51 protein-coding genes, 3 tRNA genes and 1 other RNA gene (2 of these 55 running past the window's edge) are annotated in these 57,671 nt (G+C 41.0%); 35 read left to right on the forward strand and 20 right to left on the reverse strand.

Annotated elements, in window-relative coordinates; genetic code table 11:
* From sapA to gstA, 7 genes are all read left to right on the forward strand, one after another.
* On the forward strand, positions 1–1,265 hold the 3' portion of the coding sequence (gene sapA / locus P2E05_RS11345) for an ABC transporter substrate-binding protein SapA (protein WP_247047472.1). The gene continues 421 nt to the left of window position 1, outside the view; only the last 1,265 of its 1,686 coding nucleotides appear in the window; its start codon lies beyond the left edge, outside the window; the stop codon is at positions 1,263–1,265.
* Positions 1,262–2,227 carry a putrescine export ABC transporter permease SapB gene (sapB, locus tag P2E05_RS11350; protein WP_154622757.1) on the forward strand — a complete coding sequence of 322 codons (966 nt, stop codon included), beginning with the start codon at positions 1,262–1,264 and terminating at the stop codon, positions 2,225–2,227. Before sapA ends, sapB begins: the two co-directional genes overlap by 4 nt.
* The gene (gene sapC / locus P2E05_RS11355; RefSeq protein WP_154622758.1) at positions 2,214–3,104 is read left to right on the forward strand and encodes a putrescine export ABC transporter permease SapC; all 891 of its coding nucleotides are present in this window, start codon (positions 2,214–2,216) and stop codon (positions 3,102–3,104) included. The genes sapB and sapC overlap by 14 nt, the downstream gene beginning before the upstream one ends.
* Positions 3,104–4,099 (forward strand): putrescine export ABC transporter ATP-binding protein SapD, encoded by a 996-nt coding sequence (gene sapD, locus P2E05_RS11360; RefSeq protein ID WP_276122748.1) that lies wholly within the window; start codon positions 3,104–3,106, stop codon positions 4,097–4,099. Before sapC ends, sapD begins: the two co-directional genes overlap by 1 nt.
* The gene (gene sapF / locus P2E05_RS11365) at positions 4,099–4,902 is read left to right on the forward strand and encodes a putrescine export ABC transporter ATP-binding protein SapF (protein WP_154622760.1); all 804 of its coding nucleotides are present in this window, start codon (positions 4,099–4,101) and stop codon (positions 4,900–4,902) included. The genes sapD and sapF overlap by 1 nt, the downstream gene beginning before the upstream one ends.
* A 150-nt stretch (positions 4,903–5,052) precedes the next feature.
* On the forward strand, positions 5,053–5,841 hold the full coding sequence (fabI, locus tag P2E05_RS11370; protein ID WP_154622761.1) for an enoyl-ACP reductase FabI: 789 nt from the start codon (positions 5,053–5,055) through the stop codon (positions 5,839–5,841).
* Between the two features lie 371 nt (positions 5,842–6,212).
* The gene (gstA, locus tag P2E05_RS11375; RefSeq protein WP_272690038.1) at positions 6,213–6,818 is read left to right on the forward strand and encodes a glutathione transferase GstA; all 606 of its coding nucleotides are present in this window, start codon (positions 6,213–6,215) and stop codon (positions 6,816–6,818) included.
* A 48-nt stretch (positions 6,819–6,866) separates the two neighbouring features.
* Here the strand turns inward: gstA and pdxY are convergent, their stop codons facing one another.
* From pdxY to anmK, 4 genes are all read right to left on the reverse strand, one after another.
* On the reverse strand, positions 6,867–7,730 hold the full coding sequence (gene pdxY, locus P2E05_RS11380) for a pyridoxal kinase PdxY (protein WP_154622762.1): 864 nt from the start codon (positions 7,728–7,730) through the stop codon (positions 6,867–6,869).
* 247 nt (positions 7,731–7,977) lie between these two features.
* Positions 7,978–9,252 (reverse strand): tyrosine--tRNA ligase, encoded by a 1,275-nt coding sequence (gene tyrS / locus P2E05_RS11385; RefSeq protein WP_154622763.1) that lies wholly within the window; start codon positions 9,250–9,252, stop codon positions 7,978–7,980.
* A gap of 159 nt (positions 9,253–9,411) precedes the next feature.
* Positions 9,412–10,065, reverse strand: coding sequence for a pyridoxamine 5'-phosphate oxidase (gene pdxH / locus P2E05_RS11390; RefSeq protein ID WP_154622764.1), 654 nt, complete (start codon positions 10,063–10,065; stop codon positions 9,412–9,414).
* Positions 10,066–10,089: 24 nt separating this feature from the next.
* Positions 10,090–11,211, reverse strand: a complete 1,122-nt coding sequence (anmK, locus tag P2E05_RS11395; RefSeq protein WP_196713031.1) for an anhydro-N-acetylmuramic acid kinase — start codon at positions 11,209–11,211, stop codon at positions 10,090–10,092.
* A gap of 530 nt (positions 11,212–11,741) precedes the next feature.
* Between anmK and P2E05_RS11400 the strand changes: the two genes are divergently transcribed.
* Positions 11,742–12,209, forward strand: a complete 468-nt coding sequence (locus P2E05_RS11400) for a glycine zipper 2TM domain-containing protein (RefSeq protein WP_154622766.1) — start codon at positions 11,742–11,744, stop codon at positions 12,207–12,209.
* 498 nt (positions 12,210–12,707) lie between these two features.
* On the opposite strand, the gene slyA is transcribed toward P2E05_RS11400, so the two are convergent.
* Positions 12,708–13,142, reverse strand: a complete 435-nt coding sequence (slyA, locus tag P2E05_RS11405) for a transcriptional regulator SlyA (RefSeq protein WP_154635589.1) — start codon at positions 13,140–13,142, stop codon at positions 12,708–12,710.
* Positions 13,143–13,685: 543 nt separating this feature from the next.
* A complete protein-coding gene (locus tag P2E05_RS11410) occupies positions 13,686–13,925 on the reverse strand; it encodes a DUF1289 domain-containing protein (RefSeq protein ID WP_154625076.1) in 240 nt (79 codons plus the stop codon).
* A 170-nt stretch (positions 13,926–14,095) separates the two neighbouring features.
* Between P2E05_RS11410 and gloA the strand changes: the two genes are divergently transcribed.
* Both gloA and rnt read left to right on the forward strand, forming a co-directional pair.
* Complete coding sequence (gene gloA, locus P2E05_RS11415; protein ID WP_154625075.1) at positions 14,096–14,503, forward strand: lactoylglutathione lyase; 408 nt, start codon at positions 14,096–14,098, stop codon at positions 14,501–14,503.
* A 118-nt stretch (positions 14,504–14,621) separates the two neighbouring features.
* A complete protein-coding gene (gene rnt, locus P2E05_RS11420) occupies positions 14,622–15,263 on the forward strand; it encodes a ribonuclease T (protein ID WP_154625074.1) in 642 nt (213 codons plus the stop codon).
* 107 nt (positions 15,264–15,370) lie between these two features.
* On the opposite strand, the gene P2E05_RS11425 is transcribed toward rnt, so the two are convergent.
* A complete protein-coding gene (locus P2E05_RS11425) occupies positions 15,371–15,718 on the reverse strand; it encodes a Grx4 family monothiol glutaredoxin (RefSeq protein WP_163861998.1) in 348 nt (115 codons plus the stop codon).
* A gap of 503 nt (positions 15,719–16,221) precedes the next feature.
* Here P2E05_RS11425 and sodB point away from each other — a divergent pair.
* Positions 16,222–16,800, forward strand: coding sequence for a superoxide dismutase [Fe] (gene sodB, locus P2E05_RS11430; protein WP_154625072.1), 579 nt, complete (start codon positions 16,222–16,224; stop codon positions 16,798–16,800).
* 77 nt (positions 16,801–16,877) lie between these two features.
* Here the strand turns inward: sodB and P2E05_RS21930 are convergent, their stop codons facing one another.
* Positions 16,878–16,961, reverse strand: coding sequence for a YnhF family membrane protein (locus P2E05_RS21930; RefSeq protein ID WP_101495216.1), 84 nt, complete (start codon positions 16,959–16,961; stop codon positions 16,878–16,880).
* Positions 16,962–17,242: 281 nt separating this feature from the next.
* On the opposite strand from P2E05_RS21930, the gene purR reads away from it, so the two are divergent.
* Entirely contained in the window at positions 17,243–18,268 is a 1,026-nt protein-coding gene (gene purR, locus P2E05_RS11435) for an HTH-type transcriptional repressor PurR (RefSeq protein ID WP_154625071.1), read from the forward strand.
* Here the strand turns inward: purR and punR are convergent, their stop codons facing one another.
* Positions 18,269–19,174: a DNA-binding transcriptional activator PunR gene (gene punR / locus P2E05_RS11440; RefSeq protein WP_154625070.1), complete on the reverse strand. Its 906-nt coding sequence runs from the start codon at positions 19,172–19,174 to the stop codon at positions 18,269–18,271.
* A gap of 123 nt (positions 19,175–19,297) precedes the next feature.
* Between punR and punC the strand changes: the two genes are divergently transcribed.
* The 4 genes from punC (at position 19,298) to P2E05_RS11460 (ending at position 23,258) form a co-directional block, all read left to right on the forward strand.
* Positions 19,298–20,518 (forward strand): purine nucleoside transporter PunC, encoded by a 1,221-nt coding sequence (gene punC / locus P2E05_RS11445; RefSeq protein ID WP_196713029.1) that lies wholly within the window; start codon positions 19,298–19,300, stop codon positions 20,516–20,518.
* A gap of 362 nt (positions 20,519–20,880) precedes the next feature.
* The gene (gene cfa, locus P2E05_RS11450) at positions 20,881–22,029 is read left to right on the forward strand and encodes a cyclopropane fatty acyl phospholipid synthase (protein ID WP_163862004.1); all 1,149 of its coding nucleotides are present in this window, start codon (positions 20,881–20,883) and stop codon (positions 22,027–22,029) included.
* Between the two features lie 158 nt (positions 22,030–22,187).
* Entirely contained in the window at positions 22,188–22,943 is a 756-nt protein-coding gene (locus P2E05_RS11455) for a helix-turn-helix transcriptional regulator (protein ID WP_247047079.1), read from the forward strand.
* 27 nt (positions 22,944–22,970) lie between these two features.
* Positions 22,971–23,258 (forward strand): putative quinol monooxygenase, encoded by a 288-nt coding sequence (locus P2E05_RS11460; RefSeq protein ID WP_154625067.1) that lies wholly within the window; start codon positions 22,971–22,973, stop codon positions 23,256–23,258.
* A gap of 183 nt (positions 23,259–23,441) precedes the next feature.
* On the opposite strand, the gene P2E05_RS11465 is transcribed toward P2E05_RS11460, so the two are convergent.
* On the reverse strand, positions 23,442–24,098 hold the full coding sequence (locus P2E05_RS11465) for a riboflavin synthase subunit alpha (RefSeq protein WP_154625066.1): 657 nt from the start codon (positions 24,096–24,098) through the stop codon (positions 23,442–23,444).
* A gap of 283 nt (positions 24,099–24,381) precedes the next feature.
* Between P2E05_RS11465 and P2E05_RS11470 the strand changes: the two genes are divergently transcribed.
* The 6 genes from P2E05_RS11470 to P2E05_RS11495 all read left to right on the forward strand — a co-directional run bounded on the left by P2E05_RS11470 (position 24,382) and on the right by P2E05_RS11495 (position 28,800).
* Positions 24,382–25,755, forward strand: coding sequence for an MATE family efflux transporter (locus P2E05_RS11470; protein ID WP_163862008.1), 1,374 nt, complete (start codon positions 24,382–24,384; stop codon positions 25,753–25,755).
* A 158-nt stretch (positions 25,756–25,913) separates the two neighbouring features.
* A tRNA-Val gene (locus P2E05_RS11475) sits at positions 25,914–25,990 on the forward strand.
* Between the two features lie 26 nt (positions 25,991–26,016).
* Positions 26,017–26,093 (forward strand) — tRNA-Val (locus tag P2E05_RS11480).
* 27 nt (positions 26,094–26,120) lie between these two features.
* Positions 26,121–26,197, forward strand: a tRNA-Val gene (locus P2E05_RS11485).
* 409 nt (positions 26,198–26,606) lie between these two features.
* Positions 26,607–28,019 carry a pyruvate kinase PykF gene (gene pykF / locus P2E05_RS11490; protein WP_154625065.1) on the forward strand — a complete coding sequence of 471 codons (1,413 nt, stop codon included), beginning with the start codon at positions 26,607–26,609 and terminating at the stop codon, positions 28,017–28,019.
* A 544-nt stretch (positions 28,020–28,563) separates the two neighbouring features.
* Positions 28,564–28,800, forward strand: coding sequence for a major outer membrane lipoprotein (locus P2E05_RS11495; RefSeq protein ID WP_004919171.1), 237 nt, complete (start codon positions 28,564–28,566; stop codon positions 28,798–28,800).
* A gap of 106 nt (positions 28,801–28,906) precedes the next feature.
* Here the strand turns inward: P2E05_RS11495 and P2E05_RS11500 are convergent, their stop codons facing one another.
* The 9 genes from P2E05_RS11500 to ydiJ all read right to left on the reverse strand — a co-directional run bounded on the left by P2E05_RS11500 (position 28,907) and on the right by ydiJ (position 39,908).
* The gene (locus tag P2E05_RS11500; RefSeq protein WP_276122749.1) at positions 28,907–29,980 is read right to left on the reverse strand and encodes a L,D-transpeptidase family protein; all 1,074 of its coding nucleotides are present in this window, start codon (positions 29,978–29,980) and stop codon (positions 28,907–28,909) included.
* Between the two features lie 270 nt (positions 29,981–30,250).
* A complete protein-coding gene (sufE, locus tag P2E05_RS11505) occupies positions 30,251–30,667 on the reverse strand; it encodes a cysteine desulfuration protein SufE (protein WP_154625063.1) in 417 nt (138 codons plus the stop codon).
* 187 nt (positions 30,668–30,854) lie between these two features.
* The gene (gene sufS / locus P2E05_RS11510) at positions 30,855–32,093 is read right to left on the reverse strand and encodes a cysteine desulfurase SufS (RefSeq protein WP_276122750.1); all 1,239 of its coding nucleotides are present in this window, start codon (positions 32,091–32,093) and stop codon (positions 30,855–30,857) included.
* A gap of 7 nt (positions 32,094–32,100) precedes the next feature.
* The gene (sufD, locus tag P2E05_RS11515) at positions 32,101–33,405 is read right to left on the reverse strand and encodes a Fe-S cluster assembly protein SufD (protein WP_154625061.1); all 1,305 of its coding nucleotides are present in this window, start codon (positions 33,403–33,405) and stop codon (positions 32,101–32,103) included.
* The gene (gene sufC, locus P2E05_RS11520; RefSeq protein WP_154625060.1) at positions 33,380–34,126 is read right to left on the reverse strand and encodes a Fe-S cluster assembly ATPase SufC; all 747 of its coding nucleotides are present in this window, start codon (positions 34,124–34,126) and stop codon (positions 33,380–33,382) included. The genes sufD and sufC overlap by 26 nt, the downstream gene beginning before the upstream one ends.
* Before the next feature lie 45 nt (positions 34,127–34,171).
* A complete protein-coding gene (sufB, locus tag P2E05_RS11525; RefSeq protein ID WP_163862014.1) occupies positions 34,172–35,671 on the reverse strand; it encodes a Fe-S cluster assembly protein SufB in 1,500 nt (499 codons plus the stop codon).
* 16 nt (positions 35,672–35,687) lie between these two features.
* Positions 35,688–36,068 carry a Fe-S cluster assembly scaffold SufA gene (gene sufA / locus P2E05_RS11530; protein ID WP_154625058.1) on the reverse strand — a complete coding sequence of 127 codons (381 nt, stop codon included), beginning with the start codon at positions 36,066–36,068 and terminating at the stop codon, positions 35,688–35,690.
* 370 nt (positions 36,069–36,438) lie between these two features.
* Positions 36,439–36,855: a hotdog fold thioesterase gene (locus tag P2E05_RS11535; RefSeq protein ID WP_154623916.1), complete on the reverse strand. Its 417-nt coding sequence runs from the start codon at positions 36,853–36,855 to the stop codon at positions 36,439–36,441.
* Positions 36,852–39,908 (reverse strand): D-2-hydroxyglutarate dehydrogenase YdiJ, encoded by a 3,057-nt coding sequence (gene ydiJ, locus P2E05_RS11540; protein ID WP_154623915.1) that lies wholly within the window; start codon positions 39,906–39,908, stop codon positions 36,852–36,854. Before ydiJ ends, P2E05_RS11535 begins: the two co-directional genes overlap by 4 nt.
* A gap of 266 nt (positions 39,909–40,174) precedes the next feature.
* Between ydiJ and ydiK the strand changes: the two genes are divergently transcribed.
* Together ydiK and rprA are read left to right on the forward strand one after the other, a co-directional pair.
* Positions 40,175–41,290 carry an AI-2E family transporter YdiK gene (ydiK, locus tag P2E05_RS11545; protein WP_154623914.1) on the forward strand — a complete coding sequence of 372 codons (1,116 nt, stop codon included), beginning with the start codon at positions 40,175–40,177 and terminating at the stop codon, positions 41,288–41,290.
* 244 nt (positions 41,291–41,534) lie between these two features.
* Positions 41,535–41,644, forward strand: an RNA gene (gene rprA / locus P2E05_RS11550) — antisense sRNA RprA.
* 392 nt (positions 41,645–42,036) lie between these two features.
* On the opposite strand, the gene ppsA is transcribed toward rprA, so the two are convergent.
* A complete protein-coding gene (gene ppsA, locus P2E05_RS11555) occupies positions 42,037–44,412 on the reverse strand; it encodes a phosphoenolpyruvate synthase (RefSeq protein ID WP_154622634.1) in 2,376 nt (791 codons plus the stop codon).
* A 272-nt stretch (positions 44,413–44,684) separates the two neighbouring features.
* Here ppsA and ppsR point away from each other — a divergent pair, with 272 nt between their 5' ends.
* The 11 genes from ppsR to P2E05_RS11610 all read left to right on the forward strand — a co-directional run.
* Complete coding sequence (ppsR, locus tag P2E05_RS11560; protein WP_154622089.1) at positions 44,685–45,545, forward strand: posphoenolpyruvate synthetase regulatory kinase/phosphorylase PpsR; 861 nt, start codon at positions 44,685–44,687, stop codon at positions 45,543–45,545.
* Between the two features lie 127 nt (positions 45,546–45,672).
* Positions 45,673–46,722 carry a 3-deoxy-7-phosphoheptulonate synthase gene (locus P2E05_RS11565; protein ID WP_196713021.1) on the forward strand — a complete coding sequence of 350 codons (1,050 nt, stop codon included), beginning with the start codon at positions 45,673–45,675 and terminating at the stop codon, positions 46,720–46,722.
* Positions 46,723–46,948: 226 nt separating this feature from the next.
* Positions 46,949–47,134, forward strand: coding sequence for a hemin uptake protein HemP (gene hemP, locus P2E05_RS11570; RefSeq protein ID WP_154622091.1), 186 nt, complete (start codon positions 46,949–46,951; stop codon positions 47,132–47,134).
* An 89-nt stretch (positions 47,135–47,223) separates the two neighbouring features.
* On the forward strand, positions 47,224–49,377 hold the full coding sequence (locus tag P2E05_RS11575; RefSeq protein ID WP_276122751.1) for a TonB-dependent hemoglobin/transferrin/lactoferrin family receptor: 2,154 nt from the start codon (positions 47,224–47,226) through the stop codon (positions 49,375–49,377).
* Positions 49,378–49,491: 114 nt separating this feature from the next.
* Positions 49,492–51,492, forward strand: coding sequence for a TonB-dependent hemoglobin/transferrin/lactoferrin family receptor (locus P2E05_RS11580; RefSeq protein WP_154622093.1), 2,001 nt, complete (start codon positions 49,492–49,494; stop codon positions 51,490–51,492).
* 26 nt (positions 51,493–51,518) lie between these two features.
* The gene (locus P2E05_RS11585) at positions 51,519–52,568 is read left to right on the forward strand and encodes a hemin-degrading factor (protein WP_163862029.1); all 1,050 of its coding nucleotides are present in this window, start codon (positions 51,519–51,521) and stop codon (positions 52,566–52,568) included.
* Between the two features lie 15 nt (positions 52,569–52,583).
* Positions 52,584–53,405, forward strand: a complete 822-nt coding sequence (locus P2E05_RS11590; RefSeq protein WP_163862032.1) for a heme/hemin ABC transporter substrate-binding protein — start codon at positions 52,584–52,586, stop codon at positions 53,403–53,405.
* On the forward strand, positions 53,402–54,403 hold the full coding sequence (locus P2E05_RS11595) for a FecCD family ABC transporter permease (protein ID WP_276122752.1): 1,002 nt from the start codon (positions 53,402–53,404) through the stop codon (positions 54,401–54,403). Before P2E05_RS11590 ends, P2E05_RS11595 begins: the two co-directional genes overlap by 4 nt.
* Positions 54,404–54,408: 5 nt before the next feature.
* Entirely contained in the window at positions 54,409–55,194 is a 786-nt protein-coding gene (locus P2E05_RS11600) for a heme ABC transporter ATP-binding protein (RefSeq protein ID WP_163862038.1), read from the forward strand.
* Between the two features lie 651 nt (positions 55,195–55,845).
* Positions 55,846–56,217 carry a helix-turn-helix domain-containing protein gene (locus tag P2E05_RS11605; RefSeq protein ID WP_154622097.1) on the forward strand — a complete coding sequence of 124 codons (372 nt, stop codon included), beginning with the start codon at positions 55,846–55,848 and terminating at the stop codon, positions 56,215–56,217.
* Positions 56,218–56,546: 329 nt separating this feature from the next.
* Positions 56,547–57,671: the 5' portion of a phosphoethanolamine transferase gene (locus P2E05_RS11610; protein ID WP_272657385.1), read on the forward strand. Its footprint extends 453 nt past the window's final position; the window shows 1,125 of its 1,578 coding nt (coding positions 1–1,125); the start codon lies at positions 56,547–56,549; its stop codon lies off the right edge, out of view.

Raw genomic sequence — 57,671 nt, forward strand, 5'->3', positions numbered from 1 at the left:
ACCCCTATCACTATATCAGTGGAGGTCATTACCCCTACTTTGATAGCTTACAGTTTGCTAATAGTGTGCAGAGTGTCCGTAAATTGAATAACTACACTGTCGAATTTCGTCTTAATGCGCCCGATGCTTCTTTCTTATGGCATTTAGCCACACACTATGCCCCCATTTTGTCAGCCGAGTATGCAGACCATCTTTCTCGTATTAATCGACAAGAAATGATTGATTGGCGTCCAGTAGGAACCGGCCCATTCCGTTTTGATGATTACCAAGCAGGACAATTTGTTCGCTTACTGCGTAACAATCACTATTGGAAAGGTCAGCCTCGTATGGAGGAAATTGTTATCGATATGGGAGCGGGTGGCACAGGGCGCATATCAAAATTACTAACGGGTGAGTGCGATGTACTGGCTTATCCCGCAGCTAGCCAACTTTCTGTCTTACGTGATGACCCTCGTTTACGTATTTCGATGCGTTCAGGTATGAACATTGCTTATTTAGCGTTTAACACTAGCAAACCACCGCTTAACCAATTGAAAGTACGTCAAGCGATTGCTTATGCAATTAATAATGAACGTTTAATGCAATCAATCTACTATGGTACCGCGGAAACAGCAGCTTCTATTCTTCCTCGCGCGTCTTGGGCTTATGATAATCAAGCCAAAGTAACAGATTATAATCCTGAGCTATCAAAAAAGATGCTACAAGAACTAGGTCTCGAAAACCTGACCCTTGATTTGTGGGTGCCTATCTCCTCACAATCCTATAATCCCAGCCCACTTAAAATGGCAGAGCTTATCCAAGCCGATCTAGCACAAGTTGGGATTACCATGAACATTCGTTCTGTTGAAGGGCGTTTTCAGGAAAACCAATTAATGGATCGCTCCCATGATATGACCCTCGCTGGCTGGGCAACTGACAGTAACGATCCCGATAGTTTCTTCCGTCCGCTGTTAAGCTGTGCCGCGATAGCTTCTCAAACCAATTTAAGTCATTGGTGTAGCCCCTCCTTTGATGAGATATTGCATAAAGCTTTATTGACAGAACAACTTGCCGCTAGAATTGATTATTATCATCAAGCACAGCAGATATTAAGTGATGATTTGCCTGTTTTACCCCTAGCCTATTCTTTACGTTTGCAGGCATACCGTTTTGATATGAAAGGATTAGTGATCAGTGCATTTGGCAATACCTCGTTTGCTGGCGTATACCGAGATATGAGTGAATATGCTCAAAAAATCAAACCTAAACAGGAGCAGCAACCATGATCATCTATTCGCTGCGCCGTATACTGTTGCTATTAGTTACCGTCTTTTTCCTTTCTTTGGTAAGTTTTAGCCTCAGCTACTTTACGCCTAATGCGCCTTTAAGTGGTGCCTCATTAGTTGATGCTTATTTATTCTATTTCGATGGTTTACTCCATTTCGATTTTGGCGTTTCCAGCATTAATGGCGAACCTATTACCGAGCAATTAAAGGATACCTTCCCCGCCACCATGGAGCTGTGTATTTTAGCCTTCATGTTTGCTCTCATCGTCGGTATTCCTCTTGGTATGATCGCTGCATTTTGGCGCAATAAACCTGTTGATGTCGCAATCAGTACGTTTGCATTATTAGGCTTTTCGGTGCCTGTATTTGTACTCGCATTAGTACTCACACTGTTCTTTTCATTGCGGCTCGGTTGGCTGCCCGTTTCTGGACGTATTGACCTTCTCTATAATTTAAAGCCGATTACTGGCTTTGCATTAATCGATGCTTGGCTTTCTGATTCACCTTATCGTCAACAGATGATTATCAATGTGCTAGAACATATGGTGCTTCCTGTATTAACTCTCGCGTTAGCACCAACAACCGAAGTCATTCGCTTAGTGCGAAACAGTACCGAGGAAATTGCCAGCGCAAACTATATAAAAGCCGCTGCAACGCGTGGGCTATCAAGGCTGACGATTATTCGCCGCCATATTTTTCATAACGCAATTCCCCCCATTATTCCTAAATTAGGCTTACAGTTTTCTACCATGCTAACATTAACCATGGTGACTGAAGTCGTATTTAACTGGCCCGGACTAGGCCGTTGGTTGGTGACAGCGATACGCCAACAAGACTATTCCGCTATTTCAGCAGGTGTCATGCTAATCGGAGCCTTAGTGATTGCCGTTAACGTGTTATCAGACATTTTAGGTGCGATGATGGATCCGTTAAAACATAAGGATTGGTATGTCCTCAGATAATTTTTATCGTGAACAAAAAATGCCTTCCCCAACGCGGGTAGTTTGGAATATTTTTTCATCTGATATTATTTCGATGATTGGCTTCTATGGCGTATTGTTTTTATTAGCCCTTTCTTTTATAGGCAGTTACCTCGCACCTTATACTATCGACCAGCAATTTCTAGGTTATCAATTACTGCCGCCCTCTTGGTCTCATTACGGTAATGTGGCATTTTTTCTGGGTACAGATGACCTTGGAAGAGATATCCTTAGCCGGCTTATTCTGGGTACTAAATCCACTTTCGGTGCGGCTCTATTGGTAACATTTATAGCCACTATGATAGGGCTGGTGCTTGGTTGTCTTGCCGGTATGACACGCGGCTTAAAATCCGCCATTTTTAATCATATACTCGATACCCTTCTCTCAATTCCCTCTCTGTTACTTGCAATTATTGTCGTGGCATTTATGGGGGCGAGCTTACAAAATGCGATGCTGGCTATCTGCTTAGCCTTGATCCCTCGCATGGTCAGAACCATCTATGTCGCCGTTCACGATGAGCTGGATAAAGAGTATATTGTTGCAGCACGTCTTGATGGCGCTTCAAATATTTTTATTTTGTGGTATACCGTGTTACCTAACATCACCCCGATATTAGTCACCGAATTAACCCGAGCGCTCTCTATTGCCATTTTAGATATTGCGGCTTTAGGATTTCTTGACCTTGGTGCACAATTACCCTCTTCAGAATGGGGCGCTATGCTCGGTGATAGCTTGGAACTGATCTATGTTGCACCTTGGTCTGTGATTTTGCCTGGCGCTGCCATTATGATGAGTGTCTTATTCGTCAACTTATTAGGCGATGGTTTACATCGAGCCATTAATGCGGGGGTTGAATAATGCCTTTACTAGACATCCGCAATTTAACCATTGAGTTTATGACCGCCAATGGCCCCGTCAAGGCGGTTGACCGTATTTCTATGACGCTGACCGAAGGTGAAGTTCGAGGCTTAGTCGGTGAGTCAGGCTCAGGTAAAAGCTTAATCGCAAAAGCCATTTGTGGGGTAACTAAAGACAATATTCGCGTCACGGCAGACCGCTTTCGTTTTCAAGATATCGATTTATTAAAATTGAGTCCGCGTAAACGCCGAAAACTAATTGGTCACAATATCTCGATGATTTTCCAAGAGCCGCAATCTTGCCTTGATCCTGCTGAGGATATTGGCAAACAATTAATACAAGCCATCCCAAGATGGACGTATAAAGGCCGTTGGTGGCAGCGATTTAATTGGCGAAAATGTCGTGCTATTGAACTGTTACATCGTGTTGGTATTAAAGATCATAAAGATATTATGCGTAGCTACCCTTATGAACTGACCGATGGTGAATGCCAAAAAGTGATGATCGCTATCGCTATTGCTAATCAGCCTCGTTTATTAATTGCTGATGAACCCACTAACGCGATGGAATCCACGACGCAGGCACAAATTTTTCGTTTACTCGATAAGCTAAATCAAAACAATAACATGACTATTTTATTGATCAGTCATGATATGGAAATGATGTCAAAACTCGTCGATAGAATTAATGTGCTTTACTGTGGGCAAACCGTTGAAAGTGCCACACCTGAAGATATTCTACAGCGACCTCATCACCCTTATACGCAAGCACTTATTCGTTCAATACCTGATTTCGAAAGCCCTATTCCGCATAAAGGACGGTTAAATACATTACCCGGTGCGATCCCATCACTGGAGCATTTACCCATTGGCTGTCGCTTAGGCCCTCGATGTCCTTATGCTCAACGAACCTGTATCGTGGCTCCCCCTTTACGTAATATTAAAAACCATCTATTTGCTTGCCACTACCCGTTAAATACGGAGGAACCAAACTGATGGATACCTTACTTGAGGTACGTAACCTCACAAAAACATTTCGTTTTCGTGAAGGGTTATTCCGCCGATATGAATTAGAAGCCGTTAAACCGTTAAGTTTTAATCTGCAAGCAGGGCAAACTTTAGCGATTATTGGCGCGAATGGTTCAGGAAAATCAACACTGGCGCGCATGCTATCAGGTGTCACTGAACCAACCGCGGGTGAAATTATGATCCGCGGTCATCGACTTAGCTATGGCGATTATAGCTATCGTAGCCAGCGGGTGCGTATGATATTCCAAGATCCTAGTACCTCATTAAACCCACGACAACGTATTGGGCAAACACTTGAATTACCGTTAAAGCTCAATACTGATTTGACCGGAATTGAACGAGAACGCCGTATTATTCAAACACTACGGCAAGTAGGCTTATTAGCCGATCATGCAGAATATTATCCGCATATGCTAGCATCTGGTCAAAAACAGCGTGTTGCGCTCGCAAGGGCACTGATTTTACAACCCGAAATTATTATTGCGGATGAAGCATTGGCGTCACTCGATATGTCAATGCGTTCACAAATCATTAACCTCATGTTGGAACTACAGGCCAAACAAGATATTGCCTATATTTACGTAACCCAGCATTTAGGGATGATGAAACATATTAGCGATAAAATGCTCGTCATGGATAAAGGCGTTGTTGTCGAACGGGGCAATACCGCTGAGGTACTCGCATCACCACTTCATGATGTGACACGCCGATTAATTGAGAGCCATTTCGGTGAACCACTATCCATTGATGCATGGCGCCAGGATATTTGACTGCTCCGAGGAGAACAGCAAAATACCCTTCTTAATGTAATACATGGTAAGATATCGATAATTCGTCAATAAGGAACGCGAAAACTACCCAAGACACGGTGTCTTCTGGTATATTCGCGCTTTCAATAGAAAATAAACAAGGATAATGCTATGGGTTTTTTAACCGGCAAGCGCATTCTAATCACTGGTGTTGCCAGTAAATTATCAATTGCATACGGTATTGCTAAAGCAATGCATGATCAAGGCGCTGAACTGGCGTTCACTTATCAAAACGAAAAATTAAAACCGCGTGTTGAAGAGTTTGCAGCATCTTTAGGCTCTAACCTCGTTATTGAATGTGACGTTGCTGTTGATGCAAGTATTGACGCTCTGTTTGCTGAATTAGGAAAATCCTGGCCTAAATTTGATGGCTTTGTCCATTCAATCGGCTTTGCTCCAGCAGACCAACTCGATGGTGACTATGTTGATGCGGTCACTCGTGACGGCTTCCGTATCGCTCACGACATCAGTGCTTATAGCTTTGTTGCAATGGCAAAAGCATGTCGTGAAATGCTGAACCCAGATGCCTCTCTGTTAACGCTGACCTACTTAGGTGCTGAGCGTGCAATCCCTAACTATAACGTCATGGGCCTGGCAAAAGCCTCTTTGGAAGCTAATGTGCGTTATATGGCCAATGCTATGGGTCCTCAAGGTATCCGTGTGAACGCGGTTTCTGCCGGTCCAATCCGGACACTAGCGGCATCTGGTATTAAAGATTTCCGTAAAATGCTTGCGCATTGTGAAGCTGTAACGCCAATCCGCCGTACTGTCACGATCGAAGATGTTGGTAATACAGCCGCCTTCCTGTGCTCTAACCTTGCAGCCGGTATTACTGGTGAAGTCGTTCACGTTGACGGTGGTTTCAGCATCGCTGCGATGAATGAGTTAGAACTAAAATAAGTGTCAGTTTATCTTGAAACGCCATCTTATGATGGCGTTTTTCCTCTTAACGTCCAATAGCAACCTTTCTTTTATATCGCTAAGGTGAACGATAATCATAAAAGTCACGCTCACCAATCATGGCTAAGCCTTCCTCTCCCCTGTATACATCATTAATCACACGTCCATTTAAGCTGGATATCTTCAAAATCAAAGCAAGGAACAATCGTAATTATTTATTGATATCGCGCGACTTATCGGTTTGCACTAAGCCAATTAACTATTTTGCGATTAAACTGACACCTTAAAGCAAATTCTTTCCCGCCAGTCATGATATACTCTATAAAATATGTGTCTTCTGATTGCCAACATAACTATTTAGGAGTTTTATGATGAAATTGTATTATGCTCCCGGTGCTTGTTCTCTTTCTCCTCACATTATCTTGCGCGAAACAGGGCTGGACTTCAGCATTATACGCGTCAATTTAAAAGATAAAACAACGGAAGATGGCCAAGATTTCTTAGCTATCAACCCTAAAGGGCAAGTTCCTACCTTGATTTTAGATGATGGTGAACAGTTGACGGAAGGTGCAGTGATTGTGCAATATCTCGCTGACCAAAAACAAGATAGACATTTAATCGCCCCTGCTGGCACGATGAAACGTTATCATCAACTTGAAGCACTGAATTTTATTTCCACTGAGCTACATAAGAATTTTGCGCCTTTATTCACACCAGGAACCCCTGAAGAATACAAGCAAATAGCCAGAGCAACTCTCTCAAGAAAATTCCAATATGTTGATGATGTATTAGCTAAACAAGCTTTCTTTGCAGATGATAGCTTTACTGTTGCAGATGCTTATTTATTCACCGTGAGCAATTGGGCAAAATTAGTGGGTGTTGATATTACTCACTTGAAACATTTGACTGAATATTGCGACAAAATTGCTAAACGTCCTAAAGTTCAAGAAGCATTATCGGCTGAAGGGCTGATCTAATTTATCATAGCGCTTCATCACTGGAGCGCTATGTAAACGATAAAAATATTAATCGAGTTCTGTGGCGCAAAATTTATGGTTTGGCGTCACTAATTTATCTTGAGCCGCCACTAACTGAAGCTCATACTCGCCCATTTCTTTGGTGGTTAGCATCACTTCATACACTGCTGCGGTAACATGTTCCAGAGCTTTTGGTAAACTTGCGCCTTTTAATAAATTCACCAACATTAAACCGCTGGTTAAATCACCTACGCCCACGGGCTGTTTTTCGCCAAAATCAACCAGTGGACGACTTACATGCCAACTGTGTTCAGCCGTCACTAAGATCATTTCAAAACGATCAGCACGATAGCCAGCTCGGCTCAAATGTTTGACTAAAACAATTTTAGGTCCTTTACGACACAATTGCCGTGCCGCATGTACCGCCTGCTCTACCGTTACAATCGTTTCACCTGATAACGTTTCTAACTCTAGTAAATTAGGCGCAATCACATCACTCATTTGTAGGGCTTGCTGACAAAGAAATTCAGCCACTCCCGGTGCAACAATACAACCTTTTTCAGGATGCCCCATTACTGGGTCACAAAAATAAATTGCTTGTGGATTAGCCGCTTTGACTTGCTTAACAATCGATAGAATATCCTTACCTTGTTCCGCTGAGCCAATATAGCCACTTAAGACAGCATCACATATTTCCAGTTTATGAATTTTGGCTAAACCACTGGCAATATCTGTCAAATGCTGAGCTGGAAAAACCGTTCCCGTCCACTGTGGATACTGCGTATGATTCGAAAACTGTACAGTGTTAAGTGGCCAAACATCGACCCCCATACGGCACATGGGAAATACCGTAGCACTGTTTCCAGCATGACCGAAAACTACGTGGGATTGAATTGAAAGAATACTTTTCATGGAAAATCCAAGGATTTATTATGACGAATGAAGAGAAATTAGTGATTAGCCATTGTCGATATACGCTAATAATTCAGAGACATAGCATTGGTGACAAACACTGCTTGCTATTGTTATCTTGCCAACTGTCGATGCAAAGCAATCCGTAAAGCACGTTAATACATCACACCTGCCAAGTAGCTTGAACTATCACAAGTACAAATAGCCCGAGATTTTCTCGGGCTATTATCACAACGGTTAGTCAGAGTTATTTCCAGTTGATTAAACAGTCGTTTTTCTTACCACGACGAATCAATGTGAAACGGCCGAATAAGCGGTCAGAATCATTAAATACATACATAGGGTCAGTTTGTTTCTGACCATTAATGGCAACGGCATTTGAGCTAATCGCTGTTCTTGCTTGGCCACGTGATGGTGTTAGCTCTGAATCAACTAATGCTTGTTGTAAGTCCGCACCATTTTCAAGCGTAATACATGGCATACCATCTTGAGCAAGCTGTTCAAAATCCGCCTCAGTCAAATCAGAAACAGCGCCTGAGAAGAGACTTTCAGTAATACGACGAGCAGCCGCTAAGCCTTCTTCACCATGTACCAGTCGCGTGACATTTTCAGCCAAAACATATTGTGCACGTGGAGCTTTACCACTGTTTTTATCTTCTTCTTCTAAGGCGTCAATTTCACTTAACTCCATGAAAGTGAAGAACTTCAAGAAGCGATAAACATCGGCGTCTGCGGTATTGATCCAGAATTGGTAGAATTTATATGGGCTTGTTTTCTTCGGATCAAGCCACACTGCCCCACCTTCTGTTTTACCAAATTTTGTCCCGTCAGCTTTTGTGATGAGTGGCACCGTCATACCAAAGACTTGGTTTTGATGTAAACGACGGGTTAAGTCGATCCCAGAGGTAATGTTACCCCATTGGTCTGAACCACCAATTTGTAATTCTACGCCGTGCTCTTTGTTCAGATTTGCAAAGTCGTAGCCTTGGAGTAAGTTATAAGCAAACTCAGTAAAAGAGATACCTACATCATCACGATTTAGACGCTGTTTAACGGCTTCTTTATTGATCATCTGGTTAACAGAGAAGTGTTTGCCGATATCACGTAAGAAAGTCAGCACATCCATTTTGCCAAACCAGTCATAGTTATTGGCTAATTTAGCGCTGTTATCGCCACAATCAAAACTCAGGAAAGGCGAAACTTGATTACGGATTTTTTCCACCCACTCTTGGACGGTCTCTGCGGTATTTAATTTACGCTCAGAGGCTTTAAAACTCGGATCACCAATCAGACCCGTCGCGCCACCGACCAACGCCACAGGCTTGTGCCCGGCTAGTTGGAATCGTTTTAAACACAGCAAGGGAACCAGATGTCCCAAATGCAAGCTGTCGGCGGTAGGGTCGAAGCCGCAATAGAGAGAGATAGGGCCTTGCGCCAGTCTCTCTGCTAACGCATCCTCATCCGTTACCTGGGCAACGAGGCCCCGCTCTTGCAATTGTTTAATCAGGTTATTGCTAGACATCAATGACTCCATCAGTTGAATTTTGTCTATCTATTTTTAATAAAAAGCCCCTAAGATGAGAAGACTCTCCCGATCTCATGGGGATCGCTTGTCAGTTTTCGTAAACGAAGCTATAGCATAAAGCGCCTAGCTTTTAAGTGCCAGCTAAAAAACAATTTATTACGGCGCTAACCTATCAATTTTCCATCCGTCCCCATCACGCTGGTAAATAAAACGGTCATGTAAACGATTAGCTCCCCCTTGCCAAAACTCAACACTATTAAAGACCACGCGAAACCCGCCCCAAAAACTAGGAAGAGGTACTTCGCCATTTTGGAATTTTTGTTTTAGCTCTAAAAACTTACCTTCTAAAATACTTCGAGCCGAAATTCTCGATGACTGTTGAGATGCCCAAGCTGCAATTTGGCTATCTTTTGGCCGACTATGAAAATACTTCACCACTTCAATCGGATTCAAACGTTCTGCCACACCTAAAAAACTCACTTGTCGCTCAAGTGGATACCATGGAAAATGTAAGCTCACCTTATTATTTTTTTCTAGATGCTGAGCTTTACGGCTCCCCATATTCGTGTAAAAAACTAACCCTTTTTCATCGAAGTGCTTCAATAACACAATACGTTGATAAGGTTGACCTGTTTCATCAACCGTCGCGACGCACATAGCCGTTGGATCACTGAGATTTGCCTCACAGGCCTGTTTTAACCATCGTTCAAATAATGCCAGAGGTTCTGGCGTTAAATCGGTTCGTCTTAAGCCGCCTTGAGTGTATTCACGGCGTAGTGCTGCAAGCTTTAAGTTTTGTGCGTCGTTCATCGTTGTCTCATTTCCTTAACGCAATTATTTTTCATCGGTATTGGCAGGGTAAATCGCGCCAAGAACAGTGGCACGCTCAGCACCTGTCACTGACGCAAGGTTACCCGGTAGATTCGCGATCGTTCGTGCAGCGAGCCAAGCAAAAGCCAGCGCTTCCATATCATCACCACTTAATCCATATTTATCGCTTGGGCCAACTTCTGTTCCCGGCAGTAACGCAGCAAGGCGCTGCATTAAAAAGGTATTTTTTGCTCCGCCACCGCACACGATTAAACGCTCACAGCCACCACAAAGCAATATTTGTTCAGCAATGGACACTGCAGTTAATTCACATAAGGTGGCTTGCACATCTTGAGGTAACAGTGCGGGGAAATTCGCTAAATGTTTATCTAACCATTGCATATTAAAATATTCTCGCCCCGTGCTTTTAGGCGCCGAACGTCTAAAATAGGGATCGCGTAACATCGCTTTAAGTAGTGGTTGATGCACAATTCCCGAGCTTGCCCAATTACCGTTTTCGTCATAGCCACATTGTTTATGACGCCATACCCATATATCCATCAACATATTCCCAGGCCCGGTATCATAACCTTTGACATAAGCGCCTGGCAGTAAAGCTGTAATATTCGATATGCCACCAATATTTAATATAATTCTTTTTTCTATCGCATGACCCAATACCGCTAAATGAAAGGCAGGCACAAGTGGAGCCCCCTGCCCGCCATACGCCATATCTCGCCGTCTAAAGTCACCGACTGTCGTAATACCCGTTAATGCGGCGACCCGATTATTATCACCAAGTTGCATTGTGAAAGGTGCTTCACCATCAGGCTCATGCCAAACTGTTTGCCCATGACAACCTATTGCAATGATATCGGTAGCCGCGACTCCCGTTTTAGCTAGCAACTGGTTCACAGCATCTGCATAAAGAGAACCTAACTCACGATCAATTTTTCCAACTTCAGATAATGTGGTTTCCTGACCTTGGCATATATTGAGAATTCTTTTTTTCAACTCAACAGGAAACGCAATACTAATACTGGATTGCTCAGCAACAAATTTATCGCTGATCGCTGCAAGAACAACATCGACCCCATCTAAGCTGGTTCCTGACATGATCCCTATATAACGACCTTGCTTTATCATTATCGTTCCTTTAGTTAGCGTTACGGCTTGTGAGTTTAAACCTAAAAAGATTGTGCTTTGATGGAAGTTTTTGTCAACCAGACATTGTGATTTCTCGGGCTGACTCGCAGAAAAAAAGAGAGTTAACGAAATAATCCCCTTCTATGTTTAAAATATACGCAAATCTCATTATTTGAACGCACTGATATCTATATCTCACTAATTATAATTTAGTGTATAATTACTAAACTGAATTTAATAAAGACAAAGATAATTGATCGTAAGAACATATTTTTTGTATGATTAATACTCAATTATGATTGTTCATGAATTTGTATCATGCAAGAATTTAACAAAGTGTGCCTTAGTTTATGAAATATTTCCTACTTTGAGATATTTTACCTAGTGTTTACACTCTGTTTAAATCAGAATCAGTAGTCTTATACCCGTTTTAACTTGACCCAAATGTAACATTCATATTGCGAATATGGTTAAAACAACTATCCAATGCTATGTTAGTGCCACAGACAGCAAGTCTCATAGGAGTAATTATGCTTAAGAAAGTTTTCGTCGGTGTTGTAGCAGTCGTTGTATTATCTGGCTGTGTCAATACCAGTACACTTTCTGGTGATACTATTTCAGCTAAAGACGCTAAACAAGTACAGACTGTAACTTACGGTACTGTATTGAATGCACGCCCTATTACCATCCAAGCTGGTGAAGATGAAAATGTTATCGGTGCGATTGGTGGTGCAGTACTAGGCGGCCTATTGGGTAATACCATTGGTGGCGGTTCTGGTAAAACGCTTGCTACCGCAGCGGGAGCAATTGCGGGTGGCTTAGCCGGCCAACAAGCTCAAGGTGCGCTGAATAAGAGCCAAGGTGTACAATTAGAAATTCGTCTTGATAGCGGTAAAAATATCGTCGTTGTTCAAAAACAAGATCCAAGTGTTTTCCGCTCTGGCCAACGTGTCATGATTGCAAATAGTGGCGGCACAGTCACTGTATCACCACGTTAATAATAATGAGTATATGTTCACCGGTACCCTACCGGTGAACATACTTTTTATCTTAGGGAATTTATAAACTATTTCCGTATAGCCTCTTCATACCTCTAGTTGTCTATATACTCACCTAATTTGTATTTACATCATCTTGGATTCTAATAACCGATTGATAATGTATAAGTGATTTACCACCATCAATTGCCAATCCTATTTGATTTATTGTTTGTTTGCTCTGTGTGACTTATTCCTTAAAAACCAGTTAATCTTACAAAAGTTTATGAATACTAAAGCTTGTCATGAATACCGCTTTGAATAACTTTTCATCTTTAATTGGTCAATTTAGTTAAAAACGAGTTATTACTAAACAATAAGCTTAATCAATAATTAAATATCAAAAAACATCTATTTAGCAAAAACTCAGAACAATAATGGCCCCAGCAAAATAGAAAATTAATTCTGCTGTAATAATTGAAACACTAATAATACACTTAATTTATTATTAAACTCTAACTACAAATCTCCTTGTAATCTTAAGATATTTTTTTCTAGCTTTAACAACAGAACGGATAATTGACCAAGCTCATCTTGAGATATATTGCCTAAAATTTCTTTCCGTGTGTTATCAATAACTTCATCTACTTTCTTAATAAAAGGTTCAGACTCCTCCGTTAACTTTATTCTTTTCGCACGTCTATCATTGACACAAGTGTGTCGAGATATCAGTTTTTTTTCTTCTAACTGATCAAGTGTTCTCACTAATGATGGCTGCTCAATACCGATAGCTTTTGCGAGTTGAATTTGAGACTGTTCAGGTGGTAATTGACTAATATTGTGCAATGTAATCCAATGCGTTTGCGTTAACTTAAGCGGTTTCAAACGATGATCAATGAGTGATCTCCACATGCGTACCACACGTGATAAATCAGTTCCTATTTGTGACTCCAATGTTCCCTCCTTATATAACACTATTCTGCCTAACAAATATACAACCAATAAATTATTTTTTAAATTATATATTCACTCCCTCTCGCTATGACAACTAATTATTAAAAATAACCATGATAAATACCCATTTATGGTCATAGTCAATCATTTGATTTGTGATTTCCATCATAAATCAAATTCAATTTTCTTATATATTAAATATCATTTTATTCACTAATATGAACTCTCAATTATCTTGTTAATAAGAATAGCCTTACTCTTCTTTCAAATCTATCTATTTTAACCCTTATAGTAATTACAATTAACAATAAAAAAGACAATTCCAAATTACTTCTTAAAAAACAATTAAATATAGTTATTCTTAAAATCATGCTATTTTTAATCACCGACACTTTATTTAATAATTATTTTGAATAACTAAAATTTAATTGAAGAATATGTGTGGTTATTAACTTTTTTGAATTAATTAGAATTGAAATTAATTATATTCGAATAAAATTTACTTTTTAAAATAGTTACTCTCTATTTCAGTTTAGATATCGACTAAAACAGCTCTTGTTGCGTTGAAGGTGGCTCATCTTTTTGTGTTTTAACCGAGATTGAACGAAGGTAGCGCTGGCGACATAAACGTAGAATATTGCGTTTTTGGCTATCTGTAAATTTTAACCACTGAAAGCGTTCTTCCCTCGAACGAAAACAGCCTCGACAATAACCTTGTTCATTGGTTTGACAAATTCCACGACAAGGGCTTTGAATTTCAAAAAACTCGAGTTGCTCCGCCATATTGATATCACCTAACTAAAAACACCCATTAATGATATACTCCATGAATTAGATTATATCTACTATTTGGTTAATAAATAAACCTATTTCATTGTGTTCGATCCTATAGGTGCGTTATATTGATCGTTAAACGATTCAGTTTCACTTAGTTACTTTTAAGGGAGTTCTTTATGCGCTTACTACATACTATGTTACGTGTGACAGATATGCAGCGTTCAATAGATTTTTATACTAAGGTTTTGGGTATGCGTCTACTGCGTACCAGTGAAAACCCTGAGTATAAATATTCGTTGGCATTCGTCGGTTACAGTGACGAAAGTGAAGGTGCAGTCATTGAGCTAACCTATAACTGGGGTGTTGATAGCTACGAGATGGGAACCGCTTTTGGCCATATTGCGCTTGGTGTCGATAATGTTGCTCAAACCTGCGAAGATATTCGTCACGCGGGTGGTAACGTCACTCGAGAAGCAGGCCCAGTAAAAGGGGGCAGCACGATTATTGCTTTTGTTGAAGATCCCGATGGCTACAAAATCGAGTTGATTGAAAATAAAAGTGCCAGTAAAGGCCTAGGTAATTAATTTACCTTGATGAGTGAATCACTAGGCAGTGTGCTTCCTGCCTAGTTTTAGTTTATCTGCAAAATTTTTTTGGCTTTGGCATAATAGCCACTAACCAGAAACCTAATATAAAAACCTAATGTCTGATAAAAATAATCCCAATGCACTCGTTAACCGCTTCAGAGGATACTATCCTGTCGTCATTGATGTGGAAACGGGTGGGTTTAACGCCAAAACGGATGGCCTACTTGAAATTGCCGCCATTACTTTAAAAATGGATAAAGACGGCTGGTTATCCCCTGATGAGACCTTACATTTTCATGTAGAACCCTTTGAGGGAGCAAATTTAGAACCAACAGCTTTAGCCTTCACCGGTATTGATCCCACTAACCCATTACGTGGTGCAGTTAGTGAATACGACGCTTTGCACGCTATTTTTAAAATGGTACGCAAAGGGATGAAAGCTACCGATTGTAATCGAGCCATTATTGTTGCTCATAATGCGACATTCGATCATAGTTTTGTCATGAATGCAGCTGAACGTGCAGGCTTAAAACGTAATCCATTCCACCCATTTGCCACATTCGATACTGCGGCATTAAGTGGTCTGGTTTTCGGACAAACGATTTTAGCGAAAGCTTGTGTGACAGCGGGTATTCCATTTGATGGCAAGCAAGCTCACGGGGCCTTATATGATACGAATCGTACCGCACTGTTGTTCTGTGAATTAGTAAATAAATGGAAAAAGCTAGGTGGTTGGCCACTCGCAGAGCAAGAGTAACCCCGCCCCCCTTAAGCCCCTTAAGATACAAAAAAACCGCATTAGCTTAACCTATGGGGCTAATACGGTTTTTTAGATTTACTCGGCGTTCTTAACTAAGCAGATACTTACTCCGCACGAGTCTCATCCGCAGAGCGATACTTATCAGCAGTTTCTTTAATCAGTGACTGGAGTTCACCGCGCTGATACATTTCCATGATGATATCGCAACCGCCTACTAGCTCACCATCAACCCATAATTGTGGGAAAGTTGGCCAATTAGCGTATTTTGGTAGTTCTGCACGAATATCTGGATTTTGCAGAATATCGACATAAGCGAAACGTTCACCACAAGCAGATAAAGCTTGAACTGCCTGAGCAGAAAAACCACAGCTAGGGAGCTTAGGAGAGCCTTTCATGTACAGAAGGATTGGGTTTTCTTTAATTTGGCGCTCGATTCTTTCAATTGTCGTCATTTTTACTTCCTTAGAACATGGGTGCTGATTTGCAGTCAGTCGCCATCGTCAGCCATTTTCTCAACGATGGCGACTAAGCTAGAATATTTGACCGGAATGTTAAAACGTGATTGTTTCATACAATATGCCAGTTTTACAGGGGTATTACTATAGCACTCCAAGCTGGAAAAAGGGATTTTTTCTAGAATCCCGTTTTAAGTTACACGAACTTGCTTCAGCAAGGCAGAAAAGCGCGATCTTAAACTCTATTGATTAAGATAATTATCTCTATGATTTTAAGGTGTTTTTGTTGAAAAAATTTGGTAATATATGACGCAGAATATCCATGCCTATAACTCGGCAAGCATCTCATGCTATTATTAATCTATTAAAGAATAAGCAAGACCGCATGAACGTTCGGTTCGTGTATAACTCATAGCAAGATATACGTATTAAATTATTTGCTCACTTTTATGAGCACCACACCCATATGTGTTGTTTTAAACGCAAACAAGGAGTACGCAATGTCATTTGAACTTCCCGCTCTACCTTATGCTAAAAATGCGCTAGAACCTTATATCTCGGAAGAAACCTTAGAGTATCACTATGGTAAACACCATAATACCTATGTTGTTAATCTCAACAATTTAGTCAAAGGTACGGCTTTCGAAGGTAAATCACTGGAAGAGATCATCAAGACTTCAGATGCGGGTATTTTTAATAACGCCGCACAGGTTTGGAACCATACTTTTTACTGGCACTGCTTAGCACCAAATGCGGGTGGAGAACCAACCGGTAAAGTTGCTGAAGCCATTAATAAAGCTTTTGGTTCTTTCGCTGAATTCAAACAACAGTTCACAGATGCTGCGATTAAAAATTTCGGTGCCGGTTGGACTTGGCTGGTTCAAAAAACCGATGGCAGCTTAGCTATTGTGAATACATCAAATGCGGCAACCCCTATCTCTGGTGATGATAAACCTATCCTCACTGTCGATATTTGGGAACACGCTTATTACATTGATTACCGTAATGCGCGCCCTAAATACCTAGAGAACTTCTGGGCCTTAGTCAACTGGAAATTCGTTGAAGAAAACCTCGCTTAATCATTTTCTTTAGAGAATAGCTAAAGGGCGAGTCAATACTCGCCCTTCTTAATTTCACCTTTAATTAAACAGTAAAATTAAAAAATATGTACTGCAAAAGCAATGATCACAGCCAAAGAACCTAACGCTGCTAATAGTCCAAATTTAAAATCTGTATCCATGAGTCCCTCTCATCATAACGAACAGTTAACCAGCAAAATAACCATAACTTATACATGGTTAAATAAGTATGACATGACGATTTATAAAAACCAGTGTCTATATCACAGGTTATAACATCAATTATTTCTTTTGTTTTTGCGCTAGATCAGACAAAATCGATAACTAATCGCTAAATTATTGCCAGTTAAGGCACTATGCCTCAATATGTAGGTAATATTAGGTAATTTTTTAATAAGAATTCATAACAAGACCGATTATTGGTCAGGAGTTTTTTTTTCCCATGGCAACGATTAAAGATGTGGCGAAGCGCGCTGGCGTCTCCACCACAACCGTATCCCATGTAATAAACAAAACGCGCTTCGTAGCTGATGATACTAAAGCGGCTGTTTGGGCTGCGATAAAAGAACTCAACTATTCACCGAGTGCTGTTGCTCGTAGTTTGAAAGTTAATCATACAAAATCAATTGGCCTACTCGCGACATCAAGTGAGGCGCCTTATTTTGCTGAAGTGATTGAGTCAGTCGAGAATAGTTGCTATGAGAAAGGTTATACCCTTATTTTATGTAACTCTCATAATAACTTAGGTAAGCAACAAGCTTACTTACAAATGCTTGCGCAAAAGCGTGTTGATGGGCTACTCGTCATGTGTTCTGAATATCCCGATAAACTAATCCATATGCTGGAAGATTATCGCAATATTCCTATGGTCGTCATGGACTGGGGCACTTCCCGTGGTGATTTTACCGACAGTATCATTGATAACTCTTTTCATGGCGGTTACCTCGCAGGTCGTTATTTAATTGATCGGGGTCACCGTGACATCGGCGTGATCCCTGGCTCTTTAGAACGCAACACCGGTATTGGTCGACTGACGGGTTTTAAAAAAGCCATGGAAGAAGCGAAAGTGACTTTACGTGATGAATGGATCGTGCAAGGCGACTTTGAACCAGAATCTGGTTATAAAGCAATGATGCAGATCTTAAGTAATAAGCAAAAACCTACTGCCGTGTTCTGTGGCGGTGACATTATGGCGATGGGCGCAATTTGCGCTGCGGATGAGATGGGATTGCGTGTTCCTCAAGACATTTCTATCATTGGCTATGATAATGTGCGCAATGCGCGTTATTTTACTCCCGCGTTGACGACTATCCACCAGCCTAAAGAGCGTCTAGGCCAGATGGCATTCGCTATGCTGCTTGATCGTATTGTGAACAAGCGCGAAGATGCACAAACGATTGAAGTCCATCCTCGCCTAGTTGAGCGTCGTTCTGTCGCTGACGGACCATTTATTGACTACCGTCGTTAATTAAGGCGCTAACCATTCGGCGTTGAGTGTTTCACTATCCCCAAGATATTCAAGTAACCAACTCAACGCCGGTGATGTATTCTTTTCCACCCACGTTAGACAGCAAGGACTCGGAGGGAATGGCTGAGATAGCTGCAATTGGGCTAATTTCCCCTCATCACAAAAGGGCTTTGCTCGGTGCTCAGGTACCATGCCAACACATAAGCCATTAACAAGACATGTCATACCATTTTCCCAAAATGGCACCACTAAACGCCGCTGATTATCTAATGCCCATGTATCTCTTTTCGGCAAGTTACGTGAGGTATCTTCAAGGCATAAACTTGGGTATTCGCGCATTTGATCGTCTGTCAATTTTCCTTTTAGCTGCGCCAGAGGGTGGTTTGGACTGGCCACACAACGCCATGACATAAACCCCATATCACGAAAACTATAACGCTCTCCGATGGGTGAAGCACGCGTCGCACCAATCGCAACATCAACACGCCCATCGGCGAGTGCATCCCATACGCCGTTAAACACTTCAGGATGAATATATAATTCGATATCAGGAAAATGACGATAGAAATCTAAGATCAGTTGCTCTGTTCGCTGAGGTTTGACAATACAATCTACCGCGATACTAAACTGCCCTCGCCAACCATTTGCTGCCTGTTGACATTGGTGACGCGTTTGTATCATTTTTTTGATAACGGAGCGACTTTGCTTGATGAAAATCTCCCCTGCCTCAGTTAAGGCAACATCGCGGTGACGACGTTCAAAGATAGGTACAGCAAGCCATTCCTCTACTTGCTTAACCGTATAGCTAATTGCTGAAGGAACACGATGCAGTTCTTCCGCAGCGCCACTAAAACTTCCCGTTCTTGCAACGGCATCAATAACTTCTAGAGCATGAGCTGACCACATAATGATACCTTTCAAAAATTTTGATAGCAGATTCCAAATATTACCGTTTCACAATGTAAAAATACAACCTATAAAATAGAGTCTCTGTTAACAATTATGTAAATTCTGGATAAGTAAGCTTCCATGACAAATTCTGCGACAAAAAACTCCCCAGGCTTTATGCTTTACCTTGCTGGTTTGAGTATGCTTGGTTTTTTAGCCATCGATATGTACCTGCCTGCATTTGGTTCAATGCAAACGGCATTAAACACTTCTGAAGGTGCGATTAGTGCTTCTTTGAGCATTTTCTTAGCTGGTTTTGCCTTTGCACAACTTTTGTGGGGGCCATTATCTGACAAACTGGGACGCAAACCGATATTGATCGCAGGTTTATCGTTATTCATTGTGAGCTGTTTAGGCATTTTATGGGTAACGGATGCGACTCAACTCCTTATTTTGCGTTTTTTACAGGCGGTTGGCGTCTGTAGTGCGGCTGTGCTCTGGCAAGCTCTGGTCATTGACCGCTATGATGCTGCGAGCACTCAAAAAGTCTTTGCTTCGATTATGCCTTTAGTGGCTCTTTCTCCGGCTTTAGCACCGTTATTAGGTGCATGGGTTCTTGAACATTATGATTGGGAAATTATTTTTATTGTCTTAATGGCTGTTGGTATTTTATTGTTAATTCCAACCCTGTTATTGAAAAAGAATCCTTCAAAAGACATGACGGTGGATTCCCATGACCAAGAATCTATTTCGTTTTTAAAACTACTGGGTTCACGTATCTATAGTGGTAACGTGTTAGTCTACGCTTCATGTAGTGCGGGTTTTTTTGCTTGGTTAACAGGTTCACCATTTATTTTAAGAAATATGGGTTTTAACCCTGCTGATATTGGTTTGAGCTACATCCCACAAACGCTAGCATTTATTATTGGTGGCTATGGCTGCCGTTTTCTATTAATCAAAATTCGTGCTGAAGTATTATTTCCATTACTGTTGGTCGGTTATGCGGTGAGCATGTCGATACTCTTTTTGATGGCGATATACACAACACCGAGCCTCACCATGATCTTAATTCCATTCTGTTTTATGGCAGCAATGAATGGGGCGTCTTATCCAATCGCGGTGTCAAAAGCACTCAATACCTATCCACAGGCTAGCGGTAAAGCCGCTGCATTACAAAATGCTTTGCAACTTGGTTTATGTTTTTTAGCCAGTTTATTGGTTTCAGCGTTACCTTTCGATCCTTTATTATCGACAACCGGTGTCATGGCGGTGACCATCATACCGATGGTTATTGGTTATTTTATGCAATATACAAAAGATTGCACCAAACAGACTAATGAAAGAACAAGTTATCAGAATTAACAACCTGTTAACTCATCAGCCACTGCTTTGTCGTGGCTGATTTCCTCAAAAAACCCTCTTCCGACCATCTTTCTATGATTATCCACACCTTATCTGATACTCTAATTCAGTGTTATCGTTTAAAATTCTCCTTTTTTACCAAAAGTGACATTTTTCGCCATTGTTAAATAAAATTATCACTTCTATACTCGGATAATACTTAGTCCGAAGTGATTTTTGAGTTAATACGATATTCATGGTTTAAACTCAGGGCGCGACGGTATAAATGCGTTCCTGTCTTTGTGAAGCAATTCTTCGCAATCCTACACCTTCAGCAAGCTGAAATTCTATCTCAAAAACCTTCATCTCAAGTTGGAGAGCATATGAGCACTTGTGTAGATGAAACCAAAACTAAAGTTTCTAATTGGCAAAGAATCGCAGAATCTTTATTAAATCAAGCTGGAATTGAAATAAACGGCTCTAGACCGTTCGACATCCAAATACATAATACTGATTTTTATAAAAGGGTTCTGCAAAAAGGTTCTCTCGGTCTAGGCGAGAGTTACATGGACGGTTGGTGGGACTGTGAACGCTTGGATATCTTTTTTTATAAAGTTTTAAAAGCCAAGCTTGATACAAAGCTGCCAAATAACCTCACAGATATCATGAAAATCGCCATGGCGCGCCTACGAAACTTGCAAACAGAGAAACGCTCTTGGATTGTTGGGGAAGAACATTATGATTTGGGAAATGATCTTTTTACCCTAATGCTAGATCCTTATATGCAATATTCTTGTGGCTATTGGAATCATGCAACGACACTTGAGCAAGCACAAGAAAATAAATTAGATTTAATCTGTCGCAAATTGCAAATTGAGCCGGGTATGCGTCTGTTAGATATTGGATGTGGATGGGGTGGCCTAAGTGCTTATGCTGCACGCCATTATGGCGCATCTGTTACCGGTGTTACCATTTCTAAAGAACAACAAAAATTGGCTCAAGAACGTTGCGCTGGCCTAGATGTTAATATTATTTTGCAAGACTATCGCGAACTAAATGATAAATTCGATCGTATCGTTTCTGTCGGTATGTTCGAACATGTTGGACCTAAAAATTATGCAACCTATTTTGATGTAGCACGCCGCAATATTAAAGACGATGGCTTATTTTTGTTACATACCATTGGCTCTAATAAAAATAAGGTAAATGTCGACTCATGGATCGGTAAATATATATTCCCCAATGGCGTACTTCCTTCCATTCAAAATATAGGTCAATCCAGTGAAGGAAAATTTGTCATGGAAGATTGGCATAATTTTGGTGCTGATTATGACAAAACGCTCATGGCTTGGTATGAGCGCTTTTTAAATAGCTGGCCTGAATTAAGCGAGAATTATACGCCTCGCTTTAAACGTATGTTTAGCTATTATTTAAATTCCTGTGCTGGTGCTTTTCGAGCCAGAGATATTCAGCTATGGCAAATTCTCTGGAGCCCCAATGGGGTCAGCGGCGGAATGAGAGTACCACGTTAATTAACCAAGCGAGTATTCTTTAAAACCGTCGTTAAGGCTCTATTATTGAGAAAAAATCTCTTGATAGAGCCTTAATTTCGTCGTGAGTATTAATTTATTAGTCTTTCGACTAAAAAACGTTATTATATGTTATCTTAATAACTCTTTACGTATAGACTATGCTCAAACAGTATTATCCACCAGCTGAATTGAATGGTTTTATTAGCTCCATCTTAATTTTTAAAAAATTTACTAAACCCATTAAAATTTTTCCTGGTACTGGCGCTGAGATTTGGATTTCCACCAAAGAGTTACATTTATCAACAGCACACCAACAACAAGTTAGCCAATATCAACTTGTCATTCCCCGAGTCGAGACATTTACAGCAAAACCGAATCAAGGAAAATTAATTATATTACGTGTGCGTCATGATGCGGTGCGTTTTTTACTGCCTCAACGTACCTTAGCTTATACGGATAATCCCACCTCGCTTGAGAGCATATGGTCAGAACCTTGGTATCAAAACTTAATCAATGCTTCTTTTAAAGAGCTATTAGAATGTTTTACTGTGACTAAGGCCTCAAAACAGCATCAATTAGTCGATGATATATTGGCTATTCTCTATCGCCATCCAAACAAAAAGATTAACGATATTGCCGATGAAATGGGATATAGTGCACGTTTTATCCAAAAAGAATTTGTCAAAGAATATGGGATCACGCCTAAAAGATATCAGATAAATTGCCGTTTAGAACAATTACTTAAAAGCATGCTTCACGAGCAAGATACCTATCGTTGGCTGGAAACAGGCTATTATGATCAGTCTCACTTTTACCGTGATTTTAAGCGTTATTTTACCATGACCCCGTCCGCCTTCTTAAAGTCCAGCTATTCGTTTTTTTACAATACAAAAGCCAAGTACCCTTTAAGATAGTTCTCAATACACATTAAGGAGAACGGAATGAGTATTGTTGTATATGCACAAATCACAACGGAAAATAAGGATGGGTATTTAACCAAGGATATTATCAAAAATTTAGCTAAATTAAGTCGACGTGAACAAGGGTGTATCAAATACGACCTCTTCACTAAAGATGATGGCTACATTGTTTTTGAAGAATGGGAAAGTGCTGATGCTCTTGAGATGCATAAAAAATCAGCGCATTTTAAACTGTTGGTTGAAGCTATTGAACGTGATAATGCAAGCATCTCGATTAATTTTAGTGAAAATTATCAATGCAAAGATTAATTAAGTAAGTTAATGGCAAGGGCTGCAAAGCGCCCCCTCACCGTTAACTTTTCAAACAAATAGGTTTTCACGCTAATGCATAACACCTTTAATTTGTTTGAATTTTTTAATGCTATAACCGCCGTTGATCTTACGGTGTTATAGCATTTTAAGTAAGCCTCACTGCCTACCCCGCTCGGGTATTTAACTATCGCTCTCTTGTGTAAGCGCTTCTTGGGCTTTCTTTTCTTGTTCTTTCTGCGCTAAAACCCTTTCCACTGTATCTACAATGGCTTGCGTTTGTGGGTCTATTTCTATATTCACTTTGTCCCCTAAGCGTTTTTTACCTAATGTCGTTCTTGCTAGGGTTTCAGGAATTAAATGAACACAAAAACGATTATTGATAACATCGCCTACCGTTAGGCTTATACCATCAATCGCAACAAACCCTTTGTGCAAAATATATTTCATCAGCGATTTGTCATAAATAGACAGCCAAATTTGATGGTTATCTTCTGAGGTGAAAATTTTGCTAATTTCCGCGGTCGTCACAATGTGTCCTGATACCACATGACCACCTATTTCATCACCATATTTCGCGGCTCTTTCGATATTAACGACATCGCCAACTTTCAATTCGCCAAGATTGGTCAGCCTTAATGTTTCCTTGATGAGATCAAAACTAACATACTCGCCATCTATTTTTGTCACGGTCAAGCAACAACCATTATGCGCAACTGAAGCGCCGGTTTCTAACCCGACAAGTAGTTCTGGTGTAAATTTCATCACATGGGTACGAAAATTCGCTCTTTCCGTGACCTCAATAATTGGGGCTGTGCCTTGAACAATACCTGTAAACATAATGATTCTCAGTGCTGTGAATTGATAGACTCAGTTTACCTGACATTTCTTAGAGATCTACCTAATTTGAGTGGTTTTATCTAACCTCGTAATGAATTCTTCTAGGCCATCACACTTGTCTATTAATGACTTTATTTGATATTCAGACTTGCGAGCCATTGGATTAAATTATTAAAAGAGTTAAAATATAACGTTGCTATTAACTATTTGATATATCAAAAATCATTAGCATTTCTTTTTCTAAATTCTATTAATCAGTGTTTATTACTCTAAAGGTGTATGCGTGCAGAAATATTTTACAGAAGCGCGTAGCTTGCTAGCTCTCGGCATTCCGATCATTCTTGCCCAATTTTCACAAACTGCAATGGGTTTTGTGGATACCGTCATGGCAGGTAGCGTCAGTGAAACTGAGATGTCAGCAGTTGCAGTCGGATTTTCTATCTGGCTGCCAGCTATTCTTTTTGGTCAAGGGCTATTAATGGCATTGACACCTATCGTCGCTCAGATGAATGGTTCCGGTCGCCGTAATTTAATTGGTAATCAAATTCAGCAGGGATTATGGCTCGCCTTCTTTCTTTCACTTGGCGTGATTTTTTTACTTTATAATAGCAAGTTAATCATCGGCAACATGCCACATATTGATGAAGAACTGGCAGATAAATCGGTTCGTTTCTTGCATGCCATTATGTGGGGGGCGCCTGGTTATTTATTTTATCAAGTGTTCCGTAGCCAGTGTGAAGGCCTGTCAAAAACCAAACCGGGGATGGTGATTGGTTTTCTGGGTCTAATGGTTAACATTCCGATTAACTACATCTTTATTTATGGCCATTTTGGTGCGCCTGCGTTAGGTGGCGTGGGTTGTGGTGTTGCAACGGCGTCGGTTTATTGGGTTATGTGTTTAATGATGCGTTGGTATGTTCGAAGAGCGCCGACACAACGTGATATTAGAGCGACCCAACGATTTGCGTCCCCTAACCCACAAATTATGAAACGTATTTTTGTATTAGGTGTACCTATTGGTTTAGCGTTGTTCTTTGAAGTGACATTATTTGCCATCGTTGCCTTGATGGTCGCGCCATTAGGTGTTGTCGCTGTAGCGGGTCACCAAGTTGCATTAAACTTCAGCTCAGTGATGTTTATGTTCCCATTGTCATTAGGCATTGCAGCGACGATTCGTGTTGGCTATAACCTTGGGCAGCAATCCACTGAAGCCGCCAAAGTCTCCTCTTATACCAGTTTGGTTGTTGGGTTATTAGTCGCTTGTATGACGGCGATCCTCACTGCAACCTTACGTGAACCTATCGCCTTAATGTATAACAAGAGTCCTGAAGTCGTCGTACTGGCTTCAAGCTTAATGCTATTTGCAGCCATTTATCAGTTATCGGATTCAGTACAAGTTATCGGTGCAGGTATCCTACGTGGCTATAAAGATACTCGTTCTATTTTCTTTATTACTTTTACCGCCTATTGGATTTTAGGGTTACCTATTGGGTATGTGCTCGCTTTAACAGATATCCTATTGCCAGCGATGGGGCCTCAAGGTTTTTGGATTGGCTTTATTGTTGGTCTGAGCGCTGCCGCTATCGGTATGGCAACGCGTATTTGGTGGATCCATAAACAACCTGATAGCGTTGTGCTGTTACGATCAACACGCTAGTTGAGCGAATAATCAGCAAATTATCGTATTGGGGAATGTATTTTCGACTTAGTCGCTGTAAATACGAGCAAACTATCACGAAAATACATTTTCCCCTTGCCAGAACGGCGACAGAAAGTTAATATTCGTTCCCGTTGTCACCCAGACAATTTTGAAATGCGTCCGTAGCTCAGTTGGTTAGAGCACCACCTTGACATGGTGGGGGTCGGTAGTTCGAGTCTACTCGGACGCACCATTCAAAAACGTCAATGAAATCATAATGCGTCCGTAGCTCAGTTGGTTAGAGCACCACCTTGACATGGTGGGGGTCGGTAGTTCGAGTCTACTCGGACGCACCATTTCAAAGACGTCAACGAAATTGTAATGCGTCCGTAGCTCAGTTGGTTAGAGCACCACCTTGACATGGTGGGGGTCGGTAGTTCGAGTCTACTCGGACGCACCATCTTATCGTTCTCTAGTATCATCAATATCCGCTTATATTCATGCATTAGTGCACGTAACTTGATTTTGTTGCGCAACTTCCCATCTTAAAACCATCATTTTTTGATCTGAAATATCCCTTCGCTCAATTTTGTAAAATTTGATTTGTCTCACAGTTTTTTGTTGTCTATAATAAGCTCACTAGCTGAAAGGTTTCATCAAAAATAAATCAGTAAGTTAGCTTTAGTGATTTAGGTTACAATAACAATAATTTGCATAAAAAATGAGATCTAATTCACAATATAATTGGATTAAACACCAGACCGTCGCCTATTCTTAATACAATGTGTTGCGCAACTTTTAATATTCTGCGCACCGTAAATAAGCCGGCGACGATACCGATTTCCTTTATAACCTTTAGATAGACTGCCATGAAAAAAACCAAAATTGTTTGTACCATCGGCCCAAAAACCGAATCAGAAGAAAAATTGAGTCAACTTCTTGATGCAGGCATGAATGTCATGCGTCTTAACTTCTCCCACGGCGACTATGAAGAACATGGTCAACGTATCAAAAACCTACGCGCAGTCTGTGCGAGAACAGGCAAACAAGCCGCTATCCTGCTTGATACTAAAGGACCAGAAATCCGCACAATGAAACTCGAAGGCGGTAATGACGTTTCTTTAGTCGCTGGTCAAACTTTCACATTCACGACAGACACCTCAGTCATCGGTAATAAAGATAAAGTTGCCGTAACCTATGCGGGTTTAACGTCTGATCTGAATGCTGGTGATACCGTTTTAGTTGATGATGGTTTGATTGGTATGAAAGTGAAAGATGTCACCGCAACAGAAGTTATCTGTGAAGTCTTAAATAATGGTGACTTAGGCGAGAAAAAAGGCGTTAACCTACCAGGCGTATCTATCGGCCTACCTGCTCTCGCAGAAAAAGATAAAGAAGACTTGGTGTTTGGTTGTGAACAAGGCGTTGATTTTGTCGCTGCCTCTTTTATCCGTAAACGTTCTGACGTTGAAGAAATTCGTGCGCATCTGAAAAAACATGGCGGCGAGAATATTCAAATTATCTCAAAAATTGAGAACCAAGAAGGTTTAAATAATTTTGATGAGATCCTTGAAGCTTCTGACGGTATCATGGTTGCTCGTGGGGATTTGGGTGTTGAGATCCCAGTAGAAGAAGTCATTTTCGCGCAAAAAATGATGATTGAAAAATGTATTGCTGCACGCAAAGTGGTTATCACAGCAACACAAATGTTAGATTCAATGATCAAAAACCCTCGCCCTACTCGTGCCGAAGCGGGTGACGTAGCGAACGCTATCCTCGATGGTACCGATGCCGTGATGCTTTCTGGTGAAAGTGCGAAAGGTAAATACCCTATTGAAGCAGTCACTATCATGGCAACGATTTGTGAGCGTACTGACCGTGTTATGCCTTCACGTATCGATAACCAAAAACCTGGTCAGCGTTTACGCGTCACCGAAGCCGTTTGCCGTGGTGCAGTAGAAATGTCACAAAAATTGGAAGTACCACTGATCGTTGTGGCGACTTTCGGTGGTAAATCTGCAAAATCGGTCCGTAAATATTTCCCTACCGCACCAATTTTAGCATTGACCACCAATGAAGAGACGGCGCGTCAGCTGTTATTGGTAAAAGGGGTTATTCCAATGATGGTCGGTGGATTCACATCAACAGATGACTTCTATCGTGAAGGTAAACGTGCAGCGCTAAATAGTGGTCTCGCTAAAGAAGGTGATGCCATTGTCATGGTTTCTGGCGCACTCGTACCAAGTGGAACAACAAATACTTCATCAGTACACGTTTTATAATCGTAATATTACCTATAGCATGACTTTACTATAGGCACTCCGATTATCTTTGAAACGGGAAAAACTCACTTTTTCCCGTTTTTTTATTTATCTCCGACATTTCAATAACACAATTCACAGGACTTTGTCCTAGCGCAATAAACAGGTCGTCGTTATCCGCTAATTTCAGACTAATACTATTCGTCTAATATAGAAGGCTATTTTGGTTTAACATAAAATGCTTTCATTAGATAACTTTTTAATTTATGACATTATTGCAATCTATTATTCATTTGCTATATTAGACTAATATCTGAGAGCTAACTGAGTTCTACCGAGTAATAGCCTTGAGAGTTAAAAATTAATTTTCTTATTTTTCCTACTATCTGGCGTAAAGTATTTCTAGCAAAACTGGAAATTAAGTACTAGCATAAGACTAAGTGGGTACCATTCCACAACACATTAAGTGTTAAAGTGGATAAGTAGATGTGGAGCAATCTAATATCTATTTTGTTGGTAGCTTACTTTGATATTTTCAAGATAAATCTATCTAGAGGGTAAAATAATGATTCGTACTAAAATTGTACTGGGCTCTATCGTATTAGCTTCAGCATTACTGGCGGGTTGTTCTAACAGCACTGAAGTGCAAAAACTCTCTTCAGACGTGCAAACTCTGAATGGTAAAGTTGATCAACTGAGCAACGATGTTCAGACTATCCGTGCTGAAGTACAAGCTGCACAACAAGAAGCAGCTCGTGCTAACCAACGTCTTGATAACCAAGTTCGTTCTTACAAAAAGTAAGTTTAAATTAGCTGCGATATAGCAAGTATGTTTTGATATCGTACAATAAATAATAATAAGAGGGCCTAATTTTTAGGCCCTTATTTTTTGTACTTTAAAACCCCAATCAGTGGCTTTCAGACTCCTGATACACAGGCTGAGGCTGTGTAATGGTAAACTGATCGATCGGTTTTAATTCAGGATAATGCCCCTGATCAGAAGCTTCCTCACTCTTTTCTGGTCCGTTGACTGCGTATTCAGGCTCATATTGTCTCTCTACGCCCTGCTCTACATTCACCTTCACAGGCAACCCTGAACGTCTTGCCAGCTCTTTTTCCACTAAGGATTTATCAATGCCTTCATTCTCAAGGAAACGTTTGAAATCATCAGATAGCGGGATAGGCATCGTTTGGGGATCATCTGTCGCTTTCTTCGAAAGGGGTTGGTGTACTTCAATATAGTAGCTACCATCTGGCTCTTTGGAATACTTAACAGGCTGGTTAATAACCTGAACGCGCGTTCCTTTAGGTACCGTTTTAAACAAGGCTTCAATATCATCAGGGCGTAAACGAATACATCCCGAGCTCACACGCATACCAATCCCAAAATCGGCATTAGTCCCATGAATTAAGTATTCACCTCTGCCGTAGGCTAAGCGTAGTGCATAGAGTCCCATTGGGTTATCTGGCCCAGCAGGTACTACCGCTGGTAATGTAATACCTTCTTTTGCATAATTTTTACGAATATTGGCTGTAGGTGTCCACGTCGGATCTTTAATTGATTGACTGACCGACGTCACCATTTCCGGTGTGTCACGACCTAATTGACCAATACCGATCGGGTAGACGACCACTTCTTGGCTACCAGCAGGATAGTAATAGAGCCTTAATTCAGCAAGGTTGATAACAATGCCCGTTCTAGGCGTGGCGGGGAGTAACATTTGAGTTGGGATAATCAACTCTTTTCCCGCTTCCGGTAAATAAGGATCAGTACCTGGGTTCGCTTCTAACATCGCAAGTAAACCGATTTGATATTCACTGGCGATCATTTCTAGCGAACGCCCATCATCAGGTACGACATAACGCGCATTTTCCCCGATAAGACGCGTATTGCTATCTGGTAATGGATAATCCATTGCTTGCACTGGCGACAGCAATGCACTCGCTATAAACAAACTTGCTACAGTTAACGCTTTCTTCATACCGACTCCAGGGAATAATACCATATGCATACTCTAATTATTCAAGGTGCAACTTAAAGCCTCATGAGTATACCGTTTAGTGAGAGATGTACATAATAGCAACTATATTACATATCTTTAATAGCTATTAAATATTTTAGGCTGTAACCGCTGCCGTGGGCTGACGAAACGACATACAATCATTAATGAATAGGTTAACAATTCACTTAAGTGCCGTTGATAGGAATAACACGAAAAAAGAGCAGGGAAATGCATTCCCCTGCTTACCGCTTATTGTAACTCGGTTGCACGAGACAAAATGGTACGGATCATTGCATTTAACCCTTGAGTGCGTGACGGGGTTAAATGCTGCTCTAAAGCAAGTTGCGAAAAAAATGCTTTTACATCTAACGACAGAATATCTGCTGCTGTTTTATCCTGAAAAAGAATAATGACTATTGCCACTAACCCTTTCACAATAGCTGCATCACTGTCACCAGCAAAATGAATGCGCCCATCCGCTTGCTTTTGCATGTCTATCCATACTTGGCTCTGACAACCTGCAATCAGGTTCTTGTCACTACGCTGTTGCTCTGTTAATGCCGTTAAACGTCCACCAAGCTCTATCATATACAGATAACGCTCTTCCCAGTTTTGGCAACGTGCAAAATTCCGTAGCAATTTATGTTCATCGGGTAAAGCAGGCATACTTCTTTCCTTAATAAGTCACAAATGTATCTAAGCTTAGTTGGCCTGATTAACGCTTTGTTTATTATCGATTCATGATGGAGATAAGGCTAACTCAGTACAAAACTCGTTATGCTAATAATTAAAAAAGCCAATCGTGATTGGCTTTTTCAGTCAATAATAACAAAAAATCATCAGGCGTTAATGCTTAGCCTAATAATTTTTTAATGCGCAGTAATGCATCACATAAAGAGTCTATCTCTTCTTTCGTTGTATAGATACCCACGGATGCCCGACACATTGCAGGAACATTATAGCGCTCCATTAATGGCAGTGCACAATGATGCCCAGTTCGAATGGCGATACCGTATTGATCTAAAAAAGAACCGACGTCATAAGCATGATGAACTCCCAGATTGAAAGCGATCACCCCTTCACGCTGGTCGTTACCATATAACGTTAACGATGGAATCTGTTTCAGCTTTTCGGTGGCATACTCCATCACTGCTTTTTCATAAGCAAATGCGTCAGCTCTTCCTAAAGCATTCAGATAATCAAACGCTGCACCTAGGCCAATAATTGCGCTGACATTCGGGGTTCCTGCTTCAAAACGCCATGGCGCATCGGCATAGGTAATACCTTTCTTAAGGCTAACATGGCGGATCATTGCTCCACCCCCTTCCCATGGCGGCATCTTATCAAGAAGGGATTTTTTGCCATAAAGGATACCTATCCCTGTTGGCCCATACAATTTATGTCCAGAAAAAGTATAAAAATCACAATCTAAATCCTGCACATCAACAACACTGTGCATTGCGCCTTGAGCACCATCAACCAGTACATAAAGCTCTGCACCACGCTCGGCGGCAATCGCTCTTGCATCTTGAATAATGGTTTTCACAGGATTGACAGTACCGAGTACATTAGAGATATGAGTAAAGCTCAACAAGCGCGTATTCGCATCAATCAATGCGTCAAGTTTTGTTAACTCTAACTCACCATGATCAGAAACAGGAATGAGGCGAATTTCACAGCCGATCTGCTCTGCCAATAAATACCAAGGAACGATATTGGCATGATGTTCCATCTCGGTAATGACAATATTGTCGCCTTTACCGATAAATTTGCGGCCAAAGGTGTTCGCTACCAAGTTAATTGCTTCTGTTGTTCCTTTAACAAAAACAATTTCCTCTGCTGAGGCGGCATGAATAAAATCCGCGGCTTTTTGGCGAACGTTTTCCATCATCGTTGTGGCTTGAGCACTAAGCGTATGTATGCCCCGATGTACCGCAGCATATTGATGCAACGTAAACTCGCTCTCTTTTTCAATCACCTGAAGAGGCTTTTGTGCACTAGCCGCGCTATCAAGATAAACCAAAGGATGATTATGGATACTTTGGGATAAGGCAGGAAAATCCTGCCTAACTGCTGCTACGTTGAATGTCATACGCGTATTAGACCTCTGCTAAGCGCTGACGAATATTCGCCATAACCGCTTGTTTGAGTTCTTCAGATTCGATCGATTCTGTCAATTCAGCTGCAAAAGCAATAATAATCATATGTTTTGCTGCTTTACCGTCGATCCCTCTCGAACGCAGGTAAAACAATTGTTCATCATCGATACGACCAACCGTTGCACCATGTCCGCATTTCACATCATCAGCATAGATTTCTAATTGAGGCTTAGTATCAACTTCGGCCTTATCACCCAATAATAAGGTGTGATTACTCATTTGACCATCTGTTTTCAACGCATCCGGAGCAACTTTGATCATGCCGTTGAAGACGGCTTTACTGCTATCCATCGCAATAACTTTATGTAGCTGACGGCTTTCGCAGTGACCGACATTATGTTCGAGATAGGTACGAGTATCGACAATTTCATTATCTTTAGGCAATAACATGCTATTCAATGAAAAGTCAGCATTTTCACCCGATAACTGTGCGCTAGTATGGTGGCGAGTCAAAGTACCGCCAAGCAGAAAACTGCTGCTCAACACTTGGCTATCACGACCAACGACGATGTCATTATGCGCAAAATGTTGTGCTTGGTTATTCTCGTTATTCAATTTGAAGTGCTGATATTGTGCGTTATCGCCCACCTCAACCGTTAAACGACCACCCGTAAAGTGCGGTTTATCATTAACACTGACATAGTGCTCAATCACTTGTGCCTTGCTATTGGTATCCAATGTCATGTGATAACGATAATGACTGTGATTCACGGTTTCCTCATCATCACCACTCGAAATATTCAGCAGATAAAGTGGTTTTGGTGCGATTTGGTTTGCACCGAGGTGAATAACAATCGGTTGTTGCGCAAGACTTTCTGTTAAATGCAAGAAAACCTCTCCATTAACAGCATCTGGTAACATATCTTGGCTGTCTAATAACGCAACTTTGAACGGCCCCATATCAATTGAACTGAGTGTCGAATTATAACGACCGTTAACAAGTACAATTCGGTAAGCATCGATAGGTAATGCCAATAACTCACATGCTTTTTCATCAACAACGTTTTCAGCAAAGCGATATTGAGTATTTAAGACCGTTTGCAATGGCGTATAATGCCAATCTTCATGACGAAAGGCAGGTAAGCCAACGTGGTTCGCTTTTTCCCAATGTGCTGCTGCATGCTGGGATTTATCCCCAGAACGTTGTTCGAAAAGTGTTGCAAAACGCGCCATTGCTTGCTCATTTAGTGCAGCGACCTGAGCACGTTTGTTTGCTCTTTCACTGTTGGTCAATAAGCCAGCCATAACCTTGCTCCTCCAGTTTTTTCGCCAAGCTGAAATCACCTGATTTGATGATTTTCCCCTGATACAGTACATGCACGAAATCAGGTTTGACGTAATCCAGAATACGCTGGTAATGCGTCACGATAATAAAAGAACGTTCTGGAGAGCGCAGTGAGTTAACACCATTTGCAACAATCTTCAATGCATCAATATCCAAACCTGAATCGGTTTCGTCTAAGATACACAGCTGTGGCTCAAGAGCTGCCATCTGTAAAATATCATTACGTTTCTTTTCCCCCCCCGAAAAGCCAACATTCACTGAGCGAGTCAGTAGATCTTGTGGCATTTCAAGTAAGTCGATTTTATCTTCAATAAAATCTTGGAAATCAAAACGATCTAAGGGTTCTTGCTGACGATATTCACGTACCGCATTCACGGCTGTTTGCAAGAAAAACTGGTTACTCACACCCGGAATTTCAACCGGATATTGGAACGCTAAAAAGATACCTTCCCCTGCACGTTCTTCAGGGTCTAACTCGAGTAGATCTTTCCCTTTAAAGATCACCTCGCCGCCGTCAATCTCATATTCTTCACGGCCAGCTAACGTCGCAGATAACGTACTTTTACCGGAACCATTTGGGCCCATAATGGCGTGAACCTCACCCGGTTTAACTTCCAGTGATAAGCCCTTTAAAATTTCATTACCTTCTACACTTACATGTAAATTTTTAACACTTAACATATCAACATGCCTTTGGCGCTTTTGCGCATATAAACCTGATTGTGATCAGCCGACGCTATGTTCTAAGCTGATTGCCAGCAATTTCTGTGCCTCTACCGCAAACTCTAATGGAAGTTCCGAGAAAACATCTTTACAGAAACCATTTACGATCATTGAAATCGCATCATCTTCACTAATTCCACGCTGTAAGCAGTAAAATAGCTGATCTTCCCCAATACGGGAGGTGGTTGCTTCGTGCTCGAGTTGCGCAGTGTTGTTTTTGACTTCAACATAAGGGAAGGTATGTGCTCCACACTGAGTTCCAATTAACATTGAGTCACACTGAGTGAAATTGCGTGCATTATGAGCGCTTGGTAATATTTTGACTAAGCCGCGATAGCTGTTTTGACTTTTACCGGCGGATATACCTTTAGAAATGATCGTAGAACGGGTATTTTTCCCGATATGGATCATTTTTGTTCCCGTGTCCGCTTGCTGATTACCGTTCGTGAGTGCGACAGAGAAAAATTCACCAACAGAGTTATCCCCTTTTAAGATAACGCTTGGGTATTTCCATGTGATAGCCGAGCCTGTTTCAGACTGCGTCCATGACATTTTCGAATTTTCACCTTCACATAACGCGCGCTTGGTCACAAAGTTAAGGATGCCCCCTTCCTCACTGTCTCCACCTGAAAACCAGTTTTGTACAGTTGAGTATTTGACTTCGGCATCTTTATGAATAATAACTTCCACGACCGCGGCATGCAGCTGATAGCTATCACGCACAGGTGCAGAGCATCCTTCGATGTAGCTAACATAGCTACCTTCGTCGGCAATCAAAATAGTCCGTTCGAATTGCCCTGTTTTTGCGGCATTAATACGGAAATAAGTCGAAAGTTCCATAGGGCAGCGTACCCCTTTCGGGATATAGACAAAGGTGCCATCTGATGCAACTGCTGCATTTAAAGCGGCAAAGAAGTTATCGTGACTGGATACGACAGTACCTAAGTACTTTTGCACCAGCTCAGGATACTCTTGAATTGCTTCGCTGAATGAACAGAAAATAATACCGTGTTTCGCAAGATCATCACGATATGTAGTAGAAACAGACACTGAGTCAAAAATCGCATCCACAGCAACGGCTTTCCCCTCACGTACAGGAACCCCTAACTGATTAAATGCTTCTTCAACTTCAGCTGTCAGGTAATTATTCGTTTCTGTCACGCCAGTTGCTTGTGTCGCACCGGTTTGCGAGCCACAACTATCGTCACACGAACCACAAGACGGTGCTGAGTAATAACTGTAGTCTTGATAATCTAAATTTGGGTAATGGGCTTTTAACCAATGTGGCTCTTCCATACCTTTCCAATGATGATAAGCATCAAGGCGGAATTTTAGCATCCACTCTGGTTCATTACGTTTCGCGGAAATAGCCCGGACAACATCTTCGTTGATCCCTTTGGCCATTTCATCTGTCGCGACATTTGTAAAAAAGCCTTCTTTATAACGCTGGTCATTAAGCCAGCTTTGAACTTCATCGCCAATTTCTACATTGCTCTGAGACATAATCTGACTTCACATATTAAATACCAAAGCTTTCACCACACCCACAGGCATGTTGCGCTTTCGGATTATTGAATTTAAATATACGATTAAGACCTTCTTGGACATAATCGATCACTGTGCCATCGATAAATGGCATTGCTTCTTTAGGTACAAATAGACATGCACCATCGTGCTCAAAGAGTAAATGGTTCTCTGTTGGGTTTTCTATCATTTCGAAAACATAGCCAAAACCGGCGCAGCCTGACTGTTTAACTCCCAGCGAAAGCCCTTTAGTTTCAGGATGTTGTTCCATCAATTTTTTGATTTGTTTCGCTGCGCTGTCAGTCAGGTTAACACCCTGCCAATTCGTTTCATCTATAGAAAAAGTTTCTACATTGTCATTCATTTTTGCAGTCATATTGACCCCACAATTTTCATGGCTTTTCAGCCAGTTATCAGGAGAATTCACTCCGTTTGTACTATGGTAGCGATAACCCTTGTCACTTCAACCATTTGTTTTGAAAGGTTATACCTATTTCAGTCTATTTTTTAGGCATTGTGAGCCTATTTATTAGGCAAACAGAGCAAGAAGCTATTCTAACTTATTAAATATTAACGATTAAAAAAAGTTACATTTTTTTTAATATTATGTACTCATCAATACATTTAAATGGCACAAATTAATAAACATACATTTATTATACAACTTAATTTACTCAACAAGAATTGAAATTATAATGAAATAGTTGAAGTAACCTCAACTCGATATGAATTGAGGTTAACGAGGATTAATCAGAGAGTACTGCTGTTGTTAATCGAGAAGTACAACACAGTTGCCCTTTCTCATTGAAAATATCAATGTTCCAGACCTGCTGACGACGTCCAAGGTGAATCGGTTTACAAATACCTTTAACCGTACCTTGTGTCGCTGAACGAATATGATTGGCATTAATTTCAAGGCCAACAACACGCTGTTCACCTTCACTGCACAGATAACCTGCTATTGACCCCAATGACTCCGCCAAAACCACTGAGGCGCCACCATGTAATAATCCAAATGGTTGCTTGGTACGCTGATCAACAGGCATCGTTCCTTCAATATAATCATCACCATAACCTGTGATTTCAATGCCGAGATGGCCTAACATACAGTTTTTTGCCATTTCCGACATATGGTCAAGCGTAAATTTACGTTTCCAAATCATTCAACTATCTCCAATAGCGCCTGTATAGGGTGCTTAATTTGCGTATTTTCCATCCGCTTCACTTGGCTACGGCATGAATACCCAGTACTCAGACAACGTTCTTTAGGTAACTTCTCTATTGCTGGCTTCCACGACAAATTATAGATGCCTTTTGAGTTTTTGATATTCGCAACTTCATGACCATATGTTCCCGCCATGCCACAACAACCCACGCTGATATTCTTCAACTCTTGCCCATAACGTTTAAATAAGTTTGCCCATTGGGAACCACTGTTTGGCAGTGCTGTGGTTTCAGTGCAATGAGCAAAGAAGTACCACGGCTCCGACGGTGCTGTTTGGCGTTGTGGCGGCTCTGGCAATGTAGCAAGCCATTCATGCGCAAGTTGCACAGTAAACTGACACTGCTGTTTTCCTAAGATTTCATGATATTCATCGCGATAACACAGCACCAACGCAGGATCCACACCCACCATAGGCAGTTCTAACTTAGCCACTCTATTGAGAAACGTTGCTGTTTTTTGTGCTGTTTTAGCAAAACGAGATAAGAAGCCTTTGATATGTTGGGCTTTACCATTTGGAGAGAATGGTAACAATACTGGTTTAAAGCCCAATTTTTCGACTAATTTAACAAAATCCGCGACAACTTTGGCGTCGTAATAACTCGTAAAGGGATCTTGTACAACCAAAACATAATGTTCACGTTGTGATGCAGACATCGCTTCTAACTGCTCGAGCGTCACAGTTATCGCAGCATGGCCGGAGAGTTGCTGTTTCAATGTTGGCTGTGAGAATAAAGGCAAATCGACCATACCAATGGTTTGTTCACTTAACTTTTGTACCCAAGGTTGACGCAAGAAGAAATTAAATACGCTAGGAGCCTTAGACAATAAAGGGGCGCTATTTTCAACTCCCGCAACGATATGATCACGAATCGGCCTCAAATAACGCCCATGATATAACGCCAAAAATTTTGCTCTAAATGAAGGTACATCAATTTTAATCGGGCATTGCGTTGAACAGGCTTTACAGGCTAAACATCCCGACATAGCCGCTTTAACTTCATGAGAGAAATCATAATCCCCTTTTTGTGCCCGCCATGTGTTACGAGTTTTATCTATTAATCCACGTAGTGATGGGCGATCTTCTTTGATACCTTTTTCAAGGCTTTCAGGGGTTACTCCCTGCTCGGAAAGTAATCGTAACCATTCACGCACTAAGGTCGCACGACCTTTCGGGGAGTGAATTCGCTGCCCACTGATTTTCATCGATGGACACATAGGGCTTTTTACATCGAAATTAAAACACAAGCCATTACCGTTGCAATCCATAGCGCCACGAAACTCTTGACGTACTGATATGGGTATTTGGCGATCATAAGTGCCTCGTTTCGCCGCATCAACTTGTTTCATCGGCGCATCGAGACCAGCGGGAGGACAAATTTTTCCGGGGTTAAGGCGATTGTCTGGGTCAAAAGCGGCTTTAATATTTCGCAGCTCACCGTACAGCACTTCACCAAAGAATTCAGGACTGTATTCTGCCCTAAAGCCTTTACCATGTTCTCCCCATAGCAAGCCGCCATATTTTGCGGTGAGCGCAACAATTTCATCCGAAATTTGTTTCATCAATACTTCTTGCTGTGGATCACACATATCTAGGGCTGGGCGAACATGTAACACCCCAGCATCCACATGACCAAACATACCATAGTTTAAATTATGGCTATCCAAAAGCGCCCTAAACTCAACAATATAATCGGCTAAATGCTCTGGGGGCACGCAGGTGTCTTCAACAAATGGAATTGGTTTCGCCGCGCCTTTACTGTTCCCTAATAAGCCAACGGCTTTTTTACGCATATTATAAATACGGTTGATATCATCTAGGTCATCACAAATTTGGTAACCAATCACACCCGCTTTATGCTGCTCCATTAACTCATCTAGACGCTGGCACAAGCTCATTGTCAAATGATTAATTTCGTCTTCATCATCACCACTAAACTCGACAATATTCAGGCCAAGCATCTCTTTATTAGGCACATCGGTAATCAATGCTTTTACTGAATGCCAAACGATATCTTCCCGCGCTAGGTTTAATACTTTTGAGTCGACCGTTTCAACAGATAGTGCTTTCGCTTGCACCATAAAAGGGGCATTACGCAAGGCGGATTCAAATGAATCATATTTTACGTTAACCAAACGGCGCACTTTTGGTAAAGGCGTAATATCTAACGTCGCTTCCGTAATAAAAGCTAACGAGCCTTCTGAACCCGTTAAAATACGCGTTAAATCAAATTCGCTAAGATCGTCATTAAAGACATGACGTAAGTCGTACCCAGTTAGAAAACGATTGAGTTTGGGAAATTTTTCTTCAATCAAAGGGCGTTGCTCCAAACAACGCTCAAGTACAGTTTTATAAATACGTCCCGTCACAGAATCTTCTGACGCAATCGTTTGGGCAAGCGCAACAGGCATAGCGCGAGTATCGATGCATTCGCCCCCCAATAAAATTGCTTTAACGCCGAGAACGTGGTCAGAGGTTTTGCCATACACCAAAGAGCCCTGTCCAGACGCATCGGTATTGATCATGCCACCTAACGTCGCGCGGTTACTGGTCGATAACTCAGGTGAGAAAAAATAGCCATAAGGCTTGAGGAATTGGTTTAGCTGATCTTTGATCACCCCCGCTTCCACCTTCACCCAACCTTGCTCAGGATTAATCTCTAATATGCGGTTCATGTAACGGGACATGTCCACCACAATCCCTTCCGTTAGCGATTGACCATTGGTGCCCGTTCCCCCACCTCTTGGAGTGAAAGTCAGCTCACGGAATTTCTCTAGCCCAGCGACCCGAGCAACAATTTGTACATCGGCACTGGAGCGTGGAAAGACGACCGCCTGAGGTAATAATTGGTAAATACTATTATCCGTTGCCATTGATAGACGTTCTGCATAACTAGTACCATTATCACCGGTAAAACCGTGCTCTTGCAGTTGATGTAGAAATTCAATGACAAGCTTACTTAAATTAGGTGCTTCTATTATACGCGGGATCATTATTAACGATGACTCTTGTTGTTTAGTGTTCGCATTACTCGTTATGTACTATCTTTACTTTAAGTAGCACAATAGTGCCTGATTGGTTTGCAGAGTTTCTCCTGCAAAACCTGTTGTTGATAGAGAGAGTACAACCGCTGATGACATTGTCAGTGATGAACCATATCACAATATTGTTTTTTTTGATCGTGAAAAAAAATTACATTATTTTCACCTAAAAAAACGGCTCACTTGCAGTGTTTTTATTTGTTAAGGATTAGGCATTAATGGAAAAATCGCAAAAACGACTCGACTTACCCAAACTTATCTTTGGATTGGCATCTATCATTTTAATGATAGCCGCCTGCTTTTGGGTACTAAATCCCTTTATTCTTGGCTTTGTGTGGGCTGGTATGATGGTGATTGCTACATGGCCTTTACTGTTACGTATCGAATCTCGATTATGGAATAAGCGCTGGCTTGCAGCCTTGATCATGGTCTCATTAATACTCCTTCTATTTGTAATACCTCTCGGTATTCTCATTGGTAGTATCATTCAAAATAGCACCCCGCTTGTTGAATTGGCGAAATCGCCAAACAGCTTACGCTTACCGGATTTAGAATGGCTTAATACAGTCCCCTTTATTGGTGAAAAAATTTATTATGCTTGGCATAGCTTAGTGGCTAGCGGAGGCAACGCATTATTAGCGAAAGTTCAACCTTATTTTGGCCAAGCGGCTGGCTGGTTTCTCGCTCAAGCCATCAATGCAGGACGCTTTATGTTCCATCTTGCATTAATGCTGCTCTTTAGTGGATTACTGTACCTAAAAGGGGAATCCGTGATGCTTGGTATCCGCCATTTTGCGGTTAGATTAGCAGGGATCCGGGGTGATGCAGCGGTGGTATTAGCCGCACAATCTATTCGAGCAGTAGCATTAGGTGTCGTTGTAACGGCATTAATTCAAGCCATTGTCGGCGGTATCGGCTTAGCACTATCAGGTATCGGCTACGCGGCTATCCTCACCGTATTATTGTTTATCTGTTGCGTCGCACAACTCGGCCCCCTTTTGATTATGGTTCCTTCTGTGATTTGGTTATTTTGGACGGGGGATACAACATGGGCGATTATCCTTGCTATATGGGCTGCCGTTGTCGCAACCATGGATGGTGTGTTACGCCCGTGGCTAATAAAAATGGGTGCTGACTTACCTATGGTACTCATTCTTGTCGGCGTGATCGGCGGCATCCTCTCTTTTGGTATGATTGGATTATTTATCGGTCCTGTCGTACTTGCCGTTTCATATAGCCTATTAAAAGCGTGGATGAATGAAGTCGCAATGCCAAATGAAAACCTTGAAGAAACCGAAAAGTTTCTTGAGGAAGAGTTTATGAGTAAAAAATAAATTAAAGTAAAATTCACCAACAGTATGCTTGCTATTAAGCATACTGTTGGATTAATGTTTATTCTCATTAATATTTAGAAACAATATTTAACAGACTTATATTAGTATTCAAACTTATTTGTGATATTATCCTTTGCGTTGAAACGAATTCTATTTATCTTACAGTCACTAAAGTTTACATTAAGAGTCTTCTTAATGAATATAAATTTTAAATAAATTATTATTAGTAAGCTAATGATTTACGTTTTGATTAATACAGATCTCAAAATCATGCCTCTTTTTTAAGCGTGATTGTCTCAATAGAATTGCTGTGTGTAGTCTTTGCCTGTCAGCCCATGATAGGCTTTTTTTTTATCTCCCCATTCAACATGAAGTTTATTCATATTCCCTAAGCGAACACGTTTCCATAGCAATAATTTCCCCCATGACATTACTCTAATTTAGAGTAAAGCATTATCGCATTGGGTTTATATGTTTATTTACTTATTCAATTCGAATTTTACTTAAAATGATTAACACTAATGGATCGGTTTATTAACCTTCTTAGGATTCTAATATGAGTAGTTCTAATTAAATTTTTTATGACTTATCAAATAGCTTCTTTTATTTTAAAACCAATAACGGCAATGAAACCTATCGATAGATTTTATTAATTTCTTTAATTGGTATATTCAATTTGATTTATAAAAAAGCCGACAATAAATTTGTCGGCTTGAGACTCTCGTCTTAAATAACGTATTAAGTTATTAAGAATCCGCTAATGTTAACCAAGTTTGGACAACAGTATCTGGATTTAAAGAGAGGCTATCAATCCCCTCTTCAACCAACCATTGTGCAAAATCTTGATGATCTGAAGGACCTTGCCCGCAAATACCGACGTATTTATTTTGACGTTTAGCGGCTTGAATTGCCATCGATAGCATTGCTTTCACGGCATCATTACGCTCATCGAACAATTCAGATACCACACCTGAGTCACGGTCTAAGCCTAACGTTAGCTGTGTCATATCGTTAGAGCCAATTGAGAAGCCATCAAAATGCTCAAGGAATTGATCAGCCAATAACGCATTAGATGGGATCTCACACATCATAATCACTTTCAGGCCGTTCTCGCCACGTTTAAGGTCGTGCTTCGCTAATTCGTCTACAACCGCTTCAGCTTGAGCAACGGTACGCACAAATGGGATCATAACCTCAACGTTCGTTAAGCCCATATCATTACGTACTCGTTTAACTGCTGCACATTCAAGTGCAAAACAGTCACGGAAGCTGTCAGACACATAGCGACCTGCCCCACGGAAGCCCAACATTGGGTTCTCTTCTTCAGGCTCGTAAATATCCCCCCCCACAAGGTTGGCATATTCATTAGATTTGAAGTCAGACAGACGTACGATCACACGTTTTGGCCAGAACGCAGCGGCTAGCGTTGAGATCCCTTCGGTCAATTTACCCACATAGAATTCAATAGGGTCATCATAACCTGCCATCATGGTCCGTATTTCATTTTGTAGCGCTGGTGTTTGAGCGTCAAACTCCAGTAATGCTCTTGGATGAACACCAATCATGCGGTTAATGATAAACTCCAGCCTTGCTAAACCAACACCTTCATTAGGTAAGCAAGCAAAGTCAAATGCACGATCAGGATTCCCCACATTCATCATGATCTTGACATCAAGGGCAGGCATTTCATCTACAGCGGAACTATGAATTTCAAAGCCAAGTTCACCTTCATAGACAAACCCCGTATCGCCTTCTGCGCAAGAGACAGTGACTGGGCTATTTTCAGCTAGGCGTTCTGTTGCATCACCACAACCCACAACAGCAGGGATACCTAATTCACGCGCAATAATTGCAGCGTGGCAAGTACGCCCCCCACGGTTAGTGACGATCGCGGCGGCTTTTTTCATGATAGGTTCCCAATCTGGGTCAGTCATGTCCGTCACTAATACATCACCAGGTTGGATGCGATCCATTTCATTTAAGTTATGAATCACTTTAACTCGCCCTGCACCTATGCGATGACCAATTGCACGCCCTTCAACCAAAACATTACCTTGCTGCTTTAATTGATAGCGTTCCATCACTTGCTGATTTGAACGAACCGTTTCCGGACGAGCCTGAACAATGTACAGACGACCATTATGACCATCTTTTGCCCATTCAATATCCATCGGACGGCCATAGTGTTTTTCAATCTGCAACGCTTGGCGAGCTAACTCTTCCACTTCCAGATCAGTTAAAGAGAAACGATTGCGCAATGCTTCTGGTACATCTTCAATCTGTACCTGTTTGCCATGTTCTTGGCTATCTGCATAAACCATTTGCAGTTTTTTAGAGCCAAGGGTACGACGGACGATCGCTGGACGCTGATTGATTAACGTCGGTTTATGAACATAAAACTCATCAGGGTTAACCGCGCCTTGTACAACCATTTCACCTAGACCATAGGCGGAGGTAATAAACACGACTTGATCAAATCCTGACTCAGTATCAATGGTAAACATCACGCCAGAAGACGCTAAGTCTGAACGAACCATCCGTTGAACACCCGCAGAAAGCGCAACGCCACGGTGGTCATAACCTTGGTGAACACGGTAGGAAATCGCACGATCATTAAACAAGGAAGCAAAAACATGTTTAATCGCGACCAATACCGCATCAATACCTTGAACGTTCAAGAAAGTCTCTTGCTGCCCAGCGAATGATGCATCCGGCATATCTTCTGCCGTTGCAGATGAACGCACAGCAAATGAAGCATCCTTTTCGCCTTCCGACAACGTTTGATACGCGGCGCGAATATCACTTTCTAACTGTGGTGTGAGAGGTGTATCAATTACCCATTGACGGATCTTTTCACCCGCGGCAGCGAGTTGATTAACATCATCAATATCCGTTTCATCTAGCAGCTGATAAATGCGTTGATTGACGCCGCTCTGCTCAAGAAAATCATTAAACGCCTGTGCGGTTGTCGCAAATCCGTTAGGTACGGATACACCAAGATCGGACAGGTTGGTAATCATTTCACCGAGCGAGGCATTTTTGCCGCCAACACGGTCAACATCATTCATCCCTAATTGGTTATACCAAAGTACATTACACGGAGTGAGGCCATTTGTGGACATTGAAAGCGATCCTTTATCTTTATCTAGCAATTTAGTGACAAGGTACAAATCGTAAAAAAATCTCATTGGCGATAATTCGCCTCACGAAATAGACTAGCACAGACAATATATGAAGATAGATAGGTGAATCGTTCCAACTAACAAGAAAAAATTTTTGTTCTAAAAATTGTTCAAATATTGGCTATACTTTCCCCTATAAACTATTTTTTAAACTTTAATCAAATATAATATCTCTCTAAAACCAACGAAAAATACAATAAAAGATAAAATATATGAGTGAAATAACCGCAACTAATCGTAAAACAAACCTCGCAGAACGAACTGTTTTCTTTATTTCTGATGGAACAGCCATTACCGCAGAAACATTAGGGCATGCTGTTTTGTCGCAATTCCCTTTAGTTTTCAACTCTTATACGCTGCCCTTCGTCACGACAGAAGCACGTGCTCAAGAGATAAAACAGAAAATAGATACCATTTATCAAGAAACACAAAATCGCCCCCTCGTGTTCTATTCCATTATTTCACCTTCTGTTAAAAAAATTATTACTGAAAGCGCCGGTTTTTGTCAGGACATCGTACAAACCTTAGTTGCCCCCATCCAACAAGAAGTGGGCCTTGAACCAGAACCTAAACTGAATCGCACTCACGGTTTATCCCTACAAAATATCAACCAATATGATGCCCGTATTGCCGCTATCGAATATACCTTAGCGCATGATGATGGCATTTCATTACGTAATTTGGATCAAGCCCAAATCATCTTGCTGGGTGTCTCCCGTTGTGGCAAAACGCCCACCAGCCTATATTTAGCCATGCAATTCGGTATTCAAGCAGCAAACTACCCTTTTACTGCCGATGATATGGATAATTTACAACTGCCAGCCGCATTACGCCCGTATACTCACAAATTATTTGGTTTAACCATTAGCCCAGAACGATTAGCTGCCATTCGTGAAGAACGTCGGGAAAATAGTCGTTACGCCTCATTGAGGCAGTGTCGTATTGAAATTGCAGAAGTAGAAGCATTGTTTCGACAAAACAAAATTAACTACCTCAATACAACCAACTATTCTGTAGAAGAAATTTCAGCCAAAGTCATTGATACAATGGGCTTACAACGACGAATTTTTTAATTCGTCAGCATTTTTAAAAAAATCTTTCATTCAATCTCATGTTGTTGGTTGAATTTGAGCCATTTTCGTTTATTGTGATCTCAATCACTGATATGGCTCAGCCTATTACCGCTTTTGAGAAAAAAGAATGCAAAAAACTGATGAACTACGTACTCAGCGTGTTGATAGCTTGATTACACCACAAGCACTCGCTGATGAATTTCCTATTTCTGAAAAAGTCGCACAAAACGTGACAGCGTCACGTCAACGCATAGAAAAAATATTATCGGGTGAAGATCCTCGTTTATTGGTGATCGTGGGTCCTTGCTCTATTCACGACATTGATGCCGCTCTAGAATATGCAAATAGGCTTAATGTATTACGTGAACGTTACCAAGATCGCCTCGAAATTGTCATGCGGACCTATTTTGAAAAACCACGCACTGTTGTTGGCTGGAAAGGATTAATCTCTGACCCCAATTTAGATAATTCTTGCCAAGTTAATACCGGGATCCGTCTCGCGCGAAAACTGCTTATTGATGTTAACCAACTTGGGCTACCGACTGCGACAGAATTTCTCGATATGGTCACTGGACAATATATCGCCGACTTAATCAGCTGGGGGGCAATTGGCGCGAGAACAACCGAAAGCCAAATCCATCGCGAAATGGCATCGGCCCTTTCCTGTCCGGTTGGTTTCAAAAATGGCACTGACGGCAATATTCGAATTGCTATTGACGCTATTCGTGCGGCAAAAGCACAACATATGTTTTTGTCCCCAGATAAACATGGCCAAATGACCATCTACCAAACCAGCGGTAATCCTCATGGTCACATCATCATGCGTGGTGGTAAACAACCAAATTACTCTGCTGGTGATATTGCCGCCGCTTGCGATACATTGCGTGAGTTTGAATTAGCTGAGCATTTAGTCATTGATTTTAGCCATGGCAACTGTCAAAAAATTCATCGTCGCCAACTGGAAGTGGCTCGAGATATCGCGGAACAAATCAAAGGAGGCTCTACAGCCATTAGTGGGGTTATGGCTGAAAGCTTTTTAATCGAAGGTACTCAGAAAATTATACCTAACCATCCTCTCACTTACGGTCAATCCATTACTGATCCTTGCTTAAGTTGGGATGATACTGAACAACTAATCGACGTTTTAGTGGAAGCGGTAGAAAGCCGATTCAAATAATATCGACGAATGATTTAACCACATCGGCTTTTTTCATCCTATCCTGAGTAAAAAAGCCGATTTCTCTCAAATTTTCTGAACAAATCCCCCAGCTATTCAACTAGGTAAACGATTAACATACCGATTGTCGCCATTTTGTCACCTAAATGTAAAAACCTCTTGATGTTACCAAACAACTTAAAGATAATGATTCTCACTATGAGTTTTATTATCACTTGGGTTGATTATGACTGATAACATGACAAAACCAGCCGTTAAAAATATCGCCAAACCCGTGGTTCAACCAGTCAAAGTTGATGTTGTCGATAGCCTTCAACTATTAGGTTCTGAAGGTAAACTGACCATTCAACATCATGGAGAGATTTACCAATTAAGGCAAACTCGCGCTGGAAAACTTATTCTCACTAAATAGTTTTTTATTCAAAATTTGTTCATAGCAAGCCACCCAGATCTCGTATCAAGGCAGCCAGCTTAATTCACCACATAAGGAAAGGATTTCCTATGGAGTTTAAACTGATGTCTGCTACACCTACCCTATCGTTAAATGGATCAAAACTCACCGCTTCCGCCATTGCGACAACACTTGCTATTTCAGGATTTAGCGCGGTGGCAACAGCAAAAAAAACGATAGGTGATACTGTTCATGTCACCGCCCCCCCTTATCATCACGAAAACATTGCCGTCGCCGAGCAAGTTGATGTCATTGATGCGCAAACCCCTGAATATCAATCAGCAACTTCTGCACTCGATTTGCTCAAAGGCCAAGCAGGTATCTTTGTTTCAGGTACTGGGGGAACTTATGGCCAAGAAATTCATATGCGTGGCTACGATTCTCGCGCAGTAAAAATCACGGTGGATAACGTTACTCAAGATTTTAATTCTGGGTTATATAACGCGACATTTATTGACCCGTCACTGGTAAAAAACGTCTTTATCCATAAAGGTGCATCCTCTGTTGCACACGGTAGCGGCGCATTAGCAGGTGTTGTGGCCATGAAAACCGTTGATGCTGCCGACTTATTAAAAGAAGGTCAGCGTGTAGGTGGTCGTTTATTCAGTGGGATCAACCGCAATGACCATAGCTACCTTGCTGGGGCATCTGTATACGGACATACAGGCCCTCTGGATATGCTATTGAGTTATAGCCAACGTAAAAAATACTCACTCACCTCTGCGGATTTTCCGACCCAAGATAATCACGAGAAAGTGCATAACTGGTTATTAAAAACCACTTGGTATGCACAGCCTAATTATCATTTAGCCCTACAACTACGTGAATATCGCAATGATGGATTGGGTCTCAAACAACCGACAGTAAACAATTTCGCAGATACGCGTTTTAAAAACACGCCCCACGAGCGCAATAGTCACCAGCGTGATGTTTCAATTAGTCAGTATATTACGTCAAACCGTTTTCCTAACTGGCAAACAAATTGGGAGCTGTACTATACCGACCTCGCTTTGAGTCAGTTAGATAGAGAAAAAGCAAAAGCCGATCATCAATATCAACGCGAAAAGCGGACGCAATATACCTATGGTACAAAATTGACGAATCACGTTATCGTCCCTATTGAGGGTTGGGTGAACAACCAAATAGAAAGTGGTCTCGAGTATTATCAACAACAACAAAAACCCAATCAACACGCAATCAGCTATCCCCCGACTCGACTCGCTAATATTTCGGGCTGGATTAACAACGATATGACGTTGCACCACCTGCCTATTACGCTTTCAACGGGAACCCGTTTCACAAGCTATGAAGCTTCACGCCAAGGGTTTGCAAAAAATAGAGACACGAATTGGTCATCACGTTTTGCGGTCAGTATCACGCCGGCACATTGGTTAAACCTATACTCCTCTTACTCCGAAGGTTATCGGACGCCTCGTATGGCAGAGCTGTATAACAATTCTAATCACTTTTCGGTGATGGGCGGCTGGCTAACTTCCGATTTTAGACCTACGCCTGACTTACAACCTGAGACAAATAAAACAGTAGAAGTTGGTTTAAAAGCAAGTTTTGATGATCTGTTATCAAATGGCGACGAGCTGCAATTCGGATCCACGTATTTTGATACCAAAGCGAAAAATCATATTGCCGTTGAAGGTCGTTACACCAAAAAATACCATTTCATGAAAGGGCAATATCAATGGTTCCCTAATGAAATTTATTTTAGCAACATTCCTTCCGCCACCATTCGAGGTATTGATAGCTTTATTCGCTATAAAACCCACTGGTTTGATTTAAATATCAGTCATAACAAAACAACAGGTAAAGAGGACGGCACAGGCTATTCCCTCTCTTCCATTCGCCCTGAAACGTTACTTGTTCGCTTCAATGCCCCTATTGCAACCACTGGCCTTAGTCTTGGCTGGGTAGGTGAATTTGCGGCTAAAACACAGTTCCAAGGCAATGCTAAATACCAATTAAAACAACACAAATCTCAGCATGGACTCGATCGTTACCATAAAGAAGTCATCCAGTATGCAGGCTATAGCCTTCATGACTTTTATATGCACTATCAAGCTGACCAATTTATAAAAGGGTTGAATACGACATTAACGATGAAAAACGCCTTTGATCGTCAATATGTCTCTTCGATGGGGGTTCCTCAAGAAGGCCGTAATTTCTATTTCAATGTGAGTTATCAATGGTAACCATTTAATAATTATAAAATAAATAATACTCGCCGGTTTGTTTCCCTGCATACGGCTTTAGGCAAAATCGAAACTTAGGGAGCAAACCGGTAACACTTTATGGAGTATAACTATATGTCTCATGTTTTACGTTTATCCGTTCTGACAAGCGCAATACTTTCCGTTATGGCAAGCGCTCATGCAGAAACAACAACATCAAATCGCAATGATGTGATGACCGTCTATGCTACAGGTACTGAAAGAGATAGCTTCGATGCCCCGATGATGGTGACTGTTATCAAAAATAATTCACCTGAAACACAAACGGCAAGTACTGTAAATGACATCTTACGTAAAGTTCCGGGTATTGGTGTCACAGGCACCAGCCGTGTAAATGGGCAAGATATCTATATGCGTGGTTTCGACCGTCGCGGTATTTTGACATTAGTCGATAATGTGCGCCAAGGTACTGATACTGGCCATGTAAATGGTACTTTTATTGATCCGGCATTGATAAAACAAGTTGAAATTGTTCGCGGTCCTTCAGCTCTACTGTATGGTAGCGGCGCAATGGGCGGTGTGATCGCTTGGGAAACCGTAGACGCTAAAGATCTATTACGCGAAGGCCAAAACAGCGGTTTCCGTGTTTTTAGCCAAGCGGCGACAGGGGATCATAGTTTTGGTTTCGGCGGTACATCTTTTGGGCGAACTGAACAATTTGATGGTTTATTCAGTTTTGTCACCAAACAAGTGGGTGATATTCGCTTGAGTAATGGCGATGATATGGAAAACAAAGAAACCATAGCCAACATGCTTGCTAAAGGCACATGGCAGGTGAATGATGACCAAAAATTGTCAGGGCAACTGCGCTATTACAATAACAATGCTTATGAACCCAAAGACCCACAACAAATCGATATTACTAAGGATAATCTAAAGGTTAACCGCACTACACGTCAACGTGATGCCCAAGCGACTTACCAATTAAATCCAGAATCAAACGATTGGTTAAATCTTAAAGCGACCACTTACTATTCTGACGTCAATATTACCGCTAAAGGTAAAAATACTCACTATGAAGGCCGTACCCAAAAAACTTATGGTCTGAAAGTTGATAATAAAACACACTTGTATGATTTACCTATCGCAGCCCATAACTTTACTTATGGCGGCGAAACATACAAACAAAATCAAACACCTTACGCGTCAACAACGCAATTCCCTGATGCTGATATCACCTTTGCATCCGGTTTCTTGCAAGATGAAATCGCCTTAAAAGATTTACCTGTATCGTTTATTGTTGGCACTCGCTATGACCATTATAAAGCAACCGCTAAAGATAATGAGGACGTGAAAGAAGGCAAATGGTCTTCTAAAGGCGCCGTTAGCATTACCCCAACAGACTGGTCAATGTTATTTGCCTCTTATTCAGAAGCTTTCCGAGCACCTTCTATGATGGAAATGTATAACGATGAAATTCATTTCCAAATGGGCCCAATAGTCAATAGATGGCGACCAAATCCCAACCTCAAACCAGAGTCTACACGTACTGCTGAATATGGGTTTGGGCTAAGGTTTGATGACCTCCTAACTGAGCGTGACAATCTACAATTTAAAGCTAGTTATTTTGATACTAAAGCAAAAGACTATATCAATACCTATGTGAATGTTGACTTTAGAAATCCTCAGAATAACTACACAACCTCCATCAATACAAAACGAGCTAAAATTTGGGGTTGGGATGCTTCAATGGACTATAAAAACGACTATTTTGGTTGGAATTTGGCTTACAACCATACCGAAGGTAAAGACGAATCAAATGGTAAATCAATTACCTCCATTAAACCTGACTCGCTAACCAGCAACCTTAACGTCCCCATTTCAGACAGTGGTTTTTCTGTGGGTTGGTTAGGTGAATTTACTCGTCATACCGATTTCAACGATGCATCCAAAGCACCACGCCAAGCAGGCTATGCTGTTCATGATTTTTACGTTAGCTATCAAGGTGAAGGCCAATTAAAAGGCCTAGGAACCAGTGTCGTTTTAGGTAATGCTTTCGATAAAGAATACTACTCATCACAAGGCGTCCCGCAGGATGGACGTAATGCGAAGCTATTTGTCAGTTTCCAATGGTAATTTATTGTTAATTAAGGAGATACACTGTGAGTTCAACACTGTTTGAGCGTTATCAACAAGCAAAAGTAGAAAACAAAGCCAAATATGCTCGTGATCTAGCTGCTTATCTCAATGTTTCGGAAGGCGAACTTTTACATAGCCGTGTTGGCCATGACAAAGCGCAAAGACTGAATGTTGATGCCCCTACACTACTCAAAGCGTTAGCGGCGGTTGGCAATGTTAAAGCCATCACTCGCAATGAATATGTTGTTCATGAACAAATTGGTCGTTATGACAATGCTAAATTCAGTGCGCATGCCGGATTGATTTTAAATCCACGCGCACTCGATTTACGCATGTTTTTCAGCCATTGGGATTCGGTTTTCACCTTGACTGAAGACGCTAAAAACGGTGAACGTCATAGCATTCAGTTTTTTGACAAACAAGGTGATGCGCTACATAAGGTCTATACTACAGATGAGACCGACATGGCTGCTTGGCATGCATTGATTGAACAATATGCAACCTCTGATAATCCTCCATTGGTTATTGAAGCCGCAGAGCCTTTCTCTGAACAGCCTATCAGCGATGAATTGAAACAACAGCTTGAGCAAGAATGGCGCAACATGACCGATGTTCACCAATTCTTTATCTTACTGAAGAAAAACAATTTAAGTCGCCAACAAGTATTCCGCGCTGTCAGTGATGATCTCGCGTGGCGAGTGCCTGCTGATTCATTTAACCAATTGGTTAATACTGCGTTTAACGATCAAAATGAAATTATGATTTTTGTCGGTAACCGCGGTTGCGTACAAATTTTTACAGGCCAACTCAAACGTTTGATGCCATATCAAGCTGAAGGTTCTGATATTAAATGGCTGAATATTTTCAATCCAGATTTTACCTTACATATGATTGAAAATGGTGTTTCAGAGTGTTGGGTAACGCGCAAACCAACTCAAGATGGTTTCGTAACAAGCCTTGAAGTCTTCGATAAAGACGGTCATCAAATTGTACAGATGTATGGGCAACGTACAGAAGGTACGCCTGAGCAAGAACAATGGCGTAATCAGGTTATGGCGCTACCGCACATTTAATCGTAGGTAAATAAAATGAAACAATGGCTTCTAATTGCAGTCACTTTAATCATGAGCTTCACTGCTCACTCGGCAGAACGTATCATCACACTTGGTGGTGATGTCACTGAAATTGTTTTTGAGCTTGATGCAGGTTCACAAGTTGTTGCTCGGGATAGCACCAGCCTTCATCCCGCTCAAGCTGTTAAGCTACCCGATGTCGGTTATATGCGAATGCTCAACGCTGAAGGCGTACTTTCTATGCGCCCAACGCTTGTGCTAGCCAGTGAACTAGCAAAACCCTCAATCGCACTTTCCCAAATAGAAAAAAGTGGCGTAAAGATTATCAAAGTCACTGGTAAACCTGCATTAGAAGCCATTCCAGAAAAAATTACGACTGTTGCCAACGCAGTTGGCAAAACAGAACAAGGTCAACAGTTGGTGGAACAATTTAATCAACAAGTTGCCGCCGTAAATACGTCACCAATAGATAAAAAAGTATTATTTATCATGAGTCATGGTGGTGTACTCCCTCTTGCCGCTGGACAACAAACTGCCGCAGATAGCCTTATCAAAGCAACAGGGGCTAAAAATGCAATGACAGGCTTTAATAGCTATCGACCTTTATCACAAGAAGGCGTTATCGCGAGCCAACCTGACCTCATTATCGTGACTCATGAAGGCATTAAATCGTTAGGTGGAGAAGATAACGTTTGGAAACTCCCCGGATTAGCCATGACTCCGGCAGCAAAAAATAAAGCACTGATCGTTGTTGATGATATGGGAATGCTTGGTTTTAGTCTCGGTACGCCAAAAGTCATGCAGCAAATGCGAGAGGCATTAGAGAAGTTTCAATGAATCGAATTAAACACCCAAGGTTAGCTATTGTTGTCCTTTTACTGCTTTTGAGCGTCATTGCCTTACTCGCTTCCAATGCGGGTGTAATGAATGTTTCCTTTAAGACTCTGTGGCAAACACCAGCCACAGACCCCGTTTGGCAAATTTGGCTTAATATTCGCCTACCGCGTATCTTATTGGCTATTTTAGTCGGCTTAGCGCTTGCCGTTTCTGGCGCTATTATGCAAGGACTCTTCCGTAATCCTCTCGCCGACCCAAGCTTATTAGGGATCAGTAGCGGTGCGGCTTTATGCGTTGCCGCTTTTATCGTTTTTTCATTTTCATTGCCAAGTGTCTTACTTAACTATGGGCATATCGGTGCGGCTTTCATTGGCAGCCTTATTGTTTCAGTGATTATTTTTAGCTTGAATCGTTACTCTCATGGCAACCTGTCACGCTTATTACTTGCTGGTATTGCTATCAATGCATTATGTATGTCATTTATTGGGGTGTTAAGTTATATCAGTGATGACCAACAATTACGTACCTTTAGTTTATGGATGATGGGAACACTGGCGAATGTCGATTGGTCCTCACTGGCCATTGCCGCTAGTGTGATTTTACCTACCTGCTTTGTCTGCCTTTGGCAAGGTAATAAACTTAACCTACTTCAACTGGGTGATGAAGATGCGCACTATCTCGGATTAAACGTTGAACGCTCAAAATTTATTTTGCTTTTCCTCAGCGCTCTACTTGTCGGGTGTGCTGTCGCAATGAGTGGTGTGATTGGGTTTGTGGGATTAGTCGTGCCTCATCTCATTCGCATGACTCTGGGTCCAGATCATCGTTGGCTGATCCCTGGTTCCGCAATTGTTGGCGCAACGTTACTCCTAGTCGCAGATACTCTTGCACGGATCGCGGTTTCCCCCGCTGAAATCCCAGTTGGGTTACTTACCGGTTTAATTGGTGGCCCTTACTTCTTATGGCTAATTTTACGTCAACCAACAGGGAGGGTTTAAAAACCATGACGACATCATCTCTCCTAGAGGCACGCAATCTCAGTTACCAAATCGGTGATAAGCGACTAATACAGGACATTAGTCTATCCATACAACCGCATGAAATGGTTGTCATTATTGGGCCTAACGGTGCAGGTAAATCCAGTCTACTAAAGCTATTAACTGGATTTACGCCCCCAACCACCGGCGAATGCTTATTAGAAGGCATAGCGCTGGGCCAATGGCAACACAAGGCATTAGCAAAAAAACGTGCGGTGATGAAGCAGCAAAATAGCCTATCATTTGCTTTTACCGTTGAAGACGTCGTTGCCATGGGGCGAAGCCCTTACGGTTCAGAGCATAAGCAACAAGCCATCGAAGAAGCTTTAACACAAACAGATTGTCTTGAACTACGCCAGCGTGATTTTCGCCAACTTTCAGGCGGTGAACAGCAACGGGTTCAACTTGCGCGAGTACTGGCGCAAGTGTGGCAACCAAATACGACGCCAGCCTGTTTATTTCTGGACGAGCCAACATCTGCTCTTGATCTTTATCATCAACAACATAGCTTACGTTTATTGCATCAGCTAACTCGTGAGCGCCCATTTGGCGTATGTTGTGTTTTGCATGATCTCAACCTCACTGCACTTTATGCTGATCGGGTTTATTTAATTCATCAAGGGCAACTCGTTGCAACAGGTACACCTGAACAGGTACTCACTACCGCAAATTTAACTCAATGGTATAAAGCCGATCTCGGTGTGATCTCACACCCAGAAATTGCAACACCTCACGTATACCTACGACGCTAACAATCTCTTAGGTTTCTTGGCGCATTTTATTCAAGAAACCTTCTTTCCTTTTTATCAATTTATCACGCCATACAGTCGCGACAAATATGCGTCATGACCGCTTCCCCCCTCTCCCATCACTGACCTTTTATTATCATCGATAAATGACGCTTTAGGTTGTTACCAATAAGTTAATACGAATTGCTTGTCAAATTATCTTCCTAAAATTAAAAATACAGTTAATAACATTGAAAAATAAAAATTATAAAGCATTTACATTCATTACTATTAGCTCGGTATTTCCTAACGATTGATGGTTAAAATCGCGTCTCACTACAGATTTAAGCAAAATTAATTTTTCAATATTTTACTTGGTTAATAATTTCGAATGCTTCCGACAAAAAATTTGAATAAGGGGTCGGATAAGGATACAGATTGATTAAAATAAAACACACAATTCATATCATATTGATTTAAAATAATAAATAACATACACTAATGTATGTATAAAATTGACCGATTGGTAAAAACTATCGAAGTTATTATTATTCTCATTAAAAAAAAGCACGTTATGCCTATCGATATATCGGAAAAATAGGAAGAATAGATACTAATTTCTTTAGTTATTATTAGTTATTAATGAACAATAACCCATAGCAGTGGGAGGTAAATATGTCTGAGAGTGTAGTCAACGATATTGTTAAATGGCTGGAAAGTCAGTTACAACGCAATGAAGGCATCAAAATCGACACTATTGCCGATAAAAGTGGTTATTCTAAATGGCATTTACAGCGTGTTTTCAAAGAAATGAAAGGCTGCACGCTTGGCGAATACGTCCGTAAACGTCGTTTACTCGAAGCAGCAAAATCATTACGTGATGGTAATCTACCTATTTTAGATATTGCTCTACAGTATGGCTTTAGCTCACAAGCGACATTCACACGTATATTTAAAAAACATTTTGATATCACTCCAGCAAAGTTTCGCCAAAGTGGTCAAATGCCTGAGTGTAAAACCTTTATGTCTTGCAATTGTAATAGCTAAGTAAATTTCAGTTGTATAGTTGAGTATTATTAATCCCCTTAACAATTTTTTCATTCCCTAAACATTGAAGTCTATGTCCGAGCCGGTAAATACCGGCTCTTTTTTATACCGCGTCAGCCCCACACTAACGTTGAATCTTTCTTTAAAAAGAGAAAAATTTCCGCCTGCTACTATTACGTTCGTTCCAATAATCGCTTAAGTTCGCTTTCTTTTTAAATAAAACGCTCGCTATGATCTTTTGACATTCTACAAAAAAAGCAATAACCTTCTTTCAATTATTCCACAGCGTTATAATTAAGTCACTCTTAAGTATATTTTAAAGGCTATTTGTGAAACACCCCAGATTATCTGAATGGTATAAAAATAAGTTACAAGATAAGATTGTAAAAATAAAAAACTTACTTATCTATATTATCCCTCTTATCATACTTATTATTTCATCTAAATTAATGTTGAAGGGATCAGGCTACGCCCATCCAACCCTTAGAGATATTACTCTCGTTTGTGCTCTTTATATTATTCTCTATGCATCCAAGAAAGCCTATGTATGGATAGGAATACCAATTGCTATTCTGTATGCAATTTATACGCCCATTGGCTTAACATTTGATAAACCGACATATCAATATTTTGCATCGGTTATTGCAACCGATGCGATCGAAGGGATTGAATTTTTTACACAGATTTCAATAGTAAATTATTTTTATGCCATATTAATTATTATTGGTATTTTAGCCTTTAAAAAATTATGCTCTAAGCTAAATATTAATTACTATCGCAACAAAACATTAATGATTGTTTTAGTCATAATCGCCTTGATTAATCAATCTCCATTTGAATATTTCTATAACGTTTATGAATCTGCCACCAAGGTGAAAGAAGAAATTATCACACTACGTGATTTTACTAAATCTAGTGAGTGGGGAAAATCGACATTAGATAATAACCAACATTATGATGATTATGTGTTAATCATTGGTGAAAGTGTGCGCCGTGATTATATGGGAATTTACGGATACCCGATAAACAATACGCCATTTTTGAATCGCGTGAATAGTACCATTATTGATGGTTTAAACAGCGCAGATAACAACACCATTGGTTCATTGCGGTTAATGCTAACGTTATCGGATAAAGAAACAGTTAAACCAAATTACGGACTTAATATTGTTGGATTAGCTAAATCAGCGGGTTTTAAAACGTACTGGATATCTAATCAAGGTTATATTGGTCAACATGATACACCGATTACGTTTATCGCAAAACATGCCGATGTCAAAAGATTTAATAAACTTGGCGCATTTAATTCTAATGATGAGAGTGATTTTTCACTGATCCCTCTCTTTAAAAAAGAATTGACTAGCCCGACTCAAAAAAAACAAAAAAGGCTTTTTATTATACATCTCTATGGCTCTCACCCGAACCCATGTGGCAGAATTGAGGACTATGATAAT

Origin of the sequence: Providencia stuartii, from assembly GCF_029277985.1 — a bacterium.
In the GTDB taxonomy this organism is placed as follows: Bacteria; Pseudomonadota; Gammaproteobacteria; order Enterobacterales; family Enterobacteriaceae; genus Providencia; species Providencia zhejiangensis.

Bases quoted from the DNA above. Each gene is read 5' to 3' on its own strand.
- fabI (WP_154622761.1), top strand. From the start codon at position 5,053: ATGGGTTTTTTAACCGGCAAGCGCATTCTAATCACTGGTGTTGCCAGT.
- purR (WP_154625071.1), top strand. From the start codon at position 17,243: ATGGCAACGATTAAAGATGTGGCGAAGCGCGCTGGCGTCTCCACCACA.
- sapD (WP_276122748.1), top strand. From the start codon at position 3,104: ATGCCTTTACTAGACATCCGCAATTTAACCATTGAGTTTATGACCGCC.
- sapF (WP_154622760.1), top strand. From the start codon at position 4,099: ATGGATACCTTACTTGAGGTACGTAACCTCACAAAAACATTTCGTTTT.
- P2E05_RS21930 (WP_101495216.1), bottom strand. From the start codon at position 16,961: ATGGATACAGATTTTAAATTTGGACTATTAGCAGCGTTAGGTTCTTTG.
- cfa (WP_163862004.1), top strand. From the start codon at position 20,881: ATGAGCACTTGTGTAGATGAAACCAAAACTAAAGTTTCTAATTGGCAA.
- ydiJ (WP_154623915.1), bottom strand. From the start codon at position 39,908: ATGATCCCGCGTATAATAGAAGCACCTAATTTAAGTAAGCTTGTCATT.
- pykF (WP_154625065.1), top strand. From the start codon at position 26,607: ATGAAAAAAACCAAAATTGTTTGTACCATCGGCCCAAAAACCGAATCA.
- P2E05_RS11565 (WP_196713021.1), top strand. From the start codon at position 45,673: ATGCAAAAAACTGATGAACTACGTACTCAGCGTGTTGATAGCTTGATT.
- punR (WP_154625070.1), bottom strand. From the start codon at position 19,174: ATGTGGTCAGCTCATGCTCTAGAAGTTATTGATGCCGTTGCAAGAACG.
- ppsR (WP_154622089.1), top strand. From the start codon at position 44,685: ATGAGTGAAATAACCGCAACTAATCGTAAAACAAACCTCGCAGAACGA.
- ydiK (WP_154623914.1), top strand. From the start codon at position 40,175: ATGGAAAAATCGCAAAAACGACTCGACTTACCCAAACTTATCTTTGGA.
- sufS (WP_276122750.1), bottom strand. From the start codon at position 32,093: ATGACATTCAACGTAGCAGCAGTTAGGCAGGATTTTCCTGCCTTATCC.
- P2E05_RS11465 (WP_154625066.1), bottom strand. From the start codon at position 24,098: ATGTTTACAGGTATTGTTCAAGGCACAGCCCCAATTATTGAGGTCACG.
- P2E05_RS11590 (WP_163862032.1), top strand. From the start codon at position 52,584: ATGAAACAATGGCTTCTAATTGCAGTCACTTTAATCATGAGCTTCACT.
- pdxY (WP_154622762.1), bottom strand. From the start codon at position 7,730: ATGAAAAGTATTCTTTCAATTCAATCCCACGTAGTTTTCGGTCATGCT.
- P2E05_RS11455 (WP_247047079.1), top strand. From the start codon at position 22,188: ATGCTCAAACAGTATTATCCACCAGCTGAATTGAATGGTTTTATTAGC.
- P2E05_RS11575 (WP_276122751.1), top strand. From the start codon at position 47,224: ATGGAGTTTAAACTGATGTCTGCTACACCTACCCTATCGTTAAATGGA.
- punC (WP_196713029.1), top strand. From the start codon at position 19,298: ATGACAAATTCTGCGACAAAAAACTCCCCAGGCTTTATGCTTTACCTT.
- rnt (WP_154625074.1), top strand. From the start codon at position 14,622: ATGTCTGATAAAAATAATCCCAATGCACTCGTTAACCGCTTCAGAGGA.
- hemP (WP_154622091.1), top strand. From the start codon at position 46,949: ATGACTGATAACATGACAAAACCAGCCGTTAAAAATATCGCCAAACCC.
- P2E05_RS11500 (WP_276122749.1), bottom strand. From the start codon at position 29,980: ATGAAGAAAGCGTTAACTGTAGCAAGTTTGTTTATAGCGAGTGCATTG.
- tyrS (WP_154622763.1), bottom strand. From the start codon at position 9,252: ATGTCTAGCAATAACCTGATTAAACAATTGCAAGAGCGGGGCCTCGTT.
- P2E05_RS11425 (WP_163861998.1), bottom strand. From the start codon at position 15,718: ATGACGACAATTGAAAGAATCGAGCGCCAAATTAAAGAAAACCCAATC.
- sodB (WP_154625072.1), top strand. From the start codon at position 16,222: ATGTCATTTGAACTTCCCGCTCTACCTTATGCTAAAAATGCGCTAGAA.
- sufB (WP_163862014.1), bottom strand. From the start codon at position 35,671: ATGTCTCAGAGCAATGTAGAAATTGGCGATGAAGTTCAAAGCTGGCTT.
- P2E05_RS11580 (WP_154622093.1), top strand. From the start codon at position 49,492: ATGTCTCATGTTTTACGTTTATCCGTTCTGACAAGCGCAATACTTTCC.
- sufE (WP_154625063.1), bottom strand. From the start codon at position 30,667: ATGCCTGCTTTACCCGATGAACATAAATTGCTACGGAATTTTGCACGT.
- P2E05_RS11410 (WP_154625076.1), bottom strand. From the start codon at position 13,925: ATGGCGGAGCAACTCGAGTTTTTTGAAATTCAAAGCCCTTGTCGTGGA.
- sapB (WP_154622757.1), top strand. From the start codon at position 1,262: ATGATCATCTATTCGCTGCGCCGTATACTGTTGCTATTAGTTACCGTC.
- P2E05_RS11400 (WP_154622766.1), top strand. From the start codon at position 11,742: ATGCTTAAGAAAGTTTTCGTCGGTGTTGTAGCAGTCGTTGTATTATCT.
- gstA (WP_272690038.1), top strand. From the start codon at position 6,213: ATGAAATTGTATTATGCTCCCGGTGCTTGTTCTCTTTCTCCTCACATT.
- sapC (WP_154622758.1), top strand. From the start codon at position 2,214: ATGTCCTCAGATAATTTTTATCGTGAACAAAAAATGCCTTCCCCAACG.
- P2E05_RS11535 (WP_154623916.1), bottom strand. From the start codon at position 36,855: ATGATTTGGAAACGTAAATTTACGCTTGACCATATGTCGGAAATGGCA.
- P2E05_RS11495 (WP_004919171.1), top strand. From the start codon at position 28,564: ATGATTCGTACTAAAATTGTACTGGGCTCTATCGTATTAGCTTCAGCA.
- sufC (WP_154625060.1), bottom strand. From the start codon at position 34,126: ATGTTAAGTGTTAAAAATTTACATGTAAGTGTAGAAGGTAATGAAATT.
- sufD (WP_154625061.1), bottom strand. From the start codon at position 33,405: ATGGCTGGCTTATTGACCAACAGTGAAAGAGCAAACAAACGTGCTCAG.
- P2E05_RS11595 (WP_276122752.1), top strand. From the start codon at position 53,402: ATGAATCGAATTAAACACCCAAGGTTAGCTATTGTTGTCCTTTTACTG.
- gloA (WP_154625075.1), top strand. From the start codon at position 14,096: ATGCGCTTACTACATACTATGTTACGTGTGACAGATATGCAGCGTTCA.
- P2E05_RS11460 (WP_154625067.1), top strand. From the start codon at position 22,971: ATGAGTATTGTTGTATATGCACAAATCACAACGGAAAATAAGGATGGG.
- anmK (WP_196713031.1), bottom strand. From the start codon at position 11,211: ATGATAAAGCAAGGTCGTTATATAGGGATCATGTCAGGAACCAGCTTA.
- sufA (WP_154625058.1), bottom strand. From the start codon at position 36,068: ATGACTGCAAAAATGAATGACAATGTAGAAACTTTTTCTATAGATGAA.
- P2E05_RS11605 (WP_154622097.1), top strand. From the start codon at position 55,846: ATGTCTGAGAGTGTAGTCAACGATATTGTTAAATGGCTGGAAAGTCAG.
- P2E05_RS11600 (WP_163862038.1), top strand. From the start codon at position 54,409: ATGACGACATCATCTCTCCTAGAGGCACGCAATCTCAGTTACCAAATC.
- pdxH (WP_154622764.1), bottom strand. From the start codon at position 10,065: ATGAACGACGCACAAAACTTAAAGCTTGCAGCACTACGCCGTGAATAC.
- ppsA (WP_154622634.1), bottom strand. From the start codon at position 44,412: ATGTCCACAAATGGCCTCACTCCGTGTAATGTACTTTGGTATAACCAA.